At 45.5% G+C, this 45,664-nt stretch carries 40 protein-coding genes, 1 tRNA gene and 1 riboswitch; of the genes, 18 read left to right on the top strand and 23 right to left on the bottom strand.

The genetic code is table 11. The annotated features are described in order from the left end of the window. Window positions 1-260 precede the first annotated feature (260 nt). From cbiQ to QUB56_RS21310, 3 genes are read right to left on the bottom strand one after another with little or no spacing between them, the layout of a single operon-like run. The gene (cbiQ, locus tag QUB56_RS21320) at window positions 261-1,061 is read right to left on the bottom strand and encodes a cobalt ECF transporter T component CbiQ (protein ID WP_332957895.1); all 801 of its coding nucleotides are present in this window, start codon (window positions 1,059-1,061) and stop codon (window positions 261-263) included. Continuing rightward, window positions 1,058-1,390 carry an energy-coupling factor ABC transporter substrate-binding protein gene (locus QUB56_RS21315; RefSeq protein WP_332957894.1) on the bottom strand — a complete coding sequence of 111 codons (333 nt, stop codon included), beginning with the start codon at window positions 1,388-1,390 and terminating at the stop codon, window positions 1,058-1,060. Before QUB56_RS21315 ends, cbiQ begins: the two co-directional genes overlap by 4 nt. Before the next feature lie 6 nt (window positions 1,391-1,396). Next, window positions 1,397-2,113, bottom strand: a complete 717-nt coding sequence (locus QUB56_RS21310) for an energy-coupling factor ABC transporter permease (protein ID WP_332957904.1) — start codon at window positions 2,111-2,113, stop codon at window positions 1,397-1,399. Between the two features lie 61 nt (window positions 2,114-2,174). Beyond that, window positions 2,175-2,321: riboswitch (cobalamin riboswitch) on the bottom strand. A 233-nt stretch (window positions 2,322-2,554) separates the two neighbouring features. Between QUB56_RS21310 and QUB56_RS21305 the strand changes: the two genes are divergently transcribed. After that, a complete protein-coding gene (locus tag QUB56_RS21305) occupies window positions 2,555-3,337 on the top strand; it encodes a Uma2 family endonuclease (protein ID WP_332957892.1) in 783 nt (260 codons plus the stop codon). A 243-nt stretch (window positions 3,338-3,580) separates the two neighbouring features. After that, window positions 3,581-5,161 carry an FAD-dependent oxidoreductase gene (locus QUB56_RS21300; protein ID WP_332957891.1) on the top strand — a complete coding sequence of 527 codons (1,581 nt, stop codon included), beginning with the start codon at window positions 3,581-3,583 and terminating at the stop codon, window positions 5,159-5,161. Between the two features lie 375 nt (window positions 5,162-5,536). On the opposite strand, the gene QUB56_RS21295 is transcribed toward QUB56_RS21300, so the two are convergent. Together QUB56_RS21295 and QUB56_RS21290 are read right to left on the bottom strand one after the other, a co-directional pair. After that, entirely contained in the window at window positions 5,537-7,669 is a 2,133-nt protein-coding gene (locus tag QUB56_RS21295; protein WP_332957889.1) for a pentapeptide repeat-containing protein, read from the bottom strand. Between the two features lie 15 nt (window positions 7,670-7,684). After that, window positions 7,685-8,011, bottom strand: coding sequence for a hypothetical protein (locus tag QUB56_RS21290; RefSeq protein WP_332957887.1), 327 nt, complete (start codon window positions 8,009-8,011; stop codon window positions 7,685-7,687). A 97-nt stretch (window positions 8,012-8,108) separates the two neighbouring features. Between QUB56_RS21290 and QUB56_RS21285 the strand changes: the two genes are divergently transcribed. Beyond that, entirely contained in the window at window positions 8,109-8,558 is a 450-nt protein-coding gene (locus QUB56_RS21285) for a hypothetical protein (RefSeq protein WP_332957886.1), read from the top strand. A 103-nt stretch (window positions 8,559-8,661) separates the two neighbouring features. Here QUB56_RS21285 and QUB56_RS21280 read toward each other — a convergent pair whose 3' ends face one another. From QUB56_RS21280 to folK, 5 genes are all read right to left on the bottom strand, one after another. Then, window positions 8,662-9,309, bottom strand: a complete 648-nt coding sequence (locus QUB56_RS21280) for a Uma2 family endonuclease (protein WP_332957885.1) — start codon at window positions 9,307-9,309, stop codon at window positions 8,662-8,664. A 17-nt stretch (window positions 9,310-9,326) separates the two neighbouring features. Continuing rightward, a complete protein-coding gene (locus QUB56_RS21275) occupies window positions 9,327-9,938 on the bottom strand; it encodes a Uma2 family endonuclease (RefSeq protein WP_332957883.1) in 612 nt (203 codons plus the stop codon). 311 nt (window positions 9,939-10,249) lie between these two features. Beyond that, a complete protein-coding gene (locus tag QUB56_RS21270) occupies window positions 10,250-11,695 on the bottom strand; it encodes an FAD-binding domain-containing protein (RefSeq protein ID WP_332957882.1) in 1,446 nt (481 codons plus the stop codon). A gap of 141 nt (window positions 11,696-11,836) precedes the next feature. After that, window positions 11,837-12,385: an NUDIX hydrolase gene (locus QUB56_RS21265; protein ID WP_332957903.1), complete on the bottom strand. Its 549-nt coding sequence runs from the start codon at window positions 12,383-12,385 to the stop codon at window positions 11,837-11,839. Window positions 12,386-12,747: 362 nt separating this feature from the next. Further along, entirely contained in the window at window positions 12,748-13,236 is a 489-nt protein-coding gene (gene folK, locus QUB56_RS21260) for a 2-amino-4-hydroxy-6-hydroxymethyldihydropteridine diphosphokinase (protein WP_332957881.1), read from the bottom strand. A 203-nt stretch (window positions 13,237-13,439) separates the two neighbouring features. On the opposite strand from folK, the gene QUB56_RS21255 reads away from it, so the two are divergent. Next, a complete protein-coding gene (locus tag QUB56_RS21255; RefSeq protein WP_332957880.1) occupies window positions 13,440-13,907 on the top strand; it encodes a hypothetical protein in 468 nt (155 codons plus the stop codon). Window positions 13,908-13,909: 2 nt separating this feature from the next. Here the strand turns inward: QUB56_RS21255 and QUB56_RS21250 are convergent, their stop codons facing one another. After that, on the bottom strand, window positions 13,910-14,092 hold the full coding sequence (locus tag QUB56_RS21250) for a hypothetical protein (protein ID WP_332957878.1): 183 nt from the start codon (window positions 14,090-14,092) through the stop codon (window positions 13,910-13,912). 224 nt (window positions 14,093-14,316) lie between these two features. Here QUB56_RS21250 and QUB56_RS21245 point away from each other — a divergent pair, with 224 nt between their 5' ends. Further along, window positions 14,317-16,665 (top strand): alkaline phosphatase PhoX, encoded by a 2,349-nt coding sequence (locus tag QUB56_RS21245; RefSeq protein ID WP_332957877.1) that lies wholly within the window; start codon window positions 14,317-14,319, stop codon window positions 16,663-16,665. 213 nt (window positions 16,666-16,878) lie between these two features. Here QUB56_RS21245 and QUB56_RS21240 read toward each other — a convergent pair whose 3' ends face one another. The 3 genes from QUB56_RS21240 to QUB56_RS21230 form a co-directional block, all read right to left on the bottom strand. Next, a complete protein-coding gene (locus QUB56_RS21240; protein ID WP_332957875.1) occupies window positions 16,879-17,481 on the bottom strand; it encodes a Uma2 family endonuclease in 603 nt (200 codons plus the stop codon). A gap of 73 nt (window positions 17,482-17,554) precedes the next feature. Then, window positions 17,555-18,946 carry a serine/threonine-protein kinase gene (locus QUB56_RS21235; RefSeq protein ID WP_332957874.1) on the bottom strand — a complete coding sequence of 464 codons (1,392 nt, stop codon included), beginning with the start codon at window positions 18,944-18,946 and terminating at the stop codon, window positions 17,555-17,557. Between the two features lie 54 nt (window positions 18,947-19,000). Beyond that, window positions 19,001-20,407, bottom strand: coding sequence for a serine/threonine-protein kinase (locus tag QUB56_RS21230; RefSeq protein ID WP_332957873.1), 1,407 nt, complete (start codon window positions 20,405-20,407; stop codon window positions 19,001-19,003). A gap of 204 nt (window positions 20,408-20,611) precedes the next feature. Here QUB56_RS21230 and QUB56_RS21225 point away from each other — a divergent pair, with 204 nt between their 5' ends. The 3 genes from QUB56_RS21225 to QUB56_RS21215 all read left to right on the top strand — a co-directional run bounded on the left by QUB56_RS21225 (window position 20,612) and on the right by QUB56_RS21215 (window position 25,095). Continuing rightward, the gene (locus QUB56_RS21225; RefSeq protein WP_332957872.1) at window positions 20,612-22,774 is read left to right on the top strand and encodes a flotillin family protein; all 2,163 of its coding nucleotides are present in this window, start codon (window positions 20,612-20,614) and stop codon (window positions 22,772-22,774) included. A 272-nt stretch (window positions 22,775-23,046) separates the two neighbouring features. Continuing rightward, complete coding sequence (locus QUB56_RS21220) at window positions 23,047-23,625, top strand: ferric reductase-like transmembrane domain-containing protein (RefSeq protein WP_332957871.1); 579 nt, start codon at window positions 23,047-23,049, stop codon at window positions 23,623-23,625. Window positions 23,626-23,727: 102 nt separating this feature from the next. Beyond that, a complete protein-coding gene (locus tag QUB56_RS21215; RefSeq protein ID WP_332957869.1) occupies window positions 23,728-25,095 on the top strand; it encodes a WD40 repeat domain-containing protein in 1,368 nt (455 codons plus the stop codon). A gap of 95 nt (window positions 25,096-25,190) precedes the next feature. Here QUB56_RS21215 and QUB56_RS21210 read toward each other — a convergent pair whose 3' ends face one another. Both QUB56_RS21210 and QUB56_RS21205 read right to left on the bottom strand, forming a co-directional pair. After that, window positions 25,191-25,607 (bottom strand): transcriptional regulator, encoded by a 417-nt coding sequence (locus tag QUB56_RS21210; RefSeq protein WP_332957868.1) that lies wholly within the window; start codon window positions 25,605-25,607, stop codon window positions 25,191-25,193. A gap of 134 nt (window positions 25,608-25,741) precedes the next feature. Then, window positions 25,742-26,050, bottom strand: a complete 309-nt coding sequence (locus QUB56_RS21205; protein ID WP_332957866.1) for a type II toxin-antitoxin system HigB family toxin — start codon at window positions 26,048-26,050, stop codon at window positions 25,742-25,744. A gap of 94 nt (window positions 26,051-26,144) precedes the next feature. On the opposite strand from QUB56_RS21205, the gene QUB56_RS21200 reads away from it, so the two are divergent. Further along, entirely contained in the window at window positions 26,145-26,498 is a 354-nt protein-coding gene (locus QUB56_RS21200) for a DUF2470 domain-containing protein (protein ID WP_445243379.1), read from the top strand. Window positions 26,499-26,687: 189 nt separating this feature from the next. Continuing rightward, window positions 26,688-28,325, top strand: coding sequence for an AAA family ATPase (locus QUB56_RS21195; RefSeq protein ID WP_332957865.1), 1,638 nt, complete (start codon window positions 26,688-26,690; stop codon window positions 28,323-28,325). A 306-nt stretch (window positions 28,326-28,631) separates the two neighbouring features. On the opposite strand, the gene QUB56_RS21190 is transcribed toward QUB56_RS21195, so the two are convergent. Then, window positions 28,632-29,711, bottom strand: a complete 1,080-nt coding sequence (locus QUB56_RS21190) for a DUF3616 domain-containing protein (protein ID WP_332957864.1) — start codon at window positions 29,709-29,711, stop codon at window positions 28,632-28,634. 366 nt (window positions 29,712-30,077) lie between these two features. On the opposite strand from QUB56_RS21190, the gene QUB56_RS21185 reads away from it, so the two are divergent. Both QUB56_RS21185 and QUB56_RS21180 read left to right on the top strand, forming a co-directional pair. Continuing rightward, window positions 30,078-31,181 carry a site-2 protease family protein gene (locus QUB56_RS21185; protein WP_332957862.1) on the top strand — a complete coding sequence of 368 codons (1,104 nt, stop codon included), beginning with the start codon at window positions 30,078-30,080 and terminating at the stop codon, window positions 31,179-31,181. Window positions 31,182-31,328: 147 nt separating this feature from the next. Next, complete coding sequence (locus QUB56_RS21180; protein WP_332957860.1) at window positions 31,329-32,744, top strand: hypothetical protein; 1,416 nt, start codon at window positions 31,329-31,331, stop codon at window positions 32,742-32,744. Between the two features lie 103 nt (window positions 32,745-32,847). Here QUB56_RS21180 and QUB56_RS21175 read toward each other — a convergent pair whose 3' ends face one another. The 3 genes from QUB56_RS21175 to QUB56_RS21165 all read right to left on the bottom strand — a co-directional run bounded on the left by QUB56_RS21175 (window position 32,848) and on the right by QUB56_RS21165 (window position 37,576). Further along, window positions 32,848-36,513, bottom strand: coding sequence for a PAS domain S-box protein (locus tag QUB56_RS21175; protein ID WP_332957858.1), 3,666 nt, complete (start codon window positions 36,511-36,513; stop codon window positions 32,848-32,850). Between the two features lie 301 nt (window positions 36,514-36,814). Further along, window positions 36,815-37,078, bottom strand: coding sequence for a hypothetical protein (locus tag QUB56_RS21170; RefSeq protein ID WP_332957856.1), 264 nt, complete (start codon window positions 37,076-37,078; stop codon window positions 36,815-36,817). Window positions 37,079-37,186: 108 nt separating this feature from the next. Next, window positions 37,187-37,576, bottom strand: a complete 390-nt coding sequence (locus tag QUB56_RS21165) for an AbrB family transcriptional regulator (RefSeq protein ID WP_332957854.1) — start codon at window positions 37,574-37,576, stop codon at window positions 37,187-37,189. 265 nt (window positions 37,577-37,841) lie between these two features. Between QUB56_RS21165 and QUB56_RS21160 the strand changes: the two genes are divergently transcribed. From QUB56_RS21160 to pyrR, 4 genes are all read left to right on the top strand, one after another. After that, a complete protein-coding gene (locus tag QUB56_RS21160; protein ID WP_006635345.1) occupies window positions 37,842-38,285 on the top strand; it encodes an Rrf2 family transcriptional regulator in 444 nt (147 codons plus the stop codon). A 37-nt stretch (window positions 38,286-38,322) separates the two neighbouring features. Beyond that, window positions 38,323-38,724, top strand: a complete 402-nt coding sequence (locus tag QUB56_RS21155; protein WP_332957852.1) for a GFA family protein — start codon at window positions 38,323-38,325, stop codon at window positions 38,722-38,724. A 278-nt stretch (window positions 38,725-39,002) separates the two neighbouring features. Then, window positions 39,003-40,082, top strand: a complete 1,080-nt coding sequence (gene cbiB / locus QUB56_RS21150; RefSeq protein ID WP_332957899.1) for an adenosylcobinamide-phosphate synthase CbiB — start codon at window positions 39,003-39,005, stop codon at window positions 40,080-40,082. Window positions 40,083-40,351: 269 nt separating this feature from the next. Continuing rightward, entirely contained in the window at window positions 40,352-40,885 is a 534-nt protein-coding gene (gene pyrR, locus QUB56_RS21145) for a bifunctional pyr operon transcriptional regulator/uracil phosphoribosyltransferase PyrR (protein ID WP_332957851.1), read from the top strand. Between the two features lie 200 nt (window positions 40,886-41,085). Here pyrR and QUB56_RS21140 read toward each other — a convergent pair. Next, window positions 41,086-41,158, bottom strand: a tRNA-Ile gene (locus QUB56_RS21140). Between the two features lie 185 nt (window positions 41,159-41,343). Between QUB56_RS21140 and QUB56_RS21135 the strand changes: the two genes are divergently transcribed. Then, a complete protein-coding gene (locus QUB56_RS21135) occupies window positions 41,344-42,036 on the top strand; it encodes a hypothetical protein (protein ID WP_332957850.1) in 693 nt (230 codons plus the stop codon). An 89-nt stretch (window positions 42,037-42,125) separates the two neighbouring features. Continuing rightward, entirely contained in the window at window positions 42,126-43,583 is a 1,458-nt protein-coding gene (locus QUB56_RS21130; RefSeq protein WP_332957849.1) for a hemolysin family protein, read from the top strand. Between the two features lie 229 nt (window positions 43,584-43,812). Here the strand turns inward: QUB56_RS21130 and QUB56_RS21125 are convergent, their stop codons facing one another. Together QUB56_RS21125 and queC are read right to left on the bottom strand one after the other, a co-directional pair. Further along, window positions 43,813-44,406: a GGDEF domain-containing protein gene (locus QUB56_RS21125; protein WP_332957848.1), complete on the bottom strand. Its 594-nt coding sequence runs from the start codon at window positions 44,404-44,406 to the stop codon at window positions 43,813-43,815. Between the two features lie 164 nt (window positions 44,407-44,570). After that, window positions 44,571-45,245: a 7-cyano-7-deazaguanine synthase QueC gene (gene queC / locus QUB56_RS21120; RefSeq protein WP_332957847.1), complete on the bottom strand. Its 675-nt coding sequence runs from the start codon at window positions 45,243-45,245 to the stop codon at window positions 44,571-44,573. Window positions 45,246-45,664 lie beyond the last annotated feature (419 nt).

The raw sequence follows: 45,664 nt of genomic DNA, 5'->3' as shown, positions 1-45,664 counted from the left end.
ACAAATCAGAAAAAAAATGGGGATTGCATAATAAGATAGATTGTTTTCCTCTGTCCTTTACAAAAAAGCACTACCTAATTATGTTCATAAAAGTCATATATTAAGTCCGGCAGTCCGGCAGGGAATAAATTTGACTGGTTTGACTGGTTCCTAGGCTGTGCCTGGGAACCGATTTCACTCTTGCTCTGCCTCGCGTGGCGAAGGGGAAATTGGAGGCAGAGGCTCCGGTTCTGCGTTCCCAGGCAGAGCCTGGAAGTAATTTAATGTTGAAATAGTACGTTTAACAAAGTTAAAACTGTACACCCAAACACGGCTTCAAATATATATCTTCGCGAAGGTTTATAAGGGTAAGAATTCCAAACGCGCAGTTTTCCATTAAAGCCGCGCGACGCTAAACTCAGCGATACTTGACGGTAGTTTTCCAAAGTTCGCTGAAGCAATTGCCCGATTAAAATGCCTAAACTACGCATTCCTAGTTTCCAAGTGCGGTAGCCGCAGCGGGAGTTTTGGGCTATCCAAAGTTCATCGGCGATCGCCAATAAGCTAAAAATAAACCGATACATTAGTAATAGCAGTTCTGTGACCAACTCTGGACAGCGTAATTGTCTGAGAATTTGCAAGATTTCGGTAAATGGAACCGTCAAGAGGATGAAATACATACAGCTTGTCGATGCGAAGGCGCGGGCAAACAGCAAGCTCACTTGGTATATTCCAGTGCGACTCACATATAGATAAAAAGTGCCTGTGCTAATGCCCCAACCTTGCCAAATATCCCACCCAATTGCGGGGATACGATCGCCCGCAACCGCACCCAGCGCCAAAGCAGGCAAACTTGTCAGCAAAAACATCAACGGTAGGGACAGCAACCGCAAATACAGTTTCCCCGGAATACCCGCATAGATGACGATCCAGACGGCCAACCAAAGGGCGATCGACAATTGGACCATCGTCCCAGAAACTAGAGACAGAATTAAAAGGGCGATCGCAAAGGATAACTTGTGAGATGGCGGCAACCCCCGCAAGCGATTTGTATAAGCCAGACTATCAATCTGATGGTTCATTCCGACGATTTATTATCAGACTGCTGCCGAGATTGCGATCGGCCTTTATACAACCCAATGACGTACCCAACTACGCCAGCCCCCATCGCCGCTTGAGACGCAAACAATAGACTTGAAATTTCGCTGCTAGCCGGCTCAAACAAATGATTAAACCAAGGTTTATAACCCGGTTGAATTTCCGTAATTGCTTTCTTAGCTTGGTCATCGGAACCACCGTATTTACCCCGCACAAAAACGAGAGGAAACACTGCCAGAACAATCACACCGCCAGCCAACAGCCAATTTTGCAGCGAAGTAGATTGGTAATTTTTTGTAGGTTTTTGATTCACTGCCCCTCACTCCTGCCTCAATAATTTCAAAGTTTCCAACTCCTGCTTCCCGTAAGAATGCAGCCAATTCCAGACCAATAGAGTCAGCAATCCCTCACTAATAGCCAGGGGTACTTGAGTGATAGCAAAGATGCCAGCAAACTTGAGAAACGAAGCCATAAAACCGCCACTTGCGGCCGGGAAAGCTAATGCTAATTGAATCGAAGTCGTCACATAAGTCAGTAAATCTGCCAAAGCCGCCGCACAAAAAATTGCTGCCCGCTGGCTACCAGTTCGCAACAGCAATCGATAGAGAAAATACGCAGCAAAAGGGCCGACAATTGCCATCGAAAACATATTCGCTCCCAGCGTTGTCAAGCCACCATGCGCTAACAGTAACGTTTGAAACAACAAAACTAAAGCCCCCAGTACAGCCATCACCGAGGGGCCGAACAAAATTGCACCCAAACCGGTACCCGTCGGGTGAGAACAACTGCCCGTTACCGAAGGAATTTTTAAAGCAGAAAGCACAAAAGTAAACGCACCCGCCAAAGCAAGCAATAGTTTAAGTTCCGGGTGTTCTTTTGTAATGCGAGTAATCGATCGCAACCCAAATGCAAAAAAAGGCAACGCCACCATCCACCAAAAAGCCGCCCATTGCACCGGCAAAAAACCTTCTGAAATGTGCATAGCTGCGGCGGGCGTTGCCGAGCCCAGGACAATATAACAACTCAAGCCAGCCATCAATCCCAAGCTGACCAATTTCCGATTTCTGGTCTTCACGCTGAACCTCGCAGATGAGACTATGTAAATTAACACATCGGCGGGCATCCTGACTCAGAAAGCGACAAAACTCTCATTACAGTTGCGGGACAGCGCCGGACTTGCACCGAACTTTCCCCCTTTCCTCTAACGGCTGCTCCCCATTAGAACCGACTCGTTAGACATAGTTTAGTCGATCGCGTAAATCTCAGCAAATCTTTTACAAAAATTCATTCAGATTAACTCACTCGAGATTATCTATCTTCTTCATTCTATTCTTTCTCTTCCTTCGCGTCCTTTGCGCCTTCGCGGTTCGTTAAATAAACCTTCTTTTAGTATTTATAAAGTAGTTTGTAGCCAGATAAACAACTCTCGCAAAACAAGTAAACGCTATAATCTTAGTGAGTTTTGAGAAAAGTCGCCATGTTAGATTACAAATTCCCGAGGCACTGGCCCTCAGCCGATGAACTACCAGACTCTGATGAAACGCCTGTGGATAACGAACTGCAAGAATTAATACCAGGGTTGCTAAAAGCAATATTGCTCATACTTTGGGGAGAACGAATGGACTGGTTTTTTGGCATAGATATGGGTATCTATTATCACCCAGACAAACCTGCCATTGTACCCGATGCTTTCTTGAGTTTAGGTGTAGAAAGGTTTTATGATGAAGAATTGCGTCCTAGTTACGTCCTGTGGGATGAAAATGTTCTGCCGACTTTTGTGCTGGAAGTAGTTTCCCCAACTTATCGCAAAGAATACACCGCAAAGTTGGAGGAATATCAAGCTTTAGGCATACTTTATTACGTCATTTATTCTTCCCGCCGCCGCCGTAAACCCCGTTTGGAAGTACACAAGTTAGTCAATGGGAAGTACGAGTTACAGCCAGGACATCCAGTTTGGATGCCAGAAATTGGTTTGGGAATTGGTTGTGAAAGGGGCAATTATTCTGGGGTGACAAGGGAGTGGTTGTATTGGTATGATGCCGATGGAAAACGTTATCTGACTCCTGAAGAACAGGTGAAAGAATCAGCGCAGCGCGCCCAACAGGAATCGCAGCGCGCCCAACAGGAATCGCAGCGCGCCCAACAGGAATCGCAGCGCGCCCAACAGGAATCGCAGCGCGCCGATCGATTGGCCCAACGTTCCGATCGATTAGCTCAGCGATTGCGGGAGTTGGGGATTGATCCTGATACTCTGAGCTGATGGCAGTAAAGCCTACGATACTTACAGACTCTTGACGCTGAGAAACCGGGTTTTTCAACGCCCGATCGATCGCCCTCAACGGAGGATTTTCGGGAAAAAACCCGGTTGCTGCATCCAGGAATGTGTGAATATTTATCGCAAAAATCGGGAAATATGGGGCTAGACTTGACACAAACAGAGAGTTTGACGGCAAACATTGAGATCCAGCTCCAAAAGATAAAAATCAGAAGAGGTTATTAAATAATGGTCATGGATGTGCGCTATTACGATGTCATCGGCTTTGGTGATGAAGTTCCAGGAGTTCTCGCTGTTATCTCTGCCGCCAGAGAATATCGTCGCCGGACAAAGCTTTATCCGCGAGTTCTGCTAATGTCTAAAGGAAGCTCGCAAGAAGGAATTGGCGGGCATTTGGTAAGAGGAGGCCTTGCTTATTTAGATAGAAGTCAGATTAGTCCAGAACTTAAACAATCTTTAAATTTAGATACCTTTGGTTCACCGCCGGCAATCTATAAAGAATTCCTGCAAAAATCCGGTGTTACGAAAATTGCACTTGATGCCGGCAAAGCCAGTGCAGCGCTGAAACAAATGCTGTTACAAGCTGGAGTCGATATCCTCAGCAACGTAGAAATTCAATCAGTCAAAAAAGAAGGCCAAAAAATTGCCAGTATAACCACCTCTAGAGGCACAGTTTATGTCGGCAAGCAATTTATTGATGCCACTGTCAATGCCGAATTAGCTCAAGCTGCCGGCGTGAGAAAGTTGCAGGGATTTGAAACATTTGGTCTGCCTAACTCAGAACTTGCAGTCACCCTCGTTTTTGAAACCCAAGGACTCAGTGCAAGGAGACTGAAAGAACTCGATTACACTTATCTAAAACGCTTCACAAACCTGGCCGATTCAGAGGCTCAAAATTTTTTGCTGTCCGCTGCTGACAAGGATGCCCAACTAGCAGAAAAACTCCGGCGGGAAATGATCGACACTAGAGGCAATCTCAAAACTCTGTGGGGGGAAAACGATTACATCGATGTTCGCTCGCCGGCTTTATCTGTAGCTTACCACTCCTTTAGAGGAAGAAAGCTATCTTTTTCTGAAACTGGCATGATTTTAGATCTGGGAAATATAGCAATACTTCCAAATGACAGACTTTCGTGGAATGCGCTTTTATTTGCAGTCACCGCCAGCGAAGCGGAAGCCTTAGCGAGAAGCGGGAGCAAACCCACGGCTAATATGAAAAAAGAGATATCATTTCTTGCAGCTTGGTTGAGGAGTTTGGGGGCTACTTCTGTTACTACTGCGTCAGAACTTTATATCAGACACGCCGGCAATGTGACGGGAGTTGTAGAACCTTTAACTGGCGCACAAATGCTTTTAGGTGGCGTACCTGCTAATGAGGCACTGGGAACATTTAGCTATTATTTTGATATCCGCGGAGGTATCCAGGGTCTTGACGAGAAAGCAAACAGTCTAGGATGGTTTAAAAGTATGCTTTTTAAAAAGCCTACCTTCAATATTGGCATCCGCCACGCATTAATTAAAAACGTTCCTAACCTGGCAGTGGTCAGTCCGTGTTCTGGATTTGAAGGGTTTGCCTGTTCTGCAGGCAGAATTGTTGAATTCAACGTCGCCGTTGGTCAAGGTGTCGGTATCGCGGCGATTAATGCCCTTCTAAATAACAAAACTCTAGCCGAGGTATCTAACCGAGAAGTGAGACAAGTTCTGGCTGAAACAGGTCAGTTACCTAGAATTTTTGGAGTTGCAAATAATGCTGATGGAATGCTATTGGCGCAATTTGAGAATCTTGTCACTTCGGATGCTATTGCGTAATAGCAATTTCAATTAGTCCTGGACGCATCAAAACCTTCATGACCGGGTTTTTTGCCTTGTTCTGCGGTCTGTAATATCAAATCCGTTAGCATCGGAATAGTAAATTCGAGTTCACTGTTGACTGTTGACGGTTGACGGTTGACTGTCAACAGTCAACCGTCAACCGTCAACATCACGGACGGTGTAACCGGAAATGATATAACGCATCTTTCGGTAAAAAAAACAGCTTTCTGACCACCCGTGCGTCCTGGACTATCAATCAACAATTCAGTAGTAGGTTTTGCCCGTGAAACGAAACTCAACACAAAAGTTTTTAGCAAAAAATGAGTAAAATTGCTATTAATATTATGTCCCCTACTCGCTAACAGCCAATCCTTAATTCTTCGGCGGGCACTTCGGATGAATCCCCCCTTGCAAACAAATGTAAGCAATTTGACTTTGATCTAAATTCTTAGCCTCGGCAAAATCAACTCCTTGGAATCGACCCGATTTACTACCGGTCGGATTTTGAATAAATTGCTCCGAAGCTGCCTTCCCCAGGAACACAGCCCCTTTAAAATTCGCTCCCGCTAAATTCGCGCCCCTCAAATCAACCGAACTCACCTCCGCATTCCGCAAATTAGCATCTTGCAATCGAGCATCTTTTAAATTCACGTTGGCGAGTTTAGTCGAGCTCAAATCCGCATTTTGTAAGTTCGCGCCACTCAAATCCGCACCGGACAAATCAGCACCTTGCCATTCTGATTTAGACAAATTTGTCAAGGACAACTGAGCGCCTTGAGCCTTCACTTTGCCCAAACGCGCACCTGACAAATCCGCTCCCGACAAATTCGCGCTTCCTATATCTGCACCTGTAAAAATTGCATTTTTTAACATTGCTTCCTGCAAAGAAGCCCCAATTAAAATAGCACTGCTGAAATTAGCTGCCTTCAAATTTCCGCTGGACAAATTAGCTTTGTTGAGGACAGCGCGCACAAAAGTAGTCCGGTTCATTACAGCACTGTTCAAAGATGCCCCGGTCAAATTTGCTCCTTCAAAATTAGCTGCGGTCAAGTCAGAAATCCAATCGTCAAATGTACCCGGCCGCCTGTCTTCGCCAGTGCCGTAAAAGCGAGTTCCCTGCAAGCTGGCATTGGTTAAATTAGCCTCTTTCAACTTAATTCCCGACAAGTCAACTTTGTTTAATACTAAAGTAAACTGACCAGGGCCGGCAGGACTTTGAGCTAAATCCGTGCGGCTCAGATCCGCGCCGTTGAGCTGGCTGCTATACACTGTGAGAATTTTGCCGATCGCCCTTTGTACTGTTCGCTGGCGGGCGGCCGCTAACTCGCGTTCCGGGGCCTTGCCGCCAAAGCCCAGGGAATCGAGGTCGTTGCTGAGAGATTGGTTCAACCGCTGCAACTCAGGCAAAGCTTTCGGCCCGCTACTGACTAAAGCTTGCTGGATCGCGTCCAGCATGGCGCGGCTGTCTTCTTGAGCTAGCAAATCCGCTAGCAGGGGTACGGCGCGGGAGTCTTCCACGGCCCCCAAGGCCAAAATGGCCGATCGCCTGCCGGATGCCCCGCTAGTTGATGTGGGAGACAATTTGCTGACTAAAGCCACAAATAATTCGTCGTTCCGCTGCCGGGAATCCCGCAGATTTGCTTGAGTTTGAGTGTAGATGAGAGTGCCGACAAACAAAGTTAAAATCAATCCCGCGCTACCGATGGTAACTATCACTAAAGTTGCCCCTGGGTGTTGGCGAATCCAATTCCACAAACTGGGACTTTCTGCGAGCCCGGTTTGCGGCGTCACAACCAAAGCCGCAATCTGCGCGTCTTCCTCAGTCCAATCTGGACTCTTGAGTGGATTGGGAGACAGTTGATTCTCCTGGGCGCTGACCACCAAAGTATTAGCGAGGCGATCGTGTCCCGCTTGCCGTTTGTAACGCCATGCAAAAGCGCCGTCTGCGATCGCTGCCAAGCCGCACAGCCCCCCTAAAATCAGCAAATCTGGAAACGCACCCGTCAAGCGCCAAATGCCGTAAGCGACGCCCATAGGCACTCCCCAGCGCCCTAAACTTTCGCGAATTAGCACTTGCCCAAAACCCCCAGGAGTACCCGAGGCTGTGACAACTTTGACACCGAACCAGCGTTTGGGGAGAGTTTGACCGGTTCTGGCGAGCAAAAACAGTTGCGACGCTGCTAAAACTGCCGGTGCCAGCAGGGCCGCTGACCAGAATAGATTAGTTAGGGCGGAGACTCTGGGGCTGCGATCGCGCACCGGTATGCCCAAAGTACGGGCGACGGTTTCGGATGCTGCTGCTATGGAGGGATTGAGTGGCACGGTTTGAGATTCATTGTTGACCAATACCCCGATACTGAAGGGAACGAGGGCGCTGGCGGCAATTAACGAAATTTCCACGGCCCAAGCGCCGCACCTGCGAACCAGCAGTGGCATTTGCTTGGATTGTGTTTGCCAAGACGGATCGGGTTGATTGAGGCCGCTGGGCGCGGTGGGGCTAGCCATATTCAGAAATTCCTATTATTTGTCGTTAGTATTTGAGGACTGGGGGGAAATTGCCAATTTATATGCTATGTAGATTAGCACTCCGAGAACGGCTAGAGTCATCAGGGCCGAAATTAGCTGTACGACACTATTGAAGACTGTCAGGACAATTATCGATGCCAAGGCAAAGGCTGCCACCTGTCCCGGTTTGGGGAGTTTTTGAAACTTGTCGAGTAATTGATTGTAGAAAGTTCCGACGGCTTGATAGGTGTCTGGATTTTGTGTGATGAGCGGCGATCGTTCTAGTTTAGCTTTTAGTTCTCCGAACGCTTGCTGCCATTTGAAGTTATTTTGAGGATTCATAAAAAAATTCGGGAGTTAGTTTAGATTAATGTGTTCGGAACCGCAATTATCGCCTACCGTCAATGAACTACAAGCAAATGCCATTGTGTGAGGAAACATGAAGATCCATTATCCGGGCGATCGCGGCCAACTGTGGTTTAGCTCGATCGTGACCCTAGCCTTGGCAATGATTTTAGCGGATGCCGGCGCTATTGGGAGCCAACCGCTACAAATTGCTCCGGGATTTCCCGAACCGCTGGGAGTATCTGGAGTTTCCGGCGGCGCGAACAATAGCGGCGACTGCGGTTTTGTGTCCCAAGCACCCAACCACGTCATCGAAGTAACGCAGGATTTGCCTTACTGGCGGATTGCAGTACAAACCGCTGGAGCTCCGAGTTTAATGATTCAAGGGCCCAGGGGGCGTTTCTGCGTGCTGCCGGCTTCTGCTGCTGCGGGGAATCTAGAATTTTCCGGTTATGGGGACAAGGGGACTTATCTTATTTTTGTGGGCGATCGATCTCAAGGTCAACACCCTTACTCTCTCTCTATTTCCCAAAAGCGAAATTAACAATACAACGTAATTAGGAGGCTTGCTGTCAGAAAATTGGCTTTTTTGCGATCGTCAAGCAGCCTGCTTTTCAACAGCAAGTGCGTTAACTAGGGATTTCCTATCAATTTTGTATTTGGTTTTTCACCCACTGGCGAAACAATCTGAGAGTTTGACTCGTACCCGCTGTTTGACTTTCTTCGCAATATTGAGAAATAGCTGCAATAATTGGCAGATTGGGAAAGCTCGGACTAATTTCAGCTTCAACATATTTCCCATCTTCAAGCACATTAATCTGAAGCTTCTTATTTTCATAGCGCCATATTTCAGGTACTCCCAAAGCTTCGCAAGCATCGAGTTGAGTTTTAGAAGTTAGATCGACTTCAATTGCTAAGTCAGGCGGCGGATCGACGGTTAAGTCGATCCGCTTTTTGCCAATCATTAGAGCGTAATTCTGAATGTAAAAGCAGTTGTCAGGTTCAATTCCTTGTAACATATTTTTTCGCTTAAAAGTCGTCGAACCAAAACATTCTCGATCAATTTCAAGTTCTTCGAGTAATATTTTCACCATATCGCCAATGATTTCCTTATTGAATTCATGTTCTGGTAGTGGCATCCTAATCTCCAAAGTTCCTTGACTGTAAGCTATTCTAGAGCCACGGTGTTCTCCCAACTCTTCTAAAATTGCTTCAAATTCCTGCCAGTTGACATCATGGAACAGCACTCTATGTCCTGGGGGTACACTGATTTGTCTTAATTGCAGAGTTACCATTTCAACCTCCGATTTATTTAAGTTATAGAGCTAAAAACCTGCTCAACAGTCAGATTAAGTTCCCCGAAGGCAGACGAAATAATCCTATCGCCCTCTCGGAACTGGCTAACCTGGTACTCCCCATCCACCAACTGGTAAATCGAAACAGTAGGTTGTTTGGGATTGCCGATGAAGCGCCTGCCACCCAAGGCAGCACAGTCAACAATCCAGTATTCCGGGATACCCAATCTTTCATACTCAGCCACTTTTACCAGGTAATCATCTTGCCAGTTAGTGCTAACTACTTCGACAACAAGCTTAACAGAGCTACCTTGAGAAATAACTGATGATTTTTTCCAGAGTGGCTCTGAAATTAAGGCTGGTTTGTCTAAGACTATGAGATCGGGCTGGTAGCCCGTGGTCGTTTCGGGAGGTCTGAGAAAATAAGTTGACGGTGTTACATAAGGAAGATTTAAACGGTCAATTTCTACGTTAATTTTTCGGATGAGAAAACCTGTAACTTCCTCATGCTCGCCATTTGGATTCATTTCAACTATTACTCCATTGCGGAGCTCCAAACGTCCTTTTCCATCTGGATACCATTCTAAAAACTCTTCAAATGTTATCGATTTGATTGTGGTTTTAATCATAAAAAATTCTCCGTTCATATAACCATCAATAGTTCGTACTGAGGACTTTAGTCCTCGAATAGAGTCAATAAGGACTCAACTCCTTACTACAAACAAAATTTTTAATGGCAATTAACAGAACATGATATCACATATAGCAATTCTTGCATGAGTCGTAAATTTTTTACCCCACCCCAGCCCTCCCCGATGCCTTAGTCCGGGAGTAAGAAATTCACAAATGATTTAGGATTGCTATATTAATTCGGTAGGTGTAATCAAGTCAGCTAGAACCCCGACTTCGCAGAACTTGTCGGGGTTAGGGGGTGTGATGTTTAAATTTTTTGCTGCTTGTAAAGTTCCTTAAACTTGCGCTGCTGCTCGTTGTGGTCTACGATTGGAGAGGGATAAGCAAGAAGTCGGCGTTCTAAAGACGAAAGATTTCCTGTTAGCAAAAGTTTAGTATCAACTCGGCGCAATTCTGGAACCCATTGCCGAATATATTCCCCTTCCGGGTCAAATTTTTGAGCTTGACTGGCGGGATTGAATATTCGCAAAGGTTTCGGGTCCATGCCGCTGGATGCGCTCCACTGCCAGCCTCCGTTATTAGCAGATAGATCGCCGTCTATCAATTTTTGCATGAAGTATCGTTCGCCCCACTGCCAGTTAATAATTAAATCTTTGGTGAGGAAGCTAGCGACTATCATGCGGCAGCGATTGTGCATCCAACCTGTCTGATTTAACTGCCGCATTGCCGCGTCGATAATGGGATAACCAGTTTTGCCCCTGCACCAAGCTTGAAAGAGTTTTTCATCGTTTTCCCAAGGAAAGTTTTTGAATGCTTGACGGTAGGGGCCGTCTGCTAGTTCTGGGAAGTTATACATGGCGTGTTGGTAAAATTCCCGCCACGCTATTTCCTGTTGCCAAGTCTGGATGCTTTTGAACGCTTCTTCGTTGCGGCAAGTATCCATTACTCTCTGGGTAGCTTGCCAAACCGTGCGGATGCCAATTGCACCAAATTTGAGGGCGGCGCTGAGTTGGGATGTGCCGTTAATTGCGGGGAAATTGCGCTGTCCTTGATATTGGTAAATTGCGCGATCGCAAAATTCTTCTAATTTTTTTAGCGCTGCATCTTCTCCGGGTTCTATTACTAATGGATTTTCCCAAATAAATCCCAAACTCAAGGCAGTTGGCAGTGTTTCAATGGCACCTGCTTGGTTGGCGCTTTCTTGTTCTTCTGCGGTTAATCCGGTCATTAATTCCAGATAAGTTATCGGCAGTGTCTCTACTGGTCTGGCTTTGGGTAGGCTGTTCCATTTTTTCCAAAAAGGTGTATAAACGGTGTAGGGTTGCCCTGTACCGCTGCGAAGTTCATCTGGGGCGTGCAGGACTTGATCCCAGAAATTTTGGACTTGAATTCCTGCTTGTTGGAGGGCGTTTGATACGGACCGATCGCGCTTTGTTGCGTAGGGTTCTACATCCCAGTTCCAAAATACTGCTTTGGCATTGATCGCTGTTGCTAATTTCGGTATTCCTAGAGTCGGGTCATCTTGAATTATCAGCAATTGGCTGCCTGATTCCCTGTATGCCGAGGAGAGTTTTTGCAAGCAGCCGATCATGTATGTGACTCTCGCTGGCGCTACCTCATCCGGATTTAGGATATTGCGATCTAGACAAAAAATCCCGACTACTTTCGGGCTTTCCTGGCGCGCTGCTGCCAGTCCGATATTGTCAGAAATACGCAAGTCGCGGCGGTGCCAAAATAAAATTAGATCGGACATTCGATTTTAGATTTTAGATTTTAGATTTTAGATTTTACAGTCCTGGACACACGCGGGGTCAAGAACCCGGTTTCTGAGTTAATATTTATCGGTTTGATGCACGATTTTTAGAAGAAACCGGGTTTTTTTCGTCAGTCCTATTTAAGTCAAAAATGGACGGGCTAAGAAAAAGCTAGAAATTGATTTTGCGTCAATTGGTTCCCCAGCTAAAATAGCTTTTTCTAATTCTTCTGGGGTGAATAAAACTGTTTCAATGTCTTCATCATCGTCCTGTGCTGGCGGCTTTTCTAGTTTTTCCAAATCTTGGGCTAAAAAAGCATAAATGATTTCGTCGGAATAACCGGGGGCGAGAAAAAATTGCCCTAATTTCTGCCATTTTCCGGCGCGATATCCGGTTTCTTCTTCGATTTCGCGTTTGATAGTTTCGGCAGGGCTTTCATTGATTTCGACTGTACCTGCAGGAAATTCTAAAATTCGCCCTGTTGTGGCAAAGCGGTATTGTCGCACCAAGACGAGTTTACCTTCGGGTGTGACGGGAACTGCAAGTGCTCCGCCCGGGTGGCGAATACATTCCCACTCGCCTTCGGAACCGTTGGGAAGACGGAGGGTGGCTACGTCAAAGTTAAATTTGCGCCCTTGGTAAAATAGGCGCTGTTTGAGGATTTGGGGTAGTTCTTGACCGATCGACATAAGCGAGATGCGAATAATGTTTGATTGCACCGATTTAAGACATCATAGGCGATCTTATAGGATTTTAGATTTTAGATTTTAGATTTTAGATTGGGAATGACTCATAAATATCACAGTTTGGAGCTTACCTAGGGTTGCATTTTTTTTTTAACTGGTACCCTTTGTGAATTTTGCTCAATTTTTACAGTTGCAATTTTTGCACTCCGGAACAGTCTGCTGTTTGCAGGAGTTGGCCGATCTCATAGGATTTTAGATTTTAGATTTTAGATTTTAGATTGGGAATGAGTGATAACTATCACAGTTTGGAGTTTACCTAGGGTTGCATTTTTTTACTGGTAGCCTCGGTGAATTTTGCTCAATTTTTACAGTTGCAATTTTTGCACTCCGGAACAGTCTGCTGTTTGCAGGAGTTGGCCGATCGCACTTTTGGTCACCGGATGCACCCAATCCGGGGCTATTTCTGCTAAAGGTACTAATACAAAAGCTCTTTCAGTCATCCGGGGATGAGGTAGAGTCAGTGTCGGAGTTTCTAGGATTAAATTGTCGTACAGCAGCAAATCTAGGTCTAGGGTTCTCGGCCCCCATTTTTCTCTGCGAATTCGATTAAATTTTATCTCGATTTCTAATAATTTTGCTAGCAATTGTTCTGGTTGTAGCGCAACTTCTAGGATGGCGCAGGCGTTGATGTAATCCGGTTGCGGCGGACCGACGGCGGCGGTTTGATACCAGCTTGAATGGGATTTTACTGCGATTTCTGGGGTGTTGTTGAGGGTTTCGATCGCGAAGGAGAGTGTGGCGAGGGAGTCGCCTAAGTTGCTACCGAGGGCGATCGCGCATTTTGTTAATTTCATTGAAGGCAGAAGCAAGAAGGAAGAAGGAAGAAGGAAGAGGGGAGACGGAAAAAGCAAGAATAAAGAATGATTTAGTTATCTAGCCTACAAGCCCTATTGTCGGCAAAATCTGATTATACAAAATATTATTTTAATCATAACTTAATAAGGTGTTAATTTTTATTGATTATGATTGACAAGTGTCAGCATTAGTTTAAAAAATAATGAGTTTGCACCGACGCTTATTTTCAGCCGGGATTTTGGCAACGGTCATTTTTACCGCAAATATATCAGTATCTTTAGCAGAAACTAAGGAAAGCTATCTTACCCTAAATTCGGATGGCAGTCAATCTTTTGCGAGTTTAGTGCAGCAGGCGGAAGATTTAGCGAAAGAGTCGATCGCCCGCGAGTTTCAAGAAAATCCGGCATTAACAGAAGTTACAATCATCATTACAGCCGATCGCAGCCGACAAAGAGTTCCAGTTTTGCGATCGAGAGTATCCCGCCACGGCTGGCAAAAAGATGGGAGAATCGAACAGTGGACTAGATATTTTGCCGATGCTCAATTGCTGCTGGGATTCAGAGACGGCAATATTTCGGCAGCAAATTCTGGGTCTTCGCAAGTGATGAATGTACCTGCGCCCAGTCGCTCGACAGCCCGACAAAACGATGCGGGTTTTCGAGATGATTGATATCATGTTGACAGTTGACAGTTGACAGTTGACAGTTGACAGTTGACAGTTGACAGTTGACAGTTGACAGTTGACAGTTGACAGCCCGAAGAGCGAGGGAGAAGGGTTGACAGCAATGTTAGCGTAGCAAGTCCACAAAGTTGTTCGCTATCCGCTGTCGGTCTGTCAACCTCGATAGCTGCCAATTTTAAGGTTTTTTAATTAAAATCTTCCCCTACTTTAAATAGTCAGATGTGGAGCGCGCACACTACGAATATACTGACGACTAATTAGCTGGCAATTTAACGTGTTTTTAAACAAAATATTTCCCTACTTTAATTAATCAGAATTTTAACTATCCTTAATTTAACAGTAGTAGATTTCTATAGGAGACTCGTCTGACTAGGGATGTTGGGTTTAAAAGGAATTTATGTCTAAAATAACTCGCCGACAACTGCTAATTTTCTTCGGTAGCAGTGCAGCTACCACCGTGCTTGCTCCTAAGCTAACTCAAACATTGTTCGGCATCAATTCCAGCGCGGCCGAAGCTGTAGTTCCGACATCTTTCACTCCTCTAAGACTTCCCCACCCGCTGCCAATTTATCGAGAATTTCCCAGCTTCATGCCGACGGCGCCGGGGGGAGAGGGAACCGTGATGGCGGCCTCACAGGATACCAGATTGACGAGTTACAGCGTTGTTGACGATGTGGTTGTGCCGCCGGAATACGAACGTTACGTGATTCTCCGCTGGGGCGATCGAGTTTTCCCCGATCCGGCAGACTATTTCGGCTACAACAACGACTACACGGGCTTTGTAGGCATTCGCGGCAGCAATGACGACGGTTATCTCTGGGTTAACCACGAGTACGTATCCTTCCCGATGTCGAAAGTGGCGCCGGAAGCGCCGTCTGATGTGGCATCATTTCCAGCGAGCGATCGCGCTGTCCTCGGTATAGACTTATCGGTCAAAAATCAGGCTACCCTCGGCGAATTCCTGTACAATCTCGGCGGTTCGATCGTCCGCATCACCAAACAAGCCAACGGACGCTTTGGGGCGATCGCCGGCGACCCCCTCAACCGCCGCATCCACGGGCTTTCAGGCCTCGGCACCAACAGCCAGCGTACCGACAAATACAAAGAAGTCACCTCCTGGGGAACCCGACAAGGCGACAATAACTATCTCACGGGCACGGGTCCCGCAGCTACCCAAGTCTTCGCGCAAGTCAACAGCGACGGACTCGGCAACCGCATCATCGGTACAGCCTACAACTGTTCCGGCGGCACAACCCCTTGGGGCACAATCCTCTCCGCTGAAGAAAATTTCCAAGGTAGCGAACTATTCTTCGTCGGAGTTCAGGAAAATGTCAAACCCAACGGCGGTCAAACCGGCTACGCCAAGGGCACTACCGGTGAGGAATTCGGCTTAGTCGGCGAAAAATACGGCTGGATGGTAGAAGTCGATCCTCAAAATCCGAGTTTCCGCCCCCGGAAGCACACTTCTTTAGGCCGTTTCCGCCACGAAAACGTCGCGATTCGCGCCGAAACTGGACGCAAGTTAGTAGTGTACATGGGGGACGATCGGCGCGGCGGACACACCTGGAAATTTGTCAGCAACGGCACTGTCACAAATCCTGCAGATAAAAACAACAGCCGATTATTTGAAGACGGCGTTTTGTACGTCGCCCAATACAACCGCAACGGTGCGGGAAGATGGCTGCCACTAACTATAAATAGCCAGACAAATCCAGTGCGTCCTTCTAAAGTTGGCGAGGCCGAATTGGCAAGTTTTGGCAAAGCTCAAAGAGATGCAAATACTCGCTTGCCCAAACGCGCAGGAATTGCAGGTCAAACCGAAGACGGCGGTTCTTTTGTAGTAGATACAACCAATGAAGCAACAGCACTTCCCGCCTACAAAAATAAAACTCTGGCTAATTTCTACAGCAGCCAAGGTGCGGTTTTAGTTGATGCTTTTTTAGCTGCTAATTTGATTGGTGGCACTCCGACGGCGCGGCCGGAAGATTTGGAAGTTAATCCTACTACTAAGGAAGTTTTCATTGCTTATACTGACGCCGCACCCGGAAGCGAAGGCTATCCAGATTCTCGCATTTTTACTGTTGCTAAATACGGTAGCGCAGTCAACAGCACTCAGCAGTCGGGAGGACTTTACAAAATAATTGAAGACAGTCCCGACGGTGCAGGTTTGACTTTCCGCTGGCAGCGTTTGGCTCAAGGTGGAGAAGCCGGTGCGGTAGCTGGGGCGGGATTTGCTAGTGTAGACAATTTGGCTTTTGACACTCAAGGCAATATTTGGGGCGTCACTGATATGTCTACTAGCACGCACAACGGTTTTGATGTCGGTGCGACTGCAAAGCCAACGACGATCGACCATAAAAAGACTGGAAATGTGTCAGATTTTACGGGTGTTTTCGGCAACAATTGGCTGTTTTACATTCCGACGGGCGGCCCGAATGCAGGAACAGTAATTCCGTTTGCTTACGGCCCGAACCGGTGCGAAATGACGGGGCCGACTTTTGTGGGAGATACGCTGTTGCTTTCGGTGCAGCATCCTGGGGAAGATTGTCCGATCGATGATGGTACTGTACTCAGCCGGCAAATTGAAATGTTGGATTTGAACGGTGCTGTTTTTAATCAAACTCGCAATGTTTCTCGCGGCAGTTTGTGGCCGAGCAATATCTCGAATGATTCGCGCCGATCGCCGATGCCGTCGGTGATTGGGATTCGCCGCGTGCGATCGACTCCAACGGGTCAGTTTGTTTAAATAGGGCTTACCCATCGGGGCCCAAAAACCGGGTTTTTACGAATCTGGAGTAAGATTAAATGAACGGCGAAGGCGCTAAGGACGCGAAGAAAGAGAAAGAAGAAGATACTGTTCTTTATTCGCGCTCTAGCGCCTTCGCGTCTTCCCGGTTCGTTCAAACAATCAAAAAAAATCCTAGGATAATTAATATCAAATCCCTTAACAGCGGAATTTTTAAGAAAATTGTACTTGGCGATATAAATCGGCGATCGCAATTTCTAGATTCACCGATTCAAGTTGCAAGGAATCGCCCAAACCATACTCTGAGAGAACCCATTGCCCCTGTTGATTGCGCCGAAATATCTCTACTCCTGGCTGTTCAGCTTGCATCAAGACATACTCTTGCAGTGTTGAAAATTGGCGGTACTTAGCAAATTTAATGCCGCGATCTGCTGCTTCTGTGGAAGGCGATAAAACTTCGATTATTAAGGAAGGAAATTGCACTAATTGCGGATCGTTATCGCGATCGTCACAAGTTACTACAACATCAGGATAAAAATAGTTTTTTCCGGGTTGCACTTTAAGTTTTACATCTATAATATAAATTTCGTAGGGGAGATTAAGGCTATCATCTAATAGCTTGAAAAAGTTTATGGTAATTCGATTGTGATTGCGGGTTTGACCGCTGATCGCGACGACTTCCCCATCCCAATACTCGTAGCGTTCCTCTTGGGTGGGTTCCCAAGCCAGGTATTCTTCTGCACTCATCGATGGGCGATCGGGTAAGGCAACCATAATGCGATCGAGAATCAAGTATGTTTCTAGAATAGCTCGCATCTACCTGTGTGGGCTACAATAAAGTGTAAATATACCTTTTACTCGCAAGAATCACAAAGGTAGGACGAGCGCCCTATTTTGCTGTAGGGATTTTTACGTACTTATTATCGGCGGATACAACAGTAATTTTTCCGGCCGAAAACGCACTTATTTCATTGGCCAGCCATTCTATTTCTGGAGGGGTTAGCTGATAAATTCCTAGGGTTTTATAAAATTTTTCTTGCCCTGAAATTGCCAGCGAATGCCGGATATACATAATGTTATTATTAAGATTTTTATTCATAATTGGAGTAACCTGACATTTATACCCTGGCCACAGGTGAGTCACGGAAATCTGATTGCAATCGATATTTATTTTAGTATCTCTGGAAAAAAGTGTGATCGCTTCCCATAATAGAGAAAAACCGCTGCCTACAAAAAAAATTGAAAATACCACTATAAAACTGACTTCAAGGTTGCCTAAAATTACGTCTATTATACATATAAAAGCCCATAAAGCTAACCCCAAGCAAAACAACGTTCCTATAAATATCCAGAAGGCGCTCCAAAAAGTCAACCTTTTTGGTGGAATCAGAATCTCTAGATTCTCCCCATCTTCCTTCAGTTCAATCCTACTCCCAAACGGTTTTTGTCTAATCGCCGAGATATCTGTTTGCTGGCGGGGATTTTTTAATGCTTTCAGCGCCTCCCCAGCAGATGCGAGACGGCGATTCAAACTCGGTTGTGTCATCCACTTCAGCCAATCGATTAAATCTGGATTGAGATTAACTATTGACTCAAAGTGAATTTGCAAATTATCTTGGGATAACTCGGCTGGATGCCTACCTGTTGCTAAATAAATTAATGTTGCACCCAAGCTGTAAATATCGGAAGCGGGAACATTCCTGCCGCCAAATTGTTCGGGTGGCATATATCCGTAAGTGCCAACAACAGTAATCGTGCTACCTTTTCTGGCCGCTAGTGTCTGTACGGAACCAAAATCAACTAAATAAACATCACCGACACTATTGCCAGATCTATTTGCCAGTAAAATATTACTCGGCTTGATATCTCGGTGAATAACTTGCGCCTGTTGCCCGTGAAGGTAACGCAAAATTTCTAGTAATGCTTTAGCCAGTTGCTTGATTTCTGCTTCGCTAAAAGTTCGCCCGCTTTTTAACCATTCCTCTAACGATTTGGCTGGGATATAGCTTTGTACCAAGGCAAATCCTTTACCAGTTGGTGTATCCACATCAAAGTAATCCAAGTAACGGGGAATTGCCGGATGAGAAAGCAGTTGTAAAGTTTGCGCTTCTCGTTCAAACAGCTTCAAGTTATCCCAGTGAAAATCTTCCCCAAAAATCAGTAACTTAATTGCCACTAACTCTTGGGTGTGCAAGTCGCGCGCCAGCAACGTGCGCCTTCCCGCATTTTTACTTAGCTGTTTCTGGATGACATAACGTTCTTTTAAAATTTTACTTGCCATTTTTTCCAATCCTCTTGAGAATAGTGGTTGTTAATTTTATCTGCCATCTATACTTTATTCACTAATAGGCAAATCTAACCATTCGCTGAGTTCCCCTGCTATCCAATCAATCTCGCCATCGGTGAGATGGTTGGTAATAACTTTATATTCCTGTGTTCCCGCCCAAATCTGAATGTCGTTGCGATGATAGCCCGACTCTGTGTCATTCATTATTAATCGTAATTTACAGATAGCCCACCTTGGACTTGGGGGCAGACGATTGTAACGCACAAATCCCAACCAATTGGAAGTTAAATAAATTTGTTGGCGATCGATTCGCACTCTAGTATCTCTGGGATCTTGGATTATTAATTTGACTAATAATAAAAATACAAGTCCGCAAAAAAAACCGACAGTTACAGCGAATAATCGAACAAACCAATAGTCGGTAATAAACGCCGCTCGAATAAACAATACACCTATGGAAAGCGGAAAATACAAGATAAATGAACCCACGAATATATCGTAAAAAACTGACCAGACAGAACGAGAGGGAGAAATTATAATTTCCAAACTCTTCCGGCTTTTCGTAATTTTAACCCTACTCCTAGCAGGTTTTGGAACAACCAAGGGTATCCCCTCTATCGGTTTTTCCAGTGCTTGTAACGCCCGAACGGCCGAGGTTAAACGGCTCTTTAAATCTGGTTCAGTCATCCACTGCAGCCAGTCAACAAAATCCGAACTAAGAGCGATTTTTGGCTCAAAATTAATACGCAAATCTTCCTGCGGCAATTCGGCTGGATGGACTCCCGTTACTAAGTAAATTAACGTTGCACCCAAGCCGTAAAGATCGGAAGCCGGAACCGCACGCCCGCCAAATTGTTCGGGCGGCATATATCCGTAAGTTCCGACTACAGTAACCGTGCTACCTTCTTTCGCTGCTAAGGTTTGAACTGAACCAAAATCTACTAAGTAAACTTCACCCAACCAACCACCTTTATTAAGGGCGGAGTGTTTTTGTTTGAGGGGCGATCGATCTGCTAACAGAATATTACTCGGTTTAATATCTCGATGAATTACTGGCGGGTTTTGGTGTTGCAAATATACCAAAATTTCCAGCAACCTATTAGCGATTTGCTTTATTTCTGTTTCGTTAAATTTCCGTCCCGATTCAACCCATTCTGCCAAAGATTTCGCTTCAATATAGCTTTGTACCAGTGCCAGCCCTTTAGTCTTTGGTGTTGGGAATTCAAAATAATCTAAGTAACGAGGAATTGCCGGATGGGAAAGTGACTGTAAAGTTTCGGCTTCTCGTTCAAATAGTTTTAAATCGTCCCATTGGAAATCTGCACTAAAAGAAAGGATTTTGATGACGACTAACTCCTGAGTTTGTAAGTCGCGCGCCAGCAAAGTTTGTCGGCCCGCATTTTTCCCCAGGCATTGCTGAATGGCATAACGTTCTTTTAACAATCGCTCTACCATATTTTTTACTATAAATATTGGCAGCTTGTACTATACTTCAGCCTTAGCGAGGAGTGCTGGATTTGTTACAAACATTAATTATGATTATTATGAGATGACTATTATGGACTCAAGCAATAAAAAATAATATCTTAAATTTTACGTAAAAATTTGGAAGCAGAGCTAAGGTAGAGCTAATAGGACAAATTACCCTCTATCAAAAAAATGCTTTATTCATTTTTGTCCGAGTCTCAAGTCAAAGTCCGGGTTTTAAAACAGTTAGCAGCCGCTGTTTCGGCGTCTTTAGCCCTCAGTGCAACAACCAGTTTGAAACCCTCGCCGGTATTAGCCGCTAGCAATATCCCCCCCGCTAATCAAACCTCGACTCAGCTAGCCGCTAAACCTGATTCTAGCTTGCAGCTAGGGCAGTTGCGCACCACTGTTCCCGTGCAGACTATGCAGCTCGATCCGGGCGGATTTATCCCGATCGCGATCGGCAGTATGATAATTATTCTAGTGCTGCCGCTATTTTTTGGCGGATTGGTAGTAATTGGCGATCGCGAAGTCGGCATTGTCAGTAAAAAGTTTAGCTTTGGCGGCAAGTCTTTACCCGCCGGAGATTTAATTGCCTTAAACGGAGAAGCTGGATATCAAGCTGATACTTTGCCCCCCGGTTGGCACTGGGGTTATTGGCCTTTGCAGTACAACGTTCGCAAAGAGTCTCTGACTGTAGTTCCCCAAGGTGAAATTGCTCTGATTATCGCAGCAGGCGGTCACTCCATTCCGCCGCAGCGCATCCTCGGCAAAATCATAGAATGCGACAATTTTCAAGATGCTCGCAAATTCCTCAAAGGCGGCGGCGAAAAAGGTAGACAACTCGGCATCCTGACTGGCGGTAGCTATCGAATTAATACAGCATTATTTACTGTAATTACAGCGGCAAATGCTGCCAAACACGGGATGACAGCAGAACAATTAAAGCTGTACAGAATTGCCCCAGACAAAGTGGGAATTGTCACAACTTTTGATGGCGTTCCGATTCAAGATGGCGAAATTGCCGGCCCGATTATTCCCAATCACGACAACTTCCAAAACGCGCAAAAATTTATCGCCGCCGGCGGGCGGCGCGGTTTGCAGGAACAGGTTTTGCTTTCCGGTTCGTGGAACTTAAACCCTTGGTTTGTCGGGGTTGACCAAGTGGCGATGACCGAAATCCCGATCGGCTATGTCGGCGCGGTGATTTCTTATGTCGGCAAAACCTCGGAAGATGTCAGCGGTGCTGCTTTCACTCACGGAAATTTAGTAAATGTGGGCAATAAAGGGGTGTGGGTGACTCCTCTTTATCCGGGGAAACATCCGCTGAATACTCGCATTTTGAAAGTAGAGTTAGTGCCGACCACAAATATTGTTTTGAATTGGTCGGGTAAAACAGAAAGGCACAGTTATGATTCTAAACTTTCGTCTTTAACCGTGCGTTCTCAAGATGGTTTCGCCTTTGATTTAGAAGTAGCTCAGATTATTCACGTTGGAGCCTTGGATGCTCCAAAAGTTATCTCTCGCGTCGGTTCGATGCAGAATTTAGTAGACCACGTTTTGCAGCCGACAATCGGGAATTATTTCCGCAATTCTGCTCAAGCTTATTCTGTATTAGATTTTCTCTCGGCAAGAAGCGGCAGACAAGCGGAAGCCGCCGAGTATATCAAAGCAGCTTTGCGCACCTACGACGTCCAGGCAATTGATACTTTAATCGGGGATATATTGCCGCCCGCAGAGTTGATGCAAACTCAAACCGATCGCAAAATTGCTGAGGAACAGTGCAAAACTTATGAGGTGCAGCAATTAGCACAAACTCAGCGGCAACAATTGGTGCGGGAAACAGCGCTGGCTGAGATTCAACAAGAGATGGTGAAATCCGAACAAGGCGTGAAAATTTCTGAGTTGAAAGCAAATTCTCAGGTGAAACAAGCTCAAGGCGAAGCTGAGTCAATTCGGGTGAAAGGAAATGCTCAAGCTGAAGCTTATCGAGCGGGTGTTGTGGCTTTGGGAGGTTCCGGTTATACGGCTTTGCAGTTAATGCAAATTATAGGCGATCGCAACGTGCGAGTTGTGCCGGATGTTGCGGTAACAGGCAACGGTAGCGGTGGCGGTTTGGTTGATGGTTTGCTGGGAATGATGATGTGGAATCAAACGGGCAAAAATGGAGAAAATGGAGCAGAATTACCTGGAGTTAACCTACAGACATCGCAACCTACCGCCAAGTTACCGATAGCCAAAGTGAATTCTGTTAAGCCGCCGCCATCTCGCCCTAATTCCCATGTTGCGAATGCTGAGGCTGATATTAATTCGCGGTTTGATGAATTGCCGTTTGACGATCAATCTTTTACTTAGGCTGTGCAATTTGTACTGAAGACTTCGGTCCTTTCTTATGGAAAGGGGGTCTTACCAGTTTGTAGTTTCGCACCCTACCGATCCCAATGTTCAAGTAATCTCCTAAATCCAATGTCAGCATTAGCTGACATTGGATTTAGTTAAAAACTCAACTGTTAACCTGCTATTTTTGCGAAGACTTTTTATCCACTTAAAACTTAATTGACATGGCGATTTTCCAATGCTAGCCTACGGAAAATTAAAGTTTACCTATTTAGCAATAACAGTAAGTTATGCAACTTATAACGATGGATTTAGATACATTTTCTCAGGCGAGTATCCTGGGATTCGCAGCCTTAGCAGCCTATATTCTCACACTGCTTCCCACAAATCTGAGAATTGTTTTCCCAATCACAAAAAAAACTGGCATTCCCCAATGGCTGCTGAAATATCGGCGCATTATTGGTCTGCTTTCTTTCTTTTTAGCTGTACTTCACGGATTCATCTTTTTCAAACAAAGAAACTTTGATGTCTTCGATATCAAAACTTATTTTGTTTACTTCCAGGGAGTATCAACCTTCATTATTTTCACTCTTTTGGCTATCACTTCTAACGATTGGAGTGTGAAAAGACTCAAGAAAAATTGGAAAAAATTGCAGAGTCTCACTTACCTTGCTATGTTTTTAGTAACCTGGCATATCTGGGAGAGAATGACTGGTCACTGGACATATTTAACGCCTGTGGGAATTGCAGCTATAACCGCCACAATAGTTTTATTTCTCTGCCGAGTCTGGATTCAGCGCCAATCTAGACAACAAAAAAATCAGCCAAAAAAAGGCCAAGTAACAGTGCGAAACCAGAGTGTTGGATAGCATTTTTTAAAGGAAGAATGTCGCCACAACCTCCTCGATCAATTTCTGGGGTTTAAATCGGGGATTTTTTTTTACATAAACAGAGTGTTGTCAGCCATATTTATGATATCAAAAGCAGTTAAATGGAAAGTTTCAACAGCCTTGACATTAACAGCAGTTGTAACTGCGGCCGGCATCGGCTGGTCTAGGTCGCTTTCCGAATCGGAAACAACTCCATCTCAGTTTAAACCGGGGCTGTTCACTCAATATTTGAGCAGTTTTAAAGATAATTCAGGGTGGATTTACGCGATCGCACTCAGTCCAGACGGCAAAACTTTAGCCAGCGGCAGTTCTCGCGGCCTTATCAAAATCTGGAACTTGCAAACCCGCCAATTGGTTTACACCTTAAAAGCACATAGCGATGCAATTGAATCCCTCGCCATCAGTCCTGATGGCAATGTTCTGGCTAGCGGGAGTTGGGATAACCGGATTAAATTGTGGAATCTCAAAACTGGCATACTCATCAATACCTTGAAAGGTCATGCGGATGATGTCAAGGCAATAAGTATCAGTCCTGATGGAAGGTTACTCGCTTCTGGAAGTACCGACAAAACTGTAAAATTGTGGAAGTTTCCCGAGGGCAAACTACTGGGCACACTTCCAGATACAGACTGGATTCAATCTGTCGCTTTTAGCCCAGACAGTAAAATTTTGGCAATCGGCAGCGAGAATGGAACTATCAAGATTTGGTGGCTTGATGATGACGGCAATTACACGCTGACTGGGCATTCCGGGCCGGTGAAATCAGTTGCTTTCAGTCCGGACGGGAAAACTTTAGCTAGTGGCAGTGCGGATAAAACTGTTAAGCTGTGGCAGTTTACAAATGGCAAAGTTATGCACACATTTACAGGGCATTCCGGCCCGGTGCTCTCAGTTGCTTTTAGCCCAGACGGACAGACTTTAGCTAGTGGCAGCTACGACAAAACTATTAAGCTGTGGAACTTGAAAACAGGTGAACTGATGACAAATTTGGCCGAGCATTCTAAGCCAGTTTGGTCAGTCGCTTTTAATTCTCAAGATACTGTATTAGCCAGCGGTAGCGCAGATGAAACTATTAAGCTTTGGCCTGTACCTGTCCCGCTTGCGACTCAGGTTAACTCTCCAGCGCCAGAGGTAGAAGCAACGCCTTCTGAAATTATATCGCCCGGTGAAATTGCACAGTTGAACCGAAAACTTTACGACAAAATTGATAACAATTGGCGCTCGACTCCCAGCTTCAACACTTCATTAGTTTATCGCGTTACCGTGAATGAAGAAGGGGTAATTACCGATTGTCAGCCGCTGAACCAAGCAGCGGCTGATTTTCTTCAAGAAGTTTCTCTTTCTTCCTTTCGTAAAGTTGCTCCTCAACCAAAGCATTTTAGTCAATTTAAGGTAGTGTTTAAACCCTCTGGGGTGATTGAGGTTAGTCCGTGGGATGGGTGGAGGTAATAATATTAATTTTGAAAAGCTATGCAACAGAAATTTTTCATAGCATTACCCAAAGTTTTATTAAAACCAGGCCGCCCAAAACGCTCGCTTGAATTTCAAGCAGTTCTTTTAACTGGATGCAGCGGAAAGAAAACAGCCGGCGACACGCGGAAAAACTCTGCAAGTTTTTGTATGTGTTCCGTTGTAAGTTGGCGCTTTTCACGGAGGATATCTGAGACAATAGACTCGGTTTTGAAAATAGGAACTAGGTCTTTTTGTCTGAGTTCAAATTCTTCGATTAAAGCCTTTAATAGTTCTACTCCGTAAATGTCAGGTATGGGTTCTAAAGTTTGCTCGTACTCATAAACCAGAGTTCCTAGTACATGGAGGTAGTCGCGTTCGTCTGGACTCAGTTCGCGTTTGTCCAACAAAAAATCGATCATTTTTTGAGTGGCAGTTAATTCCTCTTCACCAGTTATGGGTCTGGGAGGAAATGTTTTGAGTAGTTCGATATAAGCGCTAGAGTTGTTCATGTGAGTATCCTATATTAAAAAAAGACAGGAATTACGCATATCCTCAATATATGTATGCTGTGAATGTAGGGGCAACCACGGGGAATTGCCCCTATCCCTAGGATTATTGCGTAAGTTTTAAAACGATCAAATTATCATTCATACCACGGGTCTTTTTTCCATTTATCTTCGTCATATTCTTCATGCGTAAGTACAGAGCGAATAAAAATTCTTTTAGGCCGATATTCATAATCTATGAAGGTAATTAATCTGTAGTTATTACCTCTGATGTTAAAAACAGTAAAGTTTCCAACTATATCTGCTGATGAGAAAACGGCTCTCACTTCAGCTAGGTTAGACCACTGGGCTGTTTTCGCATTTTTGTACCAAGATCGCAGGCTTGTTTCAGCGTCAGGATACTTTTCCCAGAATTTTTTGAGTCTAGATTCAGAAATAACGTGCATACAGTTCCTCAATCATAAACAAATTTACCCATCTACATCGATAAGACTCCGTCTAAAATTGTCTTTATATTATCTTAGCAAATTGCGAAGTGATTTGTCAACTGCGAATTTGTCTTACCGATCGCAGTACAATCGATCGATATTGCATCTGAGGAATCTCCCATGTCAGAACAGTTTTCCACGCTCGATTAGCGATCGCATCTGCACTCACATGAATGAAGACCACGCTAGTGCTGTAGTGCTGTACGCTCAAGCATTTGGGGGTCAACCAGAGGCAACGGAAGCTCAAATGCTCGCTATTGATGCCAACGGCATGGATTTAACCGCTCAAGTCAATGGCGAAACTTTGCCGGTTCGAGTAAATTTCGATCGCACTTTAACAGATGCCGAAGATGCTCACCACACTCTTATTGAAATGGTGAAACAAGCTCGAAAAGTGGCTAAGTAGCCAACGGCTCACTATTCTGTTATAATTTTAACCTTCGCAGTACAGACTTTAGTCCGCTTAAATAGTTGTTAAGGAGTCAAGTCCTTACTACAACCCTTGGCTCCGGTTAAATGCTTTTTAAGGGCTAAAGTCCTGACTGCCCACAAAATATTTAATCAAGTTGAATATACATCTAAAATATCAAATAAAATGACAGAAAATTACCCTCAATCCCGAGAATTAGATGCCGTCAAGGGCGGTAAAAATAACCCTTTCGAGCCACTGGTAAAGCGACTAGATTTGATGATTCGCGCCCGCTATTCGCTGCTGTACATTGTCGGGGCGGAGGAGGAACCGATGGAGGCTGTAATTGCCCAAGTAGCGCTGCAAGTAACTCCCGCGCGCCGAGTATTGCGGTGGGATCTCGTGCGCGGCTGGGAGGATAACGGTTCTGGGAAAGGTTCGGTAATGGCGGCGCTCGATCGCATCGGCAAAACTGCTGTTGAAGAATATACCATATTTGTCCTGCGGGATTTGCACCCTGTTTTGAAATATCCCTACACCGAAAAAAATGCGCCGGTAGTGCGGGAATTGCGGAATTTAACGCGGGAATTGAAGCGCAGCAAAAAAACTATCATCCTCACTTCTGTCGCCCTGGAATTGCCAGAAGAATTGAAAGAAGAAGTGACAGTAATTGATTTTCCTTTGCCGAACGTCCAAGAAATCGACAGTTTAATTTCCCACGTTGTGGAAAAGCCGCAACAGTTGCAAGTTAGCGGTTTAGCAAGGGAACAGTTGGTTAAAGCTTGTCAGGGTTTGAGCCGCGCTAGAATCGGGCGGGTTTTGGCCGCATCTTTGGCCGCCAAACAGCAAATCAACGAATCAGATATTGACGGAGTTTTGGAGGAAAAACAGCAAGCAATTCGCCAGACGGGAATTTTGGAGTTTTTCAATTCCCGAGAATCCCTAAAAAGTGTGGGCGGATTGGAGAATTTGAAACAGTGGGTAAAGATGCGGCAAGATGCTTTTACTGACGAAGCGCGACGCTACGGAATACCCAATCCTAAAGGCGTTTTGTTAGTAGGAATTCAAGGAACGGGCAAATCTTTATCTGCGAAAACTATTGCTTGCGAATGGCGTTTGCCGCTGTTGCGGTTGGATACTGGGAGGCTGTTTGGTGGCATTGTCGGGGAAAGCGAAAGCCGCGTCAGGCAAATGATACAATTGGCAGAGGCGATCGCACCTTGCGTTTTGTGGATCGATGAAATAGATAAAGCCTTCGGCAACATTATCAGCGGTGGCGACGGCGATTCGGGAACATCGCGCCGGGTATTCGGCAGTTTGATCACTTGGATGCAGGAAAAAACCAGTCCGGTGTTTATCGTCGCAACTGCAAATAACGTGCGGATTTTGCCGGCAGAGTTGCTGAGAAAGGGCAGATTTGATGAAATTTTCTTTTTGAATTTGCCCTCAGAATCGGAACGGCAAGATATCTTTAAAGTGCATTTGCAGCGTTTGCGGCCGACTAGATTGCGCGAGTTTGATTTGGGAGTTTTGGCGAAGTGCGCTGAGAATTTTAGCGGTGCAGAAATCGAGCAAGTGGTAATTGATGGATTGTATCGAGCCTTTGGCACTTTTGTCAACGGACAGCGCCGGGATGTGATGACCGAGGATATTTTGAGGTCGATCGAGGATACTGTACCTTTAGCTGCGATCGCGCGATCGCAAATTGAAGATTTGAAGCGGTGGGCGGCGGAAGCGGGCGCGAGAACAGCATCTAACGATACTCACTTAATTGATGAATTGAAACGCTACAGCCAGCGGCGAAGGGATGCGATCGACAATTAACCCGAATTCTAGGGTGCGTCAGTTAAGGTCTAATTAATTCTCCCAAAAATCCCATCAAACGCACCTTTCTAATCCCATGGTGCCTATGTTCATGGCTGATTAATTCTCCCAAATATCTCCCCTTCAGACGCACCCTACTACTGCTATAGCAATCCTAAATCATTTGTGAATTTCTTACTCCCTCCCCGCGAGTTCGGGGAGGGTTGGGGTGGGGTAAAAACTTTACGACTCCTGCAAGGATTGCTATACTAGCCTACAAGAGTTTATGGACAGTTATCTTAAACCCTTTTAGCGAAGACAGCGCCACTACAAACCCAACCTAAAAACATCAGCAAGAATACCATTTTTTTCAACCATTCTCCCCGCATCCGGCGAATCATAAACCACTAACAGCGAATTCTTCTCCCCCCAATAGGGAAACAGGCTCAATCCCTCAGCATTGTCCGTACCCACCTTAAAAGGCAAATCAAACAATACCTCCAAATCTCCCCCATCTTGTCCAGTAATACTGTCGCCCGATCGCTCTAAAATCCCCTTTAACCGCAAAACCCTCATCGCCCCCGATAAAGTCATCGTCGGCCCGGCTAAAACAATCAAATCTTCCCCGTCCCAGCACAATTCTCGCACCCCCAAACCGTTCAAATCGACAAAATGTTTCTTGTAAAACTTGCCGGCTTTACCAATTTTCTTAAGCCTTAAAGTTCCCCGTTCTGCCTCTTCAACTTCTATTTCTAAAATTATCGCCCAACCCCGCAGTACAGGTCCCCGCAAACCAAGAAAAATCCGATTGCCGCGCACCGCCAACCCTTCAATATCAAAGCCATTTTCTTTACTCGGAAGCGGCACAGATAAAAAGAGACCGAGATGGCTGTCATCTTTCAGCGCATCAGTCAGCAAATTATCCGTTTTTCTCCGCTGAAGGTATCCCGCTTTCAGTTGGTTTTTGGGATTTTCAGGATGGGAAATTGACTTGCACAAAGTCCCGTTTTTTACAGGAATGCGTGCCAGCAAATAGCGGTTGACCTCCGTCTCTAGTGTTGCTAAATTTTGAATGTCTTTATTCGCGTCTTTGCCTTTAGCTTTCTGGCGTTTGGTGCTGTGAGAAGCCACAAACCAAAGATAATCGCTGTTGAAATCAATTCCTTCAATATCGATTTCACCAGCTTGTCCGGAAAGGTCGATAAAATCGGCGATCGCAAATCTTTGATGTTCTCCAAAAACATGAGGTCCCACAGGCGACAAACGCTCGATCGAAGTCGTTTCATCGGAACCCAGCCACAAATGACCGTCTGGAGTTAAAGCAACAGCGGATAAGTCTGTAATAATATTAGCGACTTCGCTGTTGAATTGCAGCAGCAGCCGGCCGAGCAAAAAAGATTCTGCCATAATTATTAGCACCAAAACTATACTTAGGGTAAGTCATTATAGCTAAACTTGCTTGAAACTGATATCTTGCCACAGTTGCAACAGTCAGCCGGGAATTAATTCCCCCTCTCAAAGCTTGCATTCGGTTAAAACCGACTGAAAACTAAAACAGATATACTCCTGAGTCCTCATAGCGAGGACTTCCGCTTTCAGACAGGGTTTTTAACCCCAGGCGGCCCCAACCGCAGCCGGCAGTGATTATTCCCCAAACCGAACCTCCACAGACGGATAACACCCTAATTGAAGCATTAACATCGCCGTTACGTTTCGTTACGATAAGGAGACAGAGAGAAAAACCTCTCATTCGTAAAATCAGAGGTAGCCATTATGAACGGTACATTTCGCGTCGGCAACCTGTTTGGGATTCCCTTCTTTGTCAACGCATCTTGGTTTTTAGTTCTGGGTTTAGTAACCTGGCAGTACGGCGGCGCACTAGCTGCCCTGTTTCCCGCATTAGGTCCCGTAGCGCCCTGGATGCTGGGATTATTCACAGCGTTACTGTTATTTGCTTCCGTCTTAGCCCACGAATTAGGACACAGTTGGGTAGCCATTAAACAGGGAATTGGCGTGAAATCGATTTCGCTATTTCTGTTTGGCGGACTGGCTAATTTAGAAAGAGAATCCAAAACCCCAGCCGAAGCATTTTGGGTAGCCATTGCAGGCCCGTTGGTCAGCTTATTTTTATCCGGTTTGTTAACAGCGATAGGCATCGGTGCTCGTCTCACAGGCCCCGCAGCCGCCATCGTCGGACTCTTAGCTTCGATCAACTTAGTTTTAGCCTTATTTAACTTAATTCCCGGTTTGCCCCTCGACGGTGGCAACATCCTCAAAGCGATAGTCTGGAAAATTACCGGCAACCCTTACAAAGGTGTAATTTTTGCTAGCCGCGTCGGTCAAATAATTGGTTGGATTGCCATTGCTACAGGCATATTCGGCAATATTTGGAATCTAATAATCGGTTGGTTCTTACTGCAAAATGCCGGCAAATCTGCACAATATGCCACAGTGCAAAATCAACTAGCAGGGCTGACAGCCGCAGATGCTTTGACCCCCGAAAGCCCGATCGTCCCAGAACACTTATCCCTCAGAGAATTTGCCAACAACTACGTTATCGGTAAGGATCAAACCTGGCGTCGGTTCCTAGTTACCGATGATGCGGGACAATTGGTAGGGGCTCTCGACCTCGACGACCTCAAAACTATTCCTACCGGACGCTGGCCCGAAGTTTTAGTCAAAGAACTCGTGAAGCCGATCGAATTTTCCACAACCGTCAAACCCGAATTATCCCTCCTCGAAGTCGTCACCCTCCTGGAACAGCTTAAAGTACAAGAACTCCCCGTCATTCGCGAAAACGGCGTCCTCCTCGGACTTGTAGAAAAAGCTGAAATTGCCCGCCTGCTGCAAAGACGAGATCGAGCCAACCCTGCTTGATATCCTCAGATAGTTGACAAATAAGAGTTAATCCCCTCGATTTCCCTTTACAAAAAGGCGATCGGGGGGGTTAACTGTAGCTTGACAAAAGTCAATTCCAACAATAAATAATTAGCTGCAAATCAAGGATGATAAGTATAATAGTGGATGGGTCATCTGAGCGAGGAAGCTATGGGATATCAGCACTTTTCTTCTCCATCCGAAACAGCCAAGTCAAAAGTTCCGACTGCTCTCACAAACAATATATTACCCGAGGGACTCGCGCCTCAACCAACAAGTCAATTAAAAAAGTCCGAGCTGACTCTTTCAGCCGCTCAAGATATCATTTACAAATTTTTTATATCTCACATCAACAACTACGGCTCAGAAGTAGTTTTGCAGCACTTTAAAAACATATTTATCGAACTTATTCCTCCAGCTAACCAGAAATTAATTCAAGCTTTACACACAATAATTGAATTTGACAGTCAACTAGAATTTAACAACTTATTTAAACGCTGCTGTTACATCTTATTAAATAACTGGATCACTCAGAGAGAATACCAACTTGGTCGCGACTTAATTAAAATTATTAGCGATAGAAACCTCAGCGAACCCCACCCGGACAATAGTCTCAAAATACTGAGAGTGTGGCTGAGAAACTTTGCCCGCAGCCAAGACTATGAAGAGATCAAGTTATGTGTATTAAAGTACGCCGACTACCAGCCGGTACCAAATCACTGGACTTCTCGCTATCAGCCTTATTTGCTAGCCGCTCAATATCTAGATGCTAAAAACACCCCCGAAGAACGCCAAACAGCCAGACTATTGTCGCACCAGCTCAAAGACAAGTACAAGTTTGACCTAGCAATGTATACCTCTCGCTCTCAGTCTACCGCATCCAAATTAAATAATTATCATAATCCCACACTTTTAGGAGATGAAGCCCTGCGTTTAATCAAAATAATTTTGGTCAACCGAGGCTCCTTCAGCTATCGCAGCTTAGCAAATGTTTTTCTCCGTCAAAGCCAAAATATTACCTACAAGCAGTTTAAGGAATCTCTGATTAAGTATTTATTTGAGTACGACGAAAAACTTTCTTTAACTGATATTTATCAACAACAAATAATTAATTGTTTAGAGAGTTTTCATCCCGAAAATCACGAAGAAACTTTGACCACCGCCCTGCATCTGAGAACTGGCAATTATCTAATCAAATGTTTGACTGTGGAAAATTCCGGGGAACCGACACCCTTATTTCTACTGTTCGCCACTAAACTAAATCCTTTAACACTAGCAATTATAATTGTCAAAATAATTTTGATTTCACCGCATTCTAGAACCTACTTAGAACTTTGTTGTGCTCGATTAATTCAATACTATCAAGATAACTCGGCTGCTGAATGTCAGTGGCTCATTAATTTTTTAGAAGTTTGCCAGATTGCTCTAACTATTTATGGAGAAAATGTTCACTATAATTTAGTGAATATGTCAGACAACCCTCAAGAAGAACAGTTATTTATTGACCTCAATAACTGTCGAGTTTTTTCTCAACAAAAACCAATCCAAAAAGATAAAGATTAGTCATATCAATTCCGGTTGTACTCCTCCGGAATTGATATTAGTCATTAGGTGTGCAATGCGCACCCGACAGCAAGTTTATAGGGTAAAGTGGGCAATGGGCACCCTACAGCTCAATTTCATCAATCAAATCGAGTATTTCTTGATAATTAAAATTATATAGATGATTCATCAGAACTTCGGCAAAAACAGCATTCTCGCTGCGAATTTGCTCAATTATTGTAGCAATCAAGTCGAAGTCAGCCTCACGGACTGCTTGTGTTAGATTGTTTGTCCATTCTGGGGAGACTTTCGGCATCGAGTCAAGCGTAAATCTTGCTGCACTATCAGATATTTTTTCTGTTACCATACTTGAACTCTCCGATACATCATTGACTTCAAGATATTTATTGATGGCTTCAACAGGGGCGGCTGCGGTAACAACTTGAATGTCAAACTTGAAGACTGTGCCGCCTCCTACTTCGCTTTCGACAGTAATGTCGCCGCCCATTAATTTTATGAACTCGCGGCTGATATTTAATCCTAAGCCCGTACCTTTTTGAACTTTTTTACCCGATGAACTTTGCACAAATAATTCAAATATGCTGTCTAATTCTTCGGCGGAAATGCCAACTCCTGTATCGGCAATTCTCCAAGAAATAAAAAACGCTTTTGGATTTTCAATACTCTTGAAAAATTCGCCTGCTTTCGGCTTAATTATTTCTTTTTTATTCGGTCTTACTGTGACTGAAACTGAGCCTGTTTCGGTAAATTTTACCGCATTACCTAATAGATTAATCAGCACTTGTCGCAACTTAACATCATCAGCTTCCAGGTATTGGGGAATATCCGAGGAACAGTCAATAATTAATTGCAATCCTTTATTTTGTGCTGGAATTTGGAACATATTTTGCACGTCGCCGAGCAAACGGTACAAGTCAAAGTTTTTGGCGTTGAGTGTCATGCGCCCAGCTTCAATTTTAGATAAGTCTAAGACTTGATTGATCAGTTGGAGCAGGTGTTCTCCGCTGCGGCGAATAATTTGAATATTTTCTTTTTCCGCCAAACTTAAATTAGCGCTGGGTTCCATTAATTGAGCGAAGCCGAGAATGGCGTTGAGGGGGGTTCGCAATTCGTGGCTCATGTTGGCGAGAAAGATGCTTTTAGTTTTGTTGGCAGCTTCGGCGGCTTCTTTGGCTTGTTGGAGTTCTTGTTCTGCTTGTTTGCGATCGCTCGTATCAATGATTATGCCGTGCCAGACAATATCTCCATTTTCGCGCAATTCGGGTCGAGAATAACCTTGCAGCCATTTGAGTTTTCCCGATGGTGTCACAATCCGCCACTCGTGGGAAAATAGTTCGAGATCCGTCGCACTTTTGACCATTGCCTCGAAGTGACTGGCGCGATCGTCCGGGTGCATTTGTTCGTACAATAAAGCAGAGTTGTTCTGGATTTCCTCCGGCTCTAATTCTTGAATTTCTCGGCACAGAGGACTGATATACTCCATATTGAGTGAGCCGTCGGGATGCTGCACGAATATGTAAAGTTCTCCCGGAACAGTGTTCGCTAATTTGTGAAACAGAGCTTCGCTTTTTTGCAAGACTAATTGTGCTTGTTTGCGCTCGCCAATATCAATCCCAAATCCAAACAAGAAATCCAGGCGACCATCTTCGTCGAGCACTGGTATGCCGTGCCACTCGACTAACAAAGTCCGCTCGCACTTTGTGAGAATGGGATGTTCGTTAACCGTTTGCTCGCTTGCTGTGACGCGCTCAAAAATCGAATGCAATCCGGCTCGATCGCTTGGGGGTACAAATGTAGCTAAGTAATCTTTCCCCATAACTTCAGCAGCAGTATAGCCCACAGCTTGCAGCATACAGTCATTCACCCGCAGGATTTTACCCTCCGAGTCGATCGCCACAAAAAAAATCGGAGAATTTTCGATAATCTTTAAGTTAAAGTCCCGCTCTTGACGGATAATTTTTTCAGCTTGCTGGCGTTCCTCAATTTCGACCTGCAAGCGGGCATTGATCGTGGCTAGCTCGATCGTGCGATCGACTACTTCAATTTCGAGGGTGCGGTTGTAGTCAGCCAATATTTGCTCTGCCTGTTTGCGAGCCGTGATATCTTTAAAAACATTAAGAACATAAAGGATATTGCCCGCACCGTCAAACACCGGCAGCGCTCGCACTTCCAAACGAATATTTTTCCCGTTTCGGCGAATTTCCATATCTTCAGCAATCACCTCGAAGCCACTCAAGGCCCGCACAAACGGCATTTGCTCGGCCGGGTAGAGTTGATTAGTGCCTGTTATATAAGTTTGATAAGCTTGTGGTAGCTCTTGTGCGGTGGCATCCGGCATTTCTCCCCTACCTAATATTTGCTCTCCCGCCGAATTCATGAAAATAACTGCGCCGCGCGGATCTATCGCCGAGACTCCAACGGGCAAATTTTCTACCAGTTGGGCAAATTTTTCTTCACTTTCTGCCAAAGCTTGAAAAGACTTTTTCAGTTGAGCTGCCATCTCGTTGAAAGACTCGGCTAATTCGCCGACTTCATCAAGCCTACTGACAGCAACAGCGCGATCGAACTCTCTGGCGGCGATATCTTTAGCTGCTTGGTTAAGTAGCCGCAGCGGCAGCGTTACCCACCTAGCTGTCAGCACTCCGGCCATTGTCGATAGCAGCAGCGCCACGAAACAAAGTAAAATTGTAGTCTGGGTATTTCTGTTAATTTCCCCCAGAAAATCGGATTTGGGAACTGCGATGGCAATCAGCCAGTTCAAACCGTAAATATCAGAAAACGGCCGCACTTCTACAAAATATTCTTGCCCGTGTCGGCTAAATTTCAGTTGCTGCCGCTGCTTAATGTTACCAAAGCCCCCGAAGTGTTCGTACAAATACTCGGCTGCGGTGCGAATGACAGGTGTTTGGCTGTCTAAAACATTCAGCCGCTGCCGTTGCTGCTTTGGGGACATCTTTCTAAAGGGTGATTCTTGACTCGAACTGGCAACCAGCAAGCCCGATCGTTCGATCGCGAAAATTTGGCCGGTTTTGCTAAGCTTGATGCCATCGAGATATTGCTGAAGCTCCGAGAGCGAAAAGTGTACGGCACTAACTCCCCGCAATTTACCATTTCGATCGCGAATCGGTTGGCTAGCAGCAATAAAAACAGTCCCGGGAGTAAAACCCGGATAAATGCTCGTCCAAATCGGTTTGTTAGCTGCGACAGCTTCTTTGTACCAGGGGCGTCGGCGGGCATCGTAGGTTCGCGGTTGTGCCTTTAATTTAGCGGTGCGAGTGCCTCTGCCGTCTGTAGCGTAGTAAGTGCTGTGAAAGTTGGTAGACTTCGAGGCGGCGACAATTTGCAAGCTGTTGTCGTGAGGGTTGCGCCAAATACCGAGAAATTCTCCTGATTTTTCAGCACCGAGGGAAATCCACTGAATGCTTTTAAACGATCGCATTTGCTGCCAGAGGAACTTCTCTCCCCGAGGCTGGGGCTTTTCTAACTGTAAGTTTAATTCACCACGGTCGATCGCTTCAACATTAAGTTGATTTACCCAGTGGATAGGTTCGAGAAAAGAAGTCACCTTTTCTTCAACTCTCTTCCCCGTCTCCGCGATCAATTTTTGGGCGAGCTCTTGGACTGCTTTTTCTCCGTTGCGAAAGGACAGATACCCAACAATCCCAACTGCTGCGACGATTTGCAGCACAAAAGAAGCCACTAGAAGGTGACGCAGGGGGATTTTTATTTGGTGTTGAGAAGTTTTGCTCGCGAATCCGGGCAACGGCATAGGCTGGTGACTAATTGCTCCCTAACACTTTAACTGTTGGAGCCTGTAATTTTCCTTACGGGCGTGAGAGGCTGTGGGCTTCCCATCAAAATACGTCCCACACACACACAAATCAGGAGCAAGCACCAGACTTATACAATTTTAGATTTTAGATTTTAGATTAAATAATTAGGGATGAATGAGGAAGCTCGTGCTTTGGAGTTTGCCGACAGTTGCATTCTTTTCTTTAAACGGGTATTACGCACTCTTGGCCCAGAATACCTGGGTCATTTTCTTGCTTTGTGCGGTTTCCTACCTCAACCTAAGCTGCTTCTTGCCTCGAACCTCGACCATAGAAACTCAACATCCATCCGTTAAATCCGTTATACAATCCCTTGCCGAACATCCATGCGTTAAATCCCTTAAATCCGCTAAACAATCCCTTGCCGAACTTCTGTTCAACAGCTACGCGGAAAATCCCCCGCTTCTCCAAACGGATATAGCGAGGGGCGAGAATAGGTATTCTCGGAAAATATAAAGCGGTGGCAGTGGCTTTTGTCGAGCCATTGCCATCTATAGAAGCCATACTGTTTTAGGCTCACAGAATGATGAAAGAGCCAACTCTGTGCTTTCCGTCAATGCTTGAAGTCAAACCAACCTGTTCAAGCAAGAAGTCAAAGCAAGTCGTAAAGGCCTAGGATTCTTCTTCTTCTCGATCGATTTGGCGCAGGTGAATGTGCTTGCGTCCCAGAGAGATTTCAAATTCATCTCCCGGTTGGAGTTCCATTTGTTTGGTGTAGGCAGCTCCAATCAGTAAGTTGCCGTTAGATTGAACGCTAATGCGATAGCTGGCTGAGCGTCCGCCGCGTCCGTTGCCGTTTTGCTTCCCGTCTAGCTGAATGCCTTCTGCATCAATCAGCGCATTCAGGAATTTCATCATGTTGACCCGTTCAACGCCGTTCTTGGTAACGGTGTAGTAGCCACAGGCTCTAGCTTTTTCTTCCTTGGTAAGGTTCTCTAGGTCTTTGACCTTTTTGATCAGACCTTCGCCTTCAAGGGGTTCGATATTTTTCTTTTTAGCCATTTACTGAGTCCTGAAATATTCAACTGGTGTACGGATTTTTTCTCGGTTGGTTTTTGGTTGGGCCAAGAAACTTTAGCTTTATAGCTGGTCGTAAAACTATATTACACCGATCGGCTCAATTGTTAACCACTATTATCTAAATATTTTTAACAAAGTGCAGTCTTTCTTGAGGAGTAGCTGCAGCGGATGCGAGCAATCTCTAAACTCGGTAGCATAAGCTATCAGCTATCAGCTAGCTAAATATTTGCCCCGCTCTTAAAATCCCATGAAGTTAACCACACGCGGACACTACAGTGTCAAAGCACTACTGGATCTAAGTTTGCAACCTCGCTTTGGCCCGACATCGGTGAAATCGATAGCGAAGCGACAGGAGTTACCGGCTCCGTATCTAGAAAAATTGCTGATTGAAATGCGACGAGCCGGTTTAGTCCAATCTGTTCGGGGCTCCCAAGGAGGATATCAATTGGCCCGCCAGCCCGCTCAAATCTCTTTAGGACAAATCTTAGAGGCTGTAGGTGAAACTATTGAACCTTTACCTCGACATTTTCCCGACGCGACGCAAGCAGAGGACTGGGTAACATTCAGTTTGTGGAACCGATTGCACAAAAAACTTGCCGAAGCGCTGTACAGTATTTCCCTCGAAGACTTATACTATGATGTCCGCAGTTGGCAAGCAGCTCTTGGGGAAGAAACTAGCTTTATCATTTAAATGGTAAGTTCATTCATTCGATCGCCAGCAAGCACATATGGACGCAACACTTGTTACCTACTTTGGCGGCTGTCACTGCGGTGCTGTCCGCTTCCGTGTCGCCGTTGACAAACACGAAGCATCTGATTGCAACTGCTCTATCTGTAAAAAGAAGGGATTTTTGCACCTCATTGTGCCGCCGGAACGTTTTACCTTGCTCAGTGGCGAAGATGTTTTGACCACCTATACATTTAATACAGGAACTGCTCAACATACTTTCTGCCGAATTTGCGGCATTCACTCGTTCTATCGCCCCCGATCGCATCCCGAGCATTTCGATGTCAACGTCCGCTGTCTTGACGACTATGCCATCCAACACTTTCAGATCCTACCCTTTGACGGTGTTAATTGGGAGCAGAACGTACACTTGCTCCGCGACGAAAGTAATCTCAGCAGTTAAAATTGCAGTTCAAAAATCTTGCGTCTGCAAGGGTAGGAGTAGTTAAAACCTGCGCTACCATTGCGAGCGCTCCTGCTTTGACAATCAAGGAAGATGGTTCGGGCCCCCGGATTCATTCCGAAAGCAGACTCAGGACGGAGCGAGAAAAAAGCTCCTCGCTTCCCATCGCAAGCTCCCGGATCGATCGGTGGGATCGCTTTCTTCTGTTCTAAAATCTAAAATCTAAAATCTAAAATCTAAAATCGATTGATGGACTATCAAGTTTGACACAATATATAATGATGCCGGATCAATTTCCTGTTTTGATTTTAGCTGCGGTATTAGATTATTCGATCGGCGATCCTTGGGGTTGGCCGCATCCAGTGCAGACCATGGGTTGGGCGATCGACCGCTATACTCGATTTGTCTTTAATATATCGAATAATCCCCCAGGGAAAACCCCTCCTGCTGGCGATCGTCCCGCTGGATCTCGGCACAAACTGCTGCTACGATGTGCTGGTACAATACTAGCGATCGGGCTGATTCTAGGCAGTTATACTGTCAGTTGGTCGATCGTCCAAGCTGCTAGTTGGGTGCATCCTCTTTTAGGTATAGCCCTACAAACCATTTTGCTGGCAAGCTGTTTTGCAGGTCGCAGTTTGAGGGCGGCTGCAGTAGACGTGCTAGCACCTTTAAATGTTGGAGATGTAGTCAAGGCGCGAGAACGGTTGAGCCTTTACGTCGGTCGGGATACCGAAAACTTATCCTCGCCAGAAATTCTGCGAGCATTGTTAGAAACTGTAACAGAGAATGCAGTCGATGGTGTGACAGCACCGCTATTTTATGCCTTACTTGGGTTCGCTCTGCCGCATCTATTATTAAGTGTTACCGATCGCCCGATCGGTCCCTACTCGATGTGGGCAAGTGCGATCGTCCCCTTGGCGATGGCTTACAAAGCAGCCAGCACATTAGATTCTACCGTCGGCTACAAAGAAGCGCCATACACTGATTTAGGATGGTTTAGCGCCAAACTCGAAGACGTGCTGACGTGGATTCCTTGTCGGCTAACAGTGATTACTTTAGCGCTTATATCTGGCAAACCGATTTACATTTGGCAGATTTGTCAGAGAGATGCTGTTAAAGATGCCAGTCCCAATTCCGGTTGGAGCGAGTGCGCCTACGCCGCCATTTTGGGAGTGCAACTAGGAGGTACAAATTCCTATCGTGGAGTTCTCAAACACAAACCGCTGTTAGGCGAGCCGATTCACCCCATCGCACAAGAACACATTTACCAAGCCTTGCAATTAACTCGGTATTGCTTTCTGATTTGGTTGGGACTATCATTGCTTTTTTATACCTTATTATCTTTGAGCCGCTAACCGATCGCCTCACCCAAACAGTCCAGTAGGCATAAACAACGTATTTCTGTGATTGTTCGCGCTCTGCCGCATTGCAATCTGGGCCTCTGCTTTTCATCCGTTCAGGGTAGCTCCAGCATTCGACAGATATCAGCCACCGACAGAAGCAAAAAAAGTTTTGACCTTAGTTCAAACCCCCAAATTCATCTGTCAAGTCAATCAAAAATCTCAAATCAAAAATCTAAAATTGTTCGATCCGCCAACAGCCAACAATTAGCTCGCAGCAAGCAATGACTAAAATTATCGAAATTTTATCGCCGGATGAAGTGAGGCGCACTCTCACCCGCGTCGCTTCCCAGATTGTCGAAAAATCAGGGCACCCCTCAGAGTTAGTGCTGTTGGGAATTCATAGTAGAGGAGTGCCTTTAGCTCAAATTTTGGCAGATCAAATTGGCGTCCTCGAACAAGTCAAAGTATGCGTGGGCGCTTTGGATATTACGTTTTACCGAGATGACTTGGATCGAGTTGCGATGCGGACACCGGCTAAAACAGAAATTCCTTTCGATTTGACAGGCAAAACCGTGGTGTTGGTAGATGACGTTATATATAAAGGCAGAACGATTCGAGCCGCTTTGAATGCGGTAAACGATTACGGGCGGCCGGAGAAAATTTGGTTGGCGGTATTAGTCGATCGCGGCCACCGAGAAGTACCGATTCAGCCGGATTTTACGGGTAAAAAGTTGCCGACTGCAAAGGAAGAACAAGTTAAGGTTTACGTTCAAGAGCTCGACGGGCGCGACGGAGTGGAGTTAATTAAGCCTTGATATCGTTGACCAACGATCGGAATAAGAATTTTCCGAGTGGAGTGCCATCTCAGGAGCGAGTCGATCGACCAAGTGTCTAGTTCGCGATCGCACTTGCGGCCTCAGAAACCCGGTTTCTAGCCCCCTATGCGCCCAGGACTGGTATCTGGGAAGAAACCTGGTTTTTAGCCAGGGCGCGGAGGGTCCTGATTTATTTTAAATCGGCAGTGCAGGAGTTGAACCTGCCTGGGGCGAATTATGAGTTCGCTGCCTAAACCGCTCGGCCAACTGCCGTTAAATCGATTTGTTCGATCTAACTAAAAATGAATGATAACATAATTTCTCAGTCCGTGCTAGAACTAGAGAACAAAAATCAAAATCTTTAGATCTGCTGAGTCCCGATCGCCTGTTAGCCAATTGACGGCGAGCCGATCGACCCGACAAAGCAGTTTCTAGGACTCGGCATAAACTTATAGGCAATGGCAGTGAATTCGACGGTAGTGCTGACTCTAATCCTGCTCGCTCTGATGTTTGGAGCAGGCGTGACGAGTTCTGTTTGGGGATTTACTATAGGTCGCGAAGCCTTGAAAGGAACGACTCAACCCGATATTCGCCCCAGCAACAATGCTGGCAGCGGCAGGCAGGGAACTCAGGCTAGCAAAGACCAAGTGAGCATTTTGAAAGAAAAAGACATTCTCACAACCGTCAAAGCGCGGGTAGAAGGTCGCGATCCAGACAAAACAACTGCTCAAGCAAATACTAAAGCAGACAAGGCAAGCTCTAAATCAGCCACGGCCAAAAAATCGGTGGCGCCAAATGCCAGCGCCAAGTTTCCCCTGAACAGTCGCGACGGGGGAGTAACCTTGGAAGTGAGCGCGTCCAGTCAGCGCAGCAATTCCATGCTGCTAGACGTGAGCATGAAAAATGAAGGCTCCCAACCTGTGAGGTTTCTCTACAGTTTCTTGAACGTCACTGACGATCGCGGCCGGGCCCTGAGCGCGACTGCCGAAGATTTGCCGTCGGAACTCCCCCCCAACGGGCAAGTGTTTTACGGTACGGTGAGTATTCCCACAGCTTTGCTGGAAAATGCTAAAGAAGTTTCGCTGACGCTGACAGATTATCCAGGTCAAAAACTGCAGTTGCAAATATCTGGCATTCCAGTGGCGAAGTAAGGTAAAAGGAGACAAAACCTCCAGACGGATTCTCAGGTTCGATCGAGAAAGTTGTTGTAGGGAGCATTGTGTCACTTTTAGGGGCGAGAATGCAGGAGATATCTGATTTACCCGCGATGAGTTTGACAGAGGTGCTGTCGCGGTTGCTGTCAGTGCTGTTGCTGATTGCGATTAATGCTTTTTTTGTGGCGGCTGAGTTTTCAATGGTGACGGTACGCCGATCGCGCATCAATCAGTTAGTCGATGGCGGCGATGTGGCAGCTCAAACTGTGCAATCTTTGCAGCGAAGTATCGAGCGATTGCTCTCGACAATGCAGTTGGGAATCACTGTTTCTAGTTTAGCGATCGGCTGGATTGGGGAAAGTACGATCGCCGTGCTAGTCAGAATGTCGATCGGCTATTTGCCGCTGCCAACTTACATCAAGTCTGGGATCGCCCATTCTTTTAGCATATCAATAGTAACTTTTTTGTTGCTAGCTTACCTGCAAATCGTACTCGGCGAACTCTTTCCCAAATCTGTAGCGTTACTGTATTCCGAACAGCTAGCGACAACTTTAGGGCCTCCTAGTTTATTAATTTCCCGTTTGTTCAACCCCTTTGTGTCGTTTCTCAATCAATCCACGCGCTCGCTCTTGCGGTTTGCGGGCATCGAATACGATCTAAGGCACCGGCCGGTTACTCCCGAAGAACTGCAATTAATTATAGCTACCTCCAGCGAATCAAGCGGCTTGGAAGCAGAAAAGCGAGAATTGCTCAACAACGTGTTTGAATTTGGCGAAGTTTGGGTAGAAGAAGTAATGGTGCCCAGGCCGAGTATTGTCGCACTTCCGAAGACGGCCACCTTTCAAACTTTGCTCGACGAAATGGCGATTTCCAACCATTCCCGCTATCCCGTGACGGGAGATTCTTTAGACGACATTATTGGGATTATTGACTTCAAAAAACTTGCCAAACCCCTAGCTCAAGGTTTGCTATCTCCCGACACGCCAATTGTAACTTGGATGGGTTCGGTGAGGTTTGTGCCGGAGATGATGCTGCTGGGGGAACTGCTGCCTTTGATGCAGAGTTCGTCGGAAGAAATTGCGATCGTAGTTGATGAATTTGGCGGCATTTCCGGTTTAGTGACGCTGAGGGATTTGATTGCGGAAATTATCGGCCGCAGCTACGAGTCGCCCGACAGTAAAGAAATTGCTTTGCAAGTATTGGACGATCGCACTTTTTTAGTGCAAGCGCAGTTAAATGTAGATGATGTGAATCAAATATTGAATTTGGATTTGCCAGTAACTGACGAATATCAGACCATCGGAGGTTTTCTGAGCTATCATTTGCAAAGAATGCCGGCGGTTGGGGAAGTTTGGCGCGGCGAAAATGTGGAACTTACGGTGGTTTCTGCGTGCGGCCCGCGGTTGGATCAAATTCAAATCCATTTGCTGTCAGGGGCGGCGGGCGATCGAGCTTTGGGTGAAGTTGCAGCAGCGGATGGGGAAGTTGCGGGGAAAAGTCGAAAGAATAGCGGATTGAGAGGTGTGGCAAAATTTTCTACTTGAGAATACTTTAGCTAATACCTACATAATCTACTCGCTCGAAGTCGCTGCGTACTAAATTATCTAAGGTTGACCATTGTAACCGTACATTAACACGCTTGCCAATTCTCAAGTCTTTTTGGTAATGTGGGTTGGTAATAGCGAAATTAGTATCCCCAAACGGCTGTATTTCCTCAAGCAAGAAGTCAAGGAAATATCTGCGAACTGTTTAAGTCGATTATTCTCGATTTTGTTAGATTTGGGAATCGTTAGTTTTGTTCTTCGTCGAAGGCAAAAAACAAGAACTGTAGAAATTCATCGCTACACCCACAACACCACCATATAAGCGTTTGCCGCCTCTTATTGCTGCTTCCTCTGCTGCCCGATACAGAGTGGAATAATCTACACCATATTCCGGATAGAAAGCTACCCCACAAGATACTGTCAAGGGAAAATAAACTTCTACATAACTGCCATCCCTCATACAATAAAATCGTCGCAATGGAGGAAGATGAGAAAACTCCTGATTAACTGCTTTACAAATTCGCATTGCTAGTAAGACAACTTCTGCCATTTTAAAATCAGTTAGAATAATAATAAATTCCTCTCCACCTGCTCTAAAGACATCAATACCATCTGGTAAATTTTGACAAATCAACTTAGCAATCTGTTTCAGTTTTTCATCACCTTCATCATGACCGTACCGATCGTTGAAATATATAAGTCCATCTACATCTATCAAGATCATCCCAAATTCCGTTTGCTCGCCAGCACATTGAGCAAAGCGAGCTTGCATCAATCTGGTATTACCCAATCCAGTCAAGCTATCAAAATCAGAATAATTCAAATATAAATTCTTCTTTTAAAATCAAACAATTCATATACCAAGTCTCAATTAATTCTAGCTGGATGCAGTGCGATGCTTAGAAACCAGGTTTTTTACCGTTTCGGCGGGCGCCGCGAAGAGACTCGAAAAAACCCGGTTTCTGCGCCGTCGTGCGTAAGTCATATTTAAGCATAAGGCACCGGATCTTTCAAGCCCAATTCCTCAAAAGCAGCCAACCGCAACCGACAAGAATCGCAAAGGCCGCACGCAGTTTCGCCCCCTGCATAGCAAGACCAAGTTTGCTCCCAAGGCACTCCTAACTTGTTGCCCAATTGAATAATTTCTATTTTTTTAAGTTCGATCAAAGGTGTGACAATCTTAATAGCTTCTCCTTCTCGACCCTGCTTTGTTCCTAACCGAAATACTTCCTGCATGGCTTGGATGTAATCGAGGCGACAGTCGGGATAGCCGGAATAATCTAAAGCGTTGACGCCGATGTAAATTCGCTGAGCTTCAAGGGTTTCTGCGTAGGCGAGGGCAAAACTGAGAAAGATCGTATTTCTAGCTGGAACGTAGGTAATTGGGATGTTTTGAGACATTTCGGTGAGTGTGCGATCGATCGGCAATTGCATCTGATTATCTGTCAAAGCCGAACCGCCCCACAGTGTCAAGTCAAAGTTTACGATCTGATGTGCCTTAACACCAGCCGAAAGTGCGATCGCCCGCGCTGATTCCAACTCCCGCCGATGTCTTTGCTTGTAGTCAAAGGAAATAGCGTAACACTCGCAGCCGTCGGCTTTGGCTTGATACAAAACAGTTGAGGAATCCAGCCCTCCCGACAATAAAATAACTGCTTTCACTTAAAACATCCTCGCTCGAATTAGCTTTTATATTTATATCAAATTAGTTGCAAATTGACAAGATAGCAATGCTAAATGCTTGTTAAAAGATATTTTTTTGAACGAACCGCAAAGACGCGAAGTACGCGAAGGAAGAAAAGAGAAGGGACCTTAACTGGTTCCTAGGCTCTGCCTGGGAACTGATATAAGCGAGGCTCGGCTTGGCATTGCGAGGGAGTAAATTGGAGGCAGAGCCTCCGGATATACGTTACCAGGCAGAGCCTAGTAACGAGTAGAAAGAAAATTCATTTTTTAACTGGTTCCTAGGCTCTGCCTGGGAACTGATATAAGCGAGGCTCGGCCTGGCATTGCGAGGGAGTAAATTGGAGGCAGAGCCTCCGGATATACGTTACCAGGCAGAGCCTAGTAACGAGTAGAAA

The sequence above is a fragment of the Microcoleus sp. AR_TQ3_B6 genome (assembly GCF_036702785.1).
In the GTDB taxonomy this organism is placed as follows: domain Bacteria; phylum Cyanobacteriota; class Cyanobacteriia; order Cyanobacteriales; family Microcoleaceae; genus Microcoleus.
The sequence above is the reverse complement of the archived record's forward strand: the minus strand, read 5'-3'. Positions and strand labels throughout refer to the sequence as shown.

Bases quoted from the DNA above. Each gene is read 5' to 3' on its own strand.
- cbiQ (WP_332957895.1), bottom strand. From the start codon at position 1,061: ATGAACCATCAGATTGATAGTCTGGCTTATACAAATCGCTTGCGGGGG.
- QUB56_RS21310 (WP_332957904.1), bottom strand. From the start codon at position 2,113: ATGGCTGGCTTGAGTTGTTATATTGTCCTGGGCTCGGCAACGCCCGCC.
- QUB56_RS21305 (WP_332957892.1), top strand. From the start codon at position 2,555: ATGTTAGATTACAAATTCCCGAGGCACTGGCCCTCAGCCGATGAACTA.
- QUB56_RS21300 (WP_332957891.1), top strand. From the start codon at position 3,581: ATGGTCATGGATGTGCGCTATTACGATGTCATCGGCTTTGGTGATGAA.
- QUB56_RS21295 (WP_332957889.1), bottom strand. From the start codon at position 7,669: ATGGCTAGCCCCACCGCGCCCAGCGGCCTCAATCAACCCGATCCGTCT.
- QUB56_RS21290 (WP_332957887.1), bottom strand. From the start codon at position 8,011: ATGAATCCTCAAAATAACTTCAAATGGCAGCAAGCGTTCGGAGAACTA.
- QUB56_RS21285 (WP_332957886.1), top strand. From the start codon at position 8,109: ATGAAGATCCATTATCCGGGCGATCGCGGCCAACTGTGGTTTAGCTCG.
- QUB56_RS21280 (WP_332957885.1), bottom strand. From the start codon at position 9,309: ATGGTAACTCTGCAATTAAGACAAATCAGTGTACCCCCAGGACATAGA.
- QUB56_RS21275 (WP_332957883.1), bottom strand. From the start codon at position 9,938: ATGATTAAAACCACAATCAAATCGATAACATTTGAAGAGTTTTTAGAA.
- QUB56_RS21270 (WP_332957882.1), bottom strand. From the start codon at position 11,695: ATGTCCGATCTAATTTTATTTTGGCACCGCCGCGACTTGCGTATTTCT.
- QUB56_RS21265 (WP_332957903.1), bottom strand. From the start codon at position 12,385: ATGTCGATCGGTCAAGAACTACCCCAAATCCTCAAACAGCGCCTATTT.
- folK (WP_332957881.1), bottom strand. From the start codon at position 13,236: ATGAAATTAACAAAATGCGCGATCGCCCTCGGTAGCAACTTAGGCGAC.
- QUB56_RS21255 (WP_332957880.1), top strand. From the start codon at position 13,440: ATGAGTTTGCACCGACGCTTATTTTCAGCCGGGATTTTGGCAACGGTC.
- QUB56_RS21245 (WP_332957877.1), top strand. From the start codon at position 14,317: ATGTCTAAAATAACTCGCCGACAACTGCTAATTTTCTTCGGTAGCAGT.
- QUB56_RS21240 (WP_332957875.1), bottom strand. From the start codon at position 17,481: ATGCGAGCTATTCTAGAAACATACTTGATTCTCGATCGCATTATGGTT.
- QUB56_RS21235 (WP_332957874.1), bottom strand. From the start codon at position 18,946: ATGGCAAGTAAAATTTTAAAAGAACGTTATGTCATCCAGAAACAGCTA.
- QUB56_RS21230 (WP_332957873.1), bottom strand. From the start codon at position 20,407: ATGGTAGAGCGATTGTTAAAAGAACGTTATGCCATTCAGCAATGCCTG.
- QUB56_RS21225 (WP_332957872.1), top strand. From the start codon at position 20,612: ATGCTTTATTCATTTTTGTCCGAGTCTCAAGTCAAAGTCCGGGTTTTA.
- QUB56_RS21220 (WP_332957871.1), top strand. From the start codon at position 23,047: ATGCAACTTATAACGATGGATTTAGATACATTTTCTCAGGCGAGTATC.
- QUB56_RS21215 (WP_332957869.1), top strand. From the start codon at position 23,728: ATGATATCAAAAGCAGTTAAATGGAAAGTTTCAACAGCCTTGACATTA.
- QUB56_RS21210 (WP_332957868.1), bottom strand. From the start codon at position 25,607: ATGAACAACTCTAGCGCTTATATCGAACTACTCAAAACATTTCCTCCC.
- QUB56_RS21205 (WP_332957866.1), bottom strand. From the start codon at position 26,050: ATGCACGTTATTTCTGAATCTAGACTCAAAAAATTCTGGGAAAAGTAT.
- QUB56_RS21195 (WP_332957865.1), top strand. From the start codon at position 26,688: ATGACAGAAAATTACCCTCAATCCCGAGAATTAGATGCCGTCAAGGGC.
- QUB56_RS21190 (WP_332957864.1), bottom strand. From the start codon at position 29,711: ATGGCAGAATCTTTTTTGCTCGGCCGGCTGCTGCTGCAATTCAACAGC.
- QUB56_RS21185 (WP_332957862.1), top strand. From the start codon at position 30,078: ATGAACGGTACATTTCGCGTCGGCAACCTGTTTGGGATTCCCTTCTTT.
- QUB56_RS21180 (WP_332957860.1), top strand. From the start codon at position 31,329: ATGGGTCATCTGAGCGAGGAAGCTATGGGATATCAGCACTTTTCTTCT.
- QUB56_RS21175 (WP_332957858.1), bottom strand. From the start codon at position 36,513: ATGCCGTTGCCCGGATTCGCGAGCAAAACTTCTCAACACCAAATAAAA.
- QUB56_RS21170 (WP_332957856.1), bottom strand. From the start codon at position 37,078: ATGGCTTCTATAGATGGCAATGGCTCGACAAAAGCCACTGCCACCGCT.
- QUB56_RS21165 (WP_332957854.1), bottom strand. From the start codon at position 37,576: ATGGCTAAAAAGAAAAATATCGAACCCCTTGAAGGCGAAGGTCTGATC.
- QUB56_RS21160 (WP_006635345.1), top strand. From the start codon at position 37,842: ATGAAGTTAACCACACGCGGACACTACAGTGTCAAAGCACTACTGGAT.
- QUB56_RS21155 (WP_332957852.1), top strand. From the start codon at position 38,323: ATGGACGCAACACTTGTTACCTACTTTGGCGGCTGTCACTGCGGTGCT.
- cbiB (WP_332957899.1), top strand. From the start codon at position 39,003: ATGATGCCGGATCAATTTCCTGTTTTGATTTTAGCTGCGGTATTAGAT.
- pyrR (WP_332957851.1), top strand. From the start codon at position 40,352: ATGACTAAAATTATCGAAATTTTATCGCCGGATGAAGTGAGGCGCACT.
- QUB56_RS21135 (WP_332957850.1), top strand. From the start codon at position 41,344: ATGGCAGTGAATTCGACGGTAGTGCTGACTCTAATCCTGCTCGCTCTG.
- QUB56_RS21130 (WP_332957849.1), top strand. From the start codon at position 42,126: ATGCAGGAGATATCTGATTTACCCGCGATGAGTTTGACAGAGGTGCTG.